The 43,199-nt window shown below is 39.6% G+C and carries 33 protein-coding genes and 2 pseudogenes; 16 read left to right on the top strand and 19 right to left on the bottom strand.

From position 1 onward, the window contains the following. From PL8927_RS28590 to PL8927_RS18700, 3 genes are all read left to right on the top strand, one after another. Window positions 1–789 (top strand): transposase (locus PL8927_RS28590; RefSeq protein ID WP_231506062.1); only part of this gene is annotated, 789 nt, incomplete at its 5' end. Window positions 790–800: 11 nt separating this feature from the next. Further along, window positions 801–1,277, top strand: coding sequence for a SirB1 family protein (locus PL8927_RS18705; protein WP_331281844.1), 477 nt, complete (start codon window positions 801–803; stop codon window positions 1,275–1,277). A 110-nt stretch (window positions 1,278–1,387) separates the two neighbouring features. Continuing rightward, window positions 1,388–2,029, top strand: a complete 642-nt coding sequence (locus PL8927_RS18700; protein ID WP_083624626.1) for an alpha/beta hydrolase — start codon at window positions 1,388–1,390, stop codon at window positions 2,027–2,029. Window positions 2,030–2,093: 64 nt separating this feature from the next. Here the strand turns inward: PL8927_RS18700 and PL8927_RS18695 are convergent, their stop codons facing one another. Continuing rightward, on the bottom strand, window positions 2,094–2,552 hold the full coding sequence (locus PL8927_RS18695; RefSeq protein ID WP_083624623.1) for an SRPBCC family protein: 459 nt from the start codon (window positions 2,550–2,552) through the stop codon (window positions 2,094–2,096). A gap of 307 nt (window positions 2,553–2,859) precedes the next feature. Here PL8927_RS18695 and PL8927_RS18690 point away from each other — a divergent pair, with 307 nt between their 5' ends. Continuing rightward, window positions 2,860–4,521 carry a mechanosensitive ion channel gene (locus PL8927_RS18690; RefSeq protein WP_083624621.1) on the top strand — a complete coding sequence of 554 codons (1,662 nt, stop codon included), beginning with the start codon at window positions 2,860–2,862 and terminating at the stop codon, window positions 4,519–4,521. A 259-nt stretch (window positions 4,522–4,780) separates the two neighbouring features. After that, window positions 4,781–5,059 carry a hypothetical protein gene (locus PL8927_RS18685; RefSeq protein WP_083624618.1) on the top strand — a complete coding sequence of 93 codons (279 nt, stop codon included), beginning with the start codon at window positions 4,781–4,783 and terminating at the stop codon, window positions 5,057–5,059. A gap of 2 nt (window positions 5,060–5,061) precedes the next feature. On the opposite strand, the gene PL8927_RS18680 is transcribed toward PL8927_RS18685, so the two are convergent. Then, window positions 5,062–6,048, bottom strand: a complete 987-nt coding sequence (locus tag PL8927_RS18680; RefSeq protein ID WP_083624616.1) for a YdcF family protein — start codon at window positions 6,046–6,048, stop codon at window positions 5,062–5,064. Between the two features lie 73 nt (window positions 6,049–6,121). Continuing rightward, on the bottom strand, window positions 6,122–7,609 hold the full coding sequence (pap, locus tag PL8927_RS18675; RefSeq protein WP_083624613.1) for a polyphosphate:AMP phosphotransferase: 1,488 nt from the start codon (window positions 7,607–7,609) through the stop codon (window positions 6,122–6,124). 171 nt (window positions 7,610–7,780) lie between these two features. Here pap and PL8927_RS18670 point away from each other — a divergent pair, with 171 nt between their 5' ends. Together PL8927_RS18670 and PL8927_RS18665 are read left to right on the top strand one after the other, a co-directional pair. Continuing rightward, window positions 7,781–8,452: a phosphatase PAP2 family protein gene (locus PL8927_RS18670; protein WP_083624610.1), complete on the top strand. Its 672-nt coding sequence runs from the start codon at window positions 7,781–7,783 to the stop codon at window positions 8,450–8,452. Continuing rightward, a complete protein-coding gene (locus PL8927_RS18665; protein WP_156093241.1) occupies window positions 8,449–10,263 on the top strand; it encodes an ArnT family glycosyltransferase in 1,815 nt (604 codons plus the stop codon). The genes PL8927_RS18670 and PL8927_RS18665 overlap by 4 nt, the downstream gene beginning before the upstream one ends. Before the next feature lie 144 nt (window positions 10,264–10,407). Here PL8927_RS18665 and PL8927_RS18660 read toward each other — a convergent pair whose 3' ends face one another. Continuing rightward, window positions 10,408–10,821 (bottom strand): thiol-disulfide oxidoreductase DCC family protein, encoded by a 414-nt coding sequence (locus tag PL8927_RS18660; RefSeq protein WP_083624607.1) that lies wholly within the window; start codon window positions 10,819–10,821, stop codon window positions 10,408–10,410. A gap of 365 nt (window positions 10,822–11,186) precedes the next feature. Further along, on the bottom strand, window positions 11,187–13,934 hold the full coding sequence (locus PL8927_RS18655) for a bifunctional acetate--CoA ligase family protein/GNAT family N-acetyltransferase (protein WP_083624605.1): 2,748 nt from the start codon (window positions 13,932–13,934) through the stop codon (window positions 11,187–11,189). 617 nt (window positions 13,935–14,551) lie between these two features. Between PL8927_RS18655 and PL8927_RS18650 the strand changes: the two are divergent. Together PL8927_RS18650 and PL8927_RS18645 are read left to right on the top strand one after the other, a co-directional pair. Then, window positions 14,552–14,989: pseudogene (locus PL8927_RS18650) on the top strand (bifunctional acetaldehyde-CoA/alcohol dehydrogenase); the annotation flags it as partial. A gap of 556 nt (window positions 14,990–15,545) precedes the next feature. Further along, window positions 15,546–18,695 (top strand): diguanylate cyclase domain-containing protein, encoded by a 3,150-nt coding sequence (locus tag PL8927_RS18645; RefSeq protein WP_083624602.1) that lies wholly within the window; start codon window positions 15,546–15,548, stop codon window positions 18,693–18,695. A 168-nt stretch (window positions 18,696–18,863) separates the two neighbouring features. Here the strand turns inward: PL8927_RS18645 and PL8927_RS18640 are convergent, their stop codons facing one another. The 3 genes from PL8927_RS18640 to PL8927_RS18630 all read right to left on the bottom strand — a co-directional run bounded on the left by PL8927_RS18640 (window position 18,864) and on the right by PL8927_RS18630 (window position 19,894). Continuing rightward, window positions 18,864–19,115, bottom strand: coding sequence for a MoaD/ThiS family protein (locus PL8927_RS18640; RefSeq protein ID WP_083624599.1), 252 nt, complete (start codon window positions 19,113–19,115; stop codon window positions 18,864–18,866). 104 nt (window positions 19,116–19,219) lie between these two features. Next, entirely contained in the window at window positions 19,220–19,507 is a 288-nt protein-coding gene (locus PL8927_RS18635; protein ID WP_083624597.1) for a DUF4278 domain-containing protein, read from the bottom strand. 264 nt (window positions 19,508–19,771) lie between these two features. After that, a complete protein-coding gene (locus PL8927_RS18630) occupies window positions 19,772–19,894 on the bottom strand; it encodes a photosystem II protein Y (protein WP_083624595.1) in 123 nt (40 codons plus the stop codon). A gap of 653 nt (window positions 19,895–20,547) precedes the next feature. On the opposite strand from PL8927_RS18630, the pseudogene adhE reads away from it, so the two are divergent. Further along, window positions 20,548–22,791, top strand: a pseudogene (gene adhE, locus PL8927_RS18625) (bifunctional acetaldehyde-CoA/alcohol dehydrogenase); the annotation flags it as partial. Window positions 22,792–22,928: 137 nt separating this feature from the next. Further along, window positions 22,929–23,534 carry a hypothetical protein gene (locus PL8927_RS18620; RefSeq protein WP_083624589.1) on the top strand — a complete coding sequence of 202 codons (606 nt, stop codon included), beginning with the start codon at window positions 22,929–22,931 and terminating at the stop codon, window positions 23,532–23,534. Between the two features lie 39 nt (window positions 23,535–23,573). Here the strand turns inward: PL8927_RS18620 and PL8927_RS18615 are convergent, their stop codons facing one another. Continuing rightward, window positions 23,574–25,415: an Eco57I restriction-modification methylase domain-containing protein gene (locus PL8927_RS18615; protein ID WP_083624586.1), complete on the bottom strand. Its 1,842-nt coding sequence runs from the start codon at window positions 25,413–25,415 to the stop codon at window positions 23,574–23,576. A 210-nt stretch (window positions 25,416–25,625) separates the two neighbouring features. Here PL8927_RS18615 and PL8927_RS28875 point away from each other — a divergent pair, with 210 nt between their 5' ends. Then, on the top strand, window positions 25,626–25,751 hold the full coding sequence (locus PL8927_RS28875) for a hypothetical protein (protein WP_269322026.1): 126 nt from the start codon (window positions 25,626–25,628) through the stop codon (window positions 25,749–25,751). 386 nt (window positions 25,752–26,137) lie between these two features. After that, a complete protein-coding gene (locus PL8927_RS18610; RefSeq protein WP_156093240.1) occupies window positions 26,138–26,482 on the top strand; it encodes a hypothetical protein in 345 nt (114 codons plus the stop codon). 78 nt (window positions 26,483–26,560) lie between these two features. Here PL8927_RS18610 and PL8927_RS18605 read toward each other — a convergent pair whose 3' ends face one another. Then, entirely contained in the window at window positions 26,561–27,706 is a 1,146-nt protein-coding gene (locus PL8927_RS18605; protein ID WP_083624583.1) for an alkene reductase, read from the bottom strand. A 173-nt stretch (window positions 27,707–27,879) separates the two neighbouring features. On the opposite strand from PL8927_RS18605, the gene PL8927_RS18600 reads away from it, so the two are divergent. Continuing rightward, window positions 27,880–28,203: an ArsR/SmtB family transcription factor gene (locus PL8927_RS18600; RefSeq protein WP_083624580.1), complete on the top strand. Its 324-nt coding sequence runs from the start codon at window positions 27,880–27,882 to the stop codon at window positions 28,201–28,203. Between the two features lie 17 nt (window positions 28,204–28,220). Further along, the gene (locus PL8927_RS18595) at window positions 28,221–28,772 is read left to right on the top strand and encodes a Uma2 family endonuclease (protein ID WP_331281843.1); all 552 of its coding nucleotides are present in this window, start codon (window positions 28,221–28,223) and stop codon (window positions 28,770–28,772) included. Between the two features lie 143 nt (window positions 28,773–28,915). Here PL8927_RS18595 and PL8927_RS18590 read toward each other — a convergent pair whose 3' ends face one another. The 3 genes from PL8927_RS18590 to PL8927_RS18580 are packed head-to-tail and all read right to left on the bottom strand — an operon-like array spanning window position 28,916 to window position 33,450. Then, window positions 28,916–30,154 carry a hybrid sensor histidine kinase/response regulator gene (locus PL8927_RS18590; RefSeq protein ID WP_083624575.1) on the bottom strand — a complete coding sequence of 413 codons (1,239 nt, stop codon included), beginning with the start codon at window positions 30,152–30,154 and terminating at the stop codon, window positions 28,916–28,918. 3 nt (window positions 30,155–30,157) lie between these two features. Continuing rightward, window positions 30,158–32,962, bottom strand: coding sequence for a hybrid sensor histidine kinase/response regulator (locus PL8927_RS18585; protein ID WP_231506060.1), 2,805 nt, complete (start codon window positions 32,960–32,962; stop codon window positions 30,158–30,160). Next, window positions 32,944–33,450, bottom strand: coding sequence for a cytochrome C (locus PL8927_RS18580; RefSeq protein ID WP_197047470.1), 507 nt, complete (start codon window positions 33,448–33,450; stop codon window positions 32,944–32,946). Before PL8927_RS18580 ends, PL8927_RS18585 begins: the two co-directional genes overlap by 19 nt. A gap of 218 nt (window positions 33,451–33,668) precedes the next feature. Between PL8927_RS18580 and PL8927_RS18575 the strand changes: the two genes are divergently transcribed. Beyond that, on the top strand, window positions 33,669–34,922 hold the full coding sequence (locus tag PL8927_RS18575) for an RNA-guided endonuclease InsQ/TnpB family protein (RefSeq protein ID WP_083624907.1): 1,254 nt from the start codon (window positions 33,669–33,671) through the stop codon (window positions 34,920–34,922). 29 nt (window positions 34,923–34,951) lie between these two features. Here the strand turns inward: PL8927_RS18575 and PL8927_RS18570 are convergent, their stop codons facing one another. From PL8927_RS18570 to PL8927_RS18545, 6 genes are all read right to left on the bottom strand, one after another. Beyond that, on the bottom strand, window positions 34,952–35,860 hold the full coding sequence (locus tag PL8927_RS18570; protein WP_083624570.1) for an MBL fold metallo-hydrolase: 909 nt from the start codon (window positions 35,858–35,860) through the stop codon (window positions 34,952–34,954). Between the two features lie 398 nt (window positions 35,861–36,258). Then, window positions 36,259–36,618, bottom strand: coding sequence for an aspartate 1-decarboxylase (gene panD, locus PL8927_RS18565; protein WP_083624568.1), 360 nt, complete (start codon window positions 36,616–36,618; stop codon window positions 36,259–36,261). Between the two features lie 65 nt (window positions 36,619–36,683). Continuing rightward, on the bottom strand, window positions 36,684–37,202 hold the full coding sequence (locus tag PL8927_RS18560) for an inorganic diphosphatase (protein ID WP_083624906.1): 519 nt from the start codon (window positions 37,200–37,202) through the stop codon (window positions 36,684–36,686). A 322-nt stretch (window positions 37,203–37,524) separates the two neighbouring features. Beyond that, on the bottom strand, window positions 37,525–38,100 hold the full coding sequence (locus tag PL8927_RS18555) for a hypothetical protein (protein WP_083624566.1): 576 nt from the start codon (window positions 38,098–38,100) through the stop codon (window positions 37,525–37,527). A gap of 109 nt (window positions 38,101–38,209) precedes the next feature. Beyond that, window positions 38,210–39,442, bottom strand: a complete 1,233-nt coding sequence (locus tag PL8927_RS18550; protein WP_083624564.1) for an RNA-guided endonuclease InsQ/TnpB family protein — start codon at window positions 39,440–39,442, stop codon at window positions 38,210–38,212. A gap of 296 nt (window positions 39,443–39,738) precedes the next feature. Beyond that, window positions 39,739–42,843 carry a GAF domain-containing protein gene (locus PL8927_RS18545; RefSeq protein ID WP_083624562.1) on the bottom strand — a complete coding sequence of 1,035 codons (3,105 nt, stop codon included), beginning with the start codon at window positions 42,841–42,843 and terminating at the stop codon, window positions 39,739–39,741. Between the last annotated feature and the right edge of the window lie 356 nt (window positions 42,844–43,199).

Genomic DNA, 43,199 nt, shown 5'->3' with positions numbered 1-43,199 from the left:
ATTAAAACGGTAACAATCTCCAAAACTTCGACTGATAAATACTTTGCTTCAATTTTATGTGAAGTGGAAGGAACTGACGTTAAACAGTCGGGAGATCAGATTATTGGGATTGATCTGGGGTTAAAAGATTTCGCAATTGTTCATGACGGAGATAGCGCAACTAAATATGCTAACCCTAAACATTTATATCGTCACCAGAAAAATTTAGCCCGAAAACAGAAAAAACTCTCTCGAAAAACTCAAGGTAGTTTTTCGAGAGAGAAGTTTAGAAAAACTGTAGCTAAGGTTCATGAGAAAATAACCAATTCCCGCCAAGATTTCTTGCATAAATTATCAAGAAAATTGGTAAACGAAAGTCAAGTGATTGTCATTGAAAACCTCAACGTCAAGGGAATGGTTAAAAACCGGAAGCTATCAAAAGCAATATCTGATGTGGGATGGGGAAAATTCGTCAACTTTATTGATTACAAGTTAAAGCAAAAAAGTGGTGAACTTGTAGAAATTGATCGCTTTTTTCCTAGTTCCAAAATCTGTTCGAGTTGTGGTCATATCCTAAGTGAGTTGTCTCTGGGTATCAGAGAATGGGCTTGCCCAAATTGCCATACTCACCATGACCGCGACATAAACGCTGCACTTAACATCAGGAATGAAGGAATCAGAATATTAACTGAAGGCGGAGGGAACCCCGTCTTTGCCGATGGAGGCTGTGTAAGACCGGATAACCGCAAGGTGAAAGGGCATCGGTCTGTGAATTCGGAAGCTTACACCGACCCGATTAGGGCGGTGTAGGTAGTTCACAGTTGTGTAAACGCATTGATTTTCCGATGGTGGGGATTGGAATGCCAGGGCATTTTTTAATCCGTCCTGAATTTGAGGATGTGGGAATTTATGTTGATGCTTTTAATCAAGGGGAAATTTTATTTTCCGAAGATTGTACGATGAGATTAAGCCAAATTTATCAACAATCTGTAGAGATGAAACCCGAATTTTTGGCAACGGTTACTCCTCATCAATTTTTGGGTCGAATGTTGATGAATTTGAAAGTTATTTATTTCAATGAGGGCAAAATTGAACCCGCATTAGGAGTGATTGAACGGATTTTACTACTATTTCCAGATTCAGTGAATGAAAAACGCGATCGGGGCATTCTCTACTACCATTTGGAGCGATGGAGAGAAGCAAGGCAAGATTTAGAGAATTATTTAGAAATTCAGTCAACGGCTCAGGATGCTGCTATAATTCGGCAGATACTGGATCAAATGAGCCAGAATATGTAACAGTTTGAGAAGTCTCTATTTAGGGGAACCTAAATATAGGTCAAACAGACCTATAGTATGGGACAACAAGATAACTGTGTTACTAAATTTTACTTGTGAGGAAGGAACAAATGAACTTAACATCAAGACGTTGGTTTCAAAAAGTTCGTAACCCCTATCAATTTTTCACTCAGGGTCTATCTAAATATATATCCCTTGCATTAGCAATGGTTTTGGGATTAACAATTACTTTGGGAATATTTGCTCAACCCGCACCTGCTATTGATGAGTTAAGATTGATGTATGGGCCAGCGAATATTTCTTTAGCAATTGTAGATTTACAAACCTTTGCTCAAACTGGGGATCAGTCCAATCAACTTCGTTCTTTGGTGACTTTAGCTAAACTCACTCCAGATCAGGTTCAACAATTCCGTCAAGCTCTCAATTATTCTGTCCAAATTCCAACTAATGTTGTCAATGATCTGCTGGACTCCACTTATGGCAGATTAGTAGTAGGAGCTTTTAATCAATTTGTCGCTTCGGGAAGTACCGTTAATGTGGCAGTTGACAAGGTGATTGCTGCATTACGCAATGTTACCCGTGATGGCGAACTCTCAATGTTAGAATTGCTTCTCAGCTACCAGGGAGTGAATGCAATTACGATTGATGTTCAAAATCTGATCAACCTCTACAATGATGTTTCTAGTTTAGGGGAACAAGCCATCGCTTTCCTGAAAGCTCAACCCGCAGTTCAACAGCGCCTTTGTCAATAACTCAACTTTTAGGGTTGACGGTTGACTGATTACTGGTAGAGACCGATCATGGTCGGTCTCTACACTAATTACTAATTATTGATTGGCGTTCCGCCACTTGTTTTAAACGTTTTAATTGAGTTTCCATATCGGATTTTGTAACAGCAGCAGCAAACAGATTAAACCCGAATTCAATCAAAGGATTAGGGATTTCAAATTCAAACCGATTTAATAAATAAGTTCCTTGAAGTTCAGGAATACATTCCCAGCGATCGCATCCTTTAAAATACCCTTCAAATCCCCAAACAATTAACCCCGGTTCCCGTTCTAAAACCACTGTTTTTAATGTCGGTTGGAATAGAGGAAGTTTAATCACAAATCGACAACGCCCTCCCACATTGGTATCCCACACTTCAAGGGGTTCACAGCGTAACATCGGGTTTAACCATTGGTGCATCAGTTGCAAATCCGTAAAACAGCGTTCCACGACCGTTGCATTAGCCCGAATTAAAATCGATTGTTCAAAAACTTGACGAGATGGCATCATAACCTTCAAGCTATAGGCAGATTTCTTTGATCTAAACGGGAAAAAGTCCCGCTATCAAGGAGGGAATTATCGGAAAACCCAGAACAACAGTCAATTTTAGCGTTTTTTTCCACCATTTTAACCAGACTTGAGATGCACTCTCATTAACACAACAGAGCCGGGACTTTGATCAAACGGTTGATTTTCCCGTTAGACCCAGACCTCAACTTTAGGGGTTAACTGTGTTTAAACCCTAAAGAAAAGCTGGGAGAATTGCCATCTTGCCAACGTTTGGACATTGAGTAAGTCACTGGAATGATCGATTATGAATGGAACCTATCATCAAATAGCAGTGTTGGGAAAGGAATTATCTTCCTTATCCCATCTTTATTTAGCTCAGGATAGCCCTCTAGCCGTCCCCCTTGACTTCAATAATCTCAAATTAGGTCAAACATCCGTTGTGGATATTGCCCTGGCTTGTGTAATTTTACTCCTGGGCTACCTGGTCGCCTTATTTGCTCAATCTTTAGTTAAAAGTTTGTTTAAAAAAACAGACTTAGATAACCGCATCGCTAGTTGGGTTTCGGGTTCAACTGCACAAGAAGATAAACTTCCGGTAGAAGATTGGTTGGGGAGTGCCATATTCTGGATTATTTTTATCTTTGCAATTGTTGCGTTTTTAGATAAGCTTCAGCTTACCGCAGCATCGACACCCCTAACCAGTTTACTTAACCAAATTACAAACTATTTACCCCGAATGTTTGGGGCGGCAATTTTAATTGCCGTAGCTTGGATTTTAGCAACAATTGCCCGAACTTTATTAATTCGAGTCTTCCGAGCCTTTCGTTTGGATGAACGCTTAAATCAACAAGTGAATGATGCACCGTCGGATCAATTTTCCCTGAGTGAAACATTAGGGAATGCTCTGTATTGGTTCATCATTCTGTTATTTTTACCTGCAATTCTCAGTACGCTTCAATTACAAGGATTATTAGAGCCCGTCCAACAAATGCTCTATCAAATCCTTTCTATTCTCCCGAATATTGTTGCGGCTTTAGTGATAGCAGGTGCAGGTTGGTTAGTGGCTCAAGTGGTGAGTCGAATTGTGACCAATCTTTTAGCGGCTGTTGGAATTGATCAATTTGGCAGTCGTTTAGGTTTAAATCGGCTCACCGGGAATCAAAGATTATCGTCCATTATTGGATTGATTGTCTACATTTTAATTCTGATTCCGACAGCAATTTCTGCCTTACAAACCCTGAAAGTTGAGGCGATTTCTGGGCCAGCAATTTTAATGTTGACGCAAATCTTCAACGCTTTACCCCAAATCTTTTTAGCAATATTAGTTTTAATTGCTGCTTATTTGATTGGGCGTTTTGTGGCAGATTTGGTCACGAATATTCTCACCAGTATGGGATTTAATCAAGTCTTTCGCTGGTTAGGAATTCATACTCCCACCTCTCCCGTTGTTGAGGTACGCACTTGGACAGAAGGAAACCCACCAACAGAATCTACAGTTTCTCCCGATTTAACTCCCGTCCCCCAACGCACACCGTCTGAATTAGTCGGAATTATTGTGTTAGTGGGGATTATGTTGTTTGCGGCGGTGACTGCAACGGATATTTTAGGGTTAGCCGCGTTAACAGCAATCCTCAATAGCCTGATTGTGATTGCGGGTAAAGTTTTAATTGGCATTATTGTATTTGCCATTGGTTTGTATTTTGCCAATTTAGCTCATGATTTAATCGCCAGTTCGGGAACTCGTCAATCTAGTCTCTTAGCACAATCGGCTCGAATTGCGATTATTATCTTTGTGGGTGCAATGGCTTTACAACAAATGGGAATTGCCAGCGATATTGTCAATTTAGCCTTTGGTTTATTGTTAGGAGCTATTGCTGTGGCGATCGCGATTGCTTTTGGTTTAGGTGGACGAGATGTTGCGGGGGAACAACTTCGCAATTTCCTCTCCAAATTCCGCAATGAATAGTCGGGTGTGGGATGGGTTTTTAACCGTGATCTGTAAACAACAGAACTGCTGATCAAATCTGTCCCGACACAGAAACCGGGTTTCTGAACCATAAATCAAGATTTAATTCCCTAGACAATAGCCAGAAACCCGGTTTTTTGATTCCTTTACCCTAAGTTTTGAACAACCCAATAAATTAATTTTGATCCCGAATTATCGCTAACCCTGTTGTAGTTGATCCCTGCATCAGTACAAGATTGACACCCAGGGAAGCACCACCATGTCTAATAAAGACAATATCACGGATCAAATTACCTGTAACAGTATTAAACTGCATGGCCCATTACAGGGGAAAAAGATAGAAGTTAAAGTAGATGTTAAATCGGTTGAAGAGGATAAAAAACCTAAACCTGCCAAAAATTCTGATTGGGAAACACTAGGATTTTTATTTCTGATCCTCTTTTTCTTCATTGCGCTCATTGGAAATTCTGCCGGGTCAGGTTCATCTTCAATTCCTGAATTACAGCAAAATTCTGCTCCTGAGTATCCCAATTATTAATTTTAAATACTCGGTGCTAACCAACCGCGCATAAAATAATAGAAGGTTAAAAAATATTCATCTAAAACTCTAGTGGTGAGTAATAATGCTTCTGCACTCGGTGCGAAATCTGCCCCGGTAATGTGACGAAGATATTTTTTATGATGAATAAAGGTATAAAAATTCGTCGGTGCGGGAATTACCTTAAACCCTACTCTGGCAAAAGTTAAACTCGCCCGACGCATTTCTAAGGCAGAAGTCACCAGAATAATTGTTCGACCTAAATGATGTTTCTGCATAATCTGATAAATTTCTACAGCACTATTATAAAGGTTTCCTCCATGAGATTCGAGCAGAATTCGGTCTGAGGAAATTCCCATATAAGTTAATAGTTTTTTGACATCATTGCCTTCAATGATCGGATTAACTAATTCGTGACGAGGCCCAGCACTAACAATAATAAACGGGGCTCGATCTTCTCGCAATAGTTGGGCTGCGTAGGGAATGCGATCGCCCGTATCTGTTAATTGAATCTGTTTACGATAGGATAATTTCGGTTCTGTAGTTCCCTGTCCTAATAATACAATTGCACCTGCCCGTTCTCCACAACATAAATCCGTTTGTACAGTTTTTAAGGCAACTTTTTCTACTTGTTGGGCCAGCCAATTCGCAAAGACAGGGGTACTCGCTACAATTAAAATTAATAAAGCCACTAAAATCAAGGACGGTCCTGGTTTATCAATTTTACCATTTTTAATAAAGATGCAAGCAATTAATAACAGTAAAATCGATAACCCTAGGGGTCTAAAAAGGATAGATAAAATTCCTAGTACCACTAACCCCACTTGACTATCCGGCGAAATTAAGGCGGTAATAATTAAAACTAAAACCAGGATGAATAATAACCGATTTATTAAACTATTATCCTTACCGCCCAAAATTTGCCAGACTTTAAATGCAATGGCAGCCACTAGCAACAGAAATACAATTCGAGTTAGGGTAACAAACATGGAGTTAGAGGAATTTTTCTCATCCTCCCTCGTCACTTGACGGGGGAGAGGAGGTCAAAAATTAAGTCAAAAATTAGCGATGTTTTAAATGATGGCGAATCGCCTCAACAACGGTTTCAATGACTTTAACACGGGCATAATATTTATCATTAGCAGCTACTAATGTCCAAGGAGCATTGGGGGTATGGGTACGTTGAATCATTTGATTAGAGGCTACTTCATACAAGGGCCATTTTTCCCGGTTACGCCAATCTTCTTCCGTGAGTTTATGTAATTTATAGGGGTTGTCTTGGCGTTCCTGAAAGCGTTTCAACTGTTCTTCTTGATCAATATGTAACCAAAATTTTACTAACACATAGCCAGCGCTGGTTAACTGTTCCTCAAATTCATTAATTTCTTGATAAGCTCGTCGCCATTCTAATTCGGTCGCAAAGCCTTCAACTCGTTCGACTAAAACCCGACCATACCAACTGCGGTCAAATACTCCCAATTTACCCGCCGGAGGTAAGCGTCGCCAAAACCGCCATAAATAATGATGAGCTTTCTCTTCATCTGTAGGTGCAGCAAAGGTATTTACTTCATAACTCCGGGGATCTAAAATATCCGTTAACCGTTTAATGGCTCCCCCCTTGCCAGCCGCATCCCAGCCTTCAAATAAAGCTAAAATAGGAATTTGTTGTTGATAGAGGGTTTGTTGCAGTTGACCTAAATTTGCTTGTTGATGACGTAACTGTATTTTATAGTCATCGGATGCGAAGGCAGATTTGAGATTAACCGCCGCTAGGGGGTTCGGTTCGGTGGGTTCTAAATGGTTTTGGGGTGTTGTAAATACAGGAGGTACCTGTATATGCAAACGGTCTAAGGCTTCTTTAATCGATGCCACCATCGTTGATAATACCTTAACCCTGGCCCAGCGTTTACAATCTCCCTCCACCAATGTCCAGGGAGCCGAACCTGTCCCGGTATGAATCACCATTTCTTCGGCTAAGGTACAATAGGTATCATAATTTTTCGCCTGTTTCCAATCTTCAGGACGTACCCGCCAAGCTTCTAACTCATCTTCTGAAGATTTTTTCAGCCGTTGTTTGAGTTCTTTTTTACTCAAATGTATCCAAAATTTTGCCATCGCTACCCCATCGTCCACCAGTTGGCGTTCAAAGGCGTTAATTTGTCGCATCGCCATAGGGACTTCAGCTTCTGAAACCCGTCCAAACAAACGCTCTTCTAAAACATGGGTATACCAACTGTGGTAAAAAATGCCAATACTGCCTTGAGGAGGCAATTTCTGCCAAAACCGTCGCAGGAAGGGATAGCGGGATTCTTCATTGGTTGGGGGCCAAATGGGATGAACGGTAAACCCCCTCGGGTCCATATATCCCACCATTTTCTTGACCAGTCCGCCTTTTCCAGCCGCAGCCCACCCTTCTAAGACAATAATAATCGGTAATTTTTTATCTCGGCAGGTCTGTTGAAGCGATCGCAACTCCTTCATTAAGGCTTCTATCTGGGTTTTGTAGCTTTCTTTATCCAGCGATAATGTCAGGTCAAGGGTATCTAGCATCGATTGTCGCTTCCTCATTAAGTCCTTGTTAACTATTTTAATTCTTTCTACTGGAATGCTTTGCAAACTTAAATAACTTTTTAACTTCTGTTTGTTCGGGATCAACCCGGATTCTCAACTTATTGTATAATAAAAACTCCATCAATTGCGAATCTGTAAACGTCAAAGATAATGCGTTTAACTTTAAATCATCACTTTGTTTCGTTAAAAAAGGCAATTCCCAAACAACAATTTTTGATTTGTCTAGGAATTTTAGTTCCGTTAATTTTACTGTCAATTCGGGTATATCTTCAAGATGATTTATTATTAGACCAAATTTTAATTCAAGTTCCCCATCAAATTTTTACCTCAAGTTGGGATGATTATTTTCGATTTTTCTATTTATTAACGGGGGTAAAAGGAACGGCGGTTATTATCGCCTTCACCTTGGTTTTTTTAGTTTGGAAACGCCACTGGATAGAAGCTAAAGTTTTAGCTTTTTCTACCTTGGGAATTTTAATTTTAGTTGATAGAATTCTCAAACCCATGATTGATCGCAGTCGTCCCTTAGATCGGCTCGTAAAATCCGTAGGTAGAAGTTTTCCAAGTGGTCATGCGACGGGAAATATTTTGTTCTATTTTTTTATCGCTTATCTGCTCGCAGAACGTTATCCAAAATCGACTCCCTATATTTATGGATTCGCTACAATCTGGTTAATAATTATTGGGTTTAGTAGCGTTTATTTAAGATGTCATTGGCCGAGTGATATCCTAGCAGGTTATGGTTTAGGCTATATCTGTTTAACGATTAGCTTGGCGTGGTTAAAAATTTCGCGTGAACATCAGAAGGTTAAAAAACAGTGAGTAGTCAACAGCCAACAGTCAACCCCTCTCTTAAAACTATCTGGAAATCTTGGGAAAATTATCCTAAAGTAACTTGGGGTATTTCTATTCTGGGATTATTATTACTCAGTGCGATCGCATTTTTAAGTCATTTAGGCGATATTGGTTTAATTGATAAAACCGAACCGATGTTTGTTGAAGCCGCTCGACAAATGCACCTAACAGGAGATTGGATTACTCCCTATTGGAATGGGGTTACTCGCTTTGATAAACCTCCCTTAATTTATTGGTTAATAGTCATCGCTTTTCAAGCCGTCGGCGTGAATGAATGGGGGGCACGATTACCGTCCGCAATCATGGCGATCGCTTCTACCTTTTTTGTATTCTATACCCTGCGTTATTTTGGTGTTAAGAGGGATAATAATGGGTCTCTAACTTCATCCGCAATTACCCGTCAAGCTTGGATAGGAGCGTGGTGGGGAATGATAATGATGGCTTTAAATCCGGCTTGGATTGCTTGGGGACGCACGGGGGTTTCCGATATGCTTTTAGCCAGTTGTTTAACAATTTCATTATTAGCATTTTTCTTGGGCTATGCTCAACCCCGAACTCGTCAACAAAAGGGGTGGTATTTTACCTTTTATTGTTTTGCTGCTTTAGCAGTTTTAGCGAAAGGGCCGATTGGAATTGTATTTCCTATTTTAATTATTGGGGGATTTCTAATTTATACCCGACAATGGCAAAGTGTTCTCAGGGAAATGCAGTTATTACCGGGAATTTTTATATTTCTAATCATAGCAGTTCCCTGGTTTATTTTAGTCACTTTAGCTAATGGTCAAGCTTATTTAGACACATTTTTTGGACATCATAATTTTGAACGGTTTACCAATGTTGTTAGTAATCATCCTGGCCCTTGGTTTTATTATTTTCCGGTGATTTTAGTGGCTTTATTACCTTGGTCGGTGTATTTACCTGTAGCAATTTATCAGATTAAATTTTGGAAAATCCAAGATTGGCGATCGCAAGATCGTTCTCAACATTTAGGTTTATTTGCTCTATTTTGGTTTGTAATTATTTTCGGATTTTTTAGTGCTTCTGCGACTAAATTGCCTAGTTATGTATTACCCTGTATTCCCGCAGGTGTGATTTTAATTAGTATCTGGGGTAATCAAAAAAATCCGATTCAGTCAGATCAAAATAAAATTGCTTTACCCTTTTTAATTACTGGTCTGGTGAATATTCTAATTTTATTAGCGTTAGCGATCGCTAGTTTTCTTAGCCCTAAATTAATCGGCGATGATACCCCAAATTTTTCGCAATTATTACAAATCAGTCACTTACCAACGGTATCAGGAATCATCTGGTTAATAGCGAGTGGAATTACCCTTTGTTGTCTCTTGCGACCCCAATGGCGACGGGGGGTATGGTTAGGAAATGCTCTAGGATTCTTCGCTTTTATGAGTTTAGTGGCTTTACCTGCGGGTCAATTATTAGATACTCAAAGACACTTACCTCTGCGACAATTATCCATCCGAGTTCGGCAAGTTCAGCAACCGTATGAACCTTTATTAGTCATTGGGATATTTAAACCCAGTCTGGTGTTTTATACCCAACAACCAATACAGTTCATGACCTACAATATTAAGCAAAGATTATTAGAATTATTTCCTTTAAATAGTTCAGTTGATACGGTTTTAATTATTACACAACCGCAAGAAATTGCAAAGTTAGGGTTAAAATCATCTGATTATCAATTATTAGAAAATCAAGGAGATTATCAATTAATTAGAATCAAGCCAGAAGTATTATTAAAATCATTAACTCTTAACTAGAAATTATACTATAGCAGGGAACAGGGAACACCACAGGAAAAGAGGAACACAAGTTTAGGTTTTAGCATCAGTCTATGTCCTAACTGCCTTGACGACTGCTATAAATTCGTAATTCGTAATTCGTAATTCGTAATTCGTAATTGCCTATTGCCTATTCCCTTCTATGTTACAACAACTGGGGTAAACAGACTGATAAGGTGTTGAACGTTTACCAAACAAAAGATATCGATGATCTCGAACTTGTTCATAGATGCGATCGCCTACCCATTTTAACCCAGGTAAACCCCGATAAGCGGCAACAAAGATCTCTCCTGCGGGTAAAAGTCTGCCAATTTCTTCCGCCGCATCGCTTCCTTGCCAACGGTTTTCAGGTTGATTCCCATCAATCAAAATCATTCCTAGGTTACACTGTGAGGGAGTCACGGCAAAACGGCTTAACCCTTGCTGATCCTGCATGGGAATATAGTTAAACTGGTGTCCTTGATCTAGTATTTCTAACAGTTGCACCAGTGTCGTACATAAGTTGCAATTGCCATCATAAATTACATGGTGGGTCATAATAAAAAAATGGGAAGTTTGGAAACCGCATCTATAAGCGAGCGCGGAGGAAAAACGACACTTCGGCAAGCTCAGTGACCGCTCAGGGGAATTTATTCCCCGTGAATATTGGATTGGGAATCGACAAAAATTGTTGTATTTANCTTGCGGCATCGCATTTGAGCAATAATCAACAATTAAACCGTAGGGGCGGGTTCCGAGACGAGCTTTAATGATCAGTAATTATCTCTCTAAACCCGCCCTCTATTCTTAGGCTCATCCTAGGAGTTTAAACCATGATTCAGATTAACTATTCTCTTTCTCATTCATTATCAATCTGTTGAGATGGAAAAAGTTAGGGTTGAAACCCGGTTTCTAGTCTGCAATTACAACTGAATTTCTGCCCTCACCATCGGTTCACCAATCATTCGATTTAATGTAAATCCTAATTGCTCACAAATATTCTGCATAATCCGATTATCGCTGAGAATTTCGGCAAAAATCAGAGGCATTTTCTCCTGACGTCCAATATTCAGCAGTTGTCGCAGTAACTCCGTACCAATGCCTTGACGTTGGTAACTATCACTCACCAGTAAAGAAAATTCTACCTCATCGTTACCATAGCCTTTACTCAGACGTCCGACCCCAATAATTTGAGGTTTTCCGGTTTCAGGGTGTTTATATTCTGCCACTAACGCCATTTCCCGGTCATAATCAATAAAACACAGCCGCGATAACCGTTCATGGGTAATCCGAGAACTGAGTTTCACTAAATGAGCGTACCTTAAATAGACGCTTTCCTCAGATAAACTTTCATCGAACTTGACCATTAAGGGTTCGTCTTCAGGACGGATGGGTCGGATGGTAATTGCTATTCCTTTATTGGATACCCAATGGGTAATATATTGTCGCGGATAGGGACGAATAGTCGGTTTAGGTAAATCTTCCGGTTTCGTTTCTGGCGAATGTAACACCACCCGCGCATCTAAGGCGATTAACTCATTTTCCGAAGCTAACAACGGGTTAATATCAATTTCTTTAATCCAAGGGTGTTCCACCACTAAATTAGAAAACCGGACTAATAACTGTTCTAAGGCTTCCATATCCACCGGATGCCGTCCCCGTACCCCTAATAAAGCTTTATAAATTTTCGTTTGTTCCATCATCCGCCGGGCAAGGGTGGTATTTAACGGAGGTAAAGCCAAGGAGCGGTCTTTAAACACTTCTACCAATTGTCCCCCCATGCCAAACAACAACACGGGGCCGAATTGGGGGTCAAGGCTACTGCCAATAATTAATTCATAGCCTTCTAATTTGATCATCCGTTGTACCGTCACCCCTTGGAAATGTTCTGCCCCCACTTGTTCACCAACGGAAGTTTCAATGGCGGTGTAGGCTTGACGCACGGCTTCTGCGGTATCCAGGTTGAGTTGTACTCCCCCCACATCGGTTTTGTGGGTAATCGTTTTTGACAATAATTTTAATACGACGGGATACCCTAGCCCCTCGGCTGCATCAATTGCTGCATCTATATTCGAGGCGATACAGGTTTGAACCGTTGGAATCCCATAGGCTGAGAGCAGACGTTTGGATTCAAACTCAGTTAAAAGTGTTCTTCCTTCTTCTAAAGCAGAGGCGATTAGATGTTGAACACAATCACAAACTAGACCCTCATCTTCATGGATTTTGGGCAGGCTGGGGGTTTCATACAAGCCTTTTAAATTGTAGGTGTAGCGCCACATATAGTTAAACATCCGTACCGCCGAGTCGGGATAGGAAAAGGTGGCAATATTGGCTTGATTGAGAACTTTGATTCCCGATGCGACATCCGCGCCCCCCATCCAACTCGCTAAAATCGGTTTATTGGGCATTTTCATACAGCGATATTTCAACTGTTCCGCCGTTTTGCTGGGGTCAGTCATGGATTGGGGGGTTAAAATCACGATAATGCCATCGCTGTTGGGATCTTGCACGACAACATCAAAGGCTTTGGCATAGCGTTCGGGGTCAGCATCCCCTAAAATATCAATCGGGTTATTATGACTCCATTGGGGAGGTAAAACTTGATTCAGGGCTTCAAGGGTTTCGGAGGAAAGTTGGGCGAGAGTTCCTCCTTCTTCAATTAAGGTATCCGTTGTTAATACTCCAGGCCCGCCAGCGTTGGTTAAAATTGTGAGTCGTGGCCCTTTGGGGCGGGGTTGTTTACTGAGGAGTTCTGCAATTGAAAATAGATGAGCAATATGATAAACTCGCAAGATGCCACAGCGTCTAAAGGCAGCATCTAAAACATCATCACTTCCAGCCATTGCCCCCGTGTGGGAAGCAGCGGCTTTAGCGGCGGCGGCGGTGCGTCCGGCTTTAATCACAATAATCGGTTTTGTTAGGGCAACTTCTCGCGCCGCCGATAAAAAAGATCGGGCATCCCCGATGGATTCCATATAAATGACTATACTTTGGGTATTAGGGTCATTGCCTAAATAATAAATTAAATCTCCCCAACCAATATCTAACATAGAACCGATGGAAACGAAGGCACTAAATCCAACGTTTTCGCGGAAACTCCAATCTAAAATAGAAGTACATAAAGCGCCACTTTGACTAATAAATCCCACGTTGCCCGGTTTTGCCATCGCATTAGCAAAGGTGGCATTCAATCCCGTTAACGGATTCATTAATCCTAAACAGTTAGGGCCGATAATTCGCATTTTACTCGACTGAGCAATTTGCAAAATTTTCTGTTCTAATTCTACGCCTTTTTGCCCAATTTCTTTGAATCCAGCCGATAGAATAATAACGCCTTTAACTCCCGCCTCAACACACTCTTGAACCACAGCCGGAACACTAGCAGCCGGGGTAGCAATGATGGCTAAATCAACGTGTTCCGGGGTATCTTTAATACTCGGATAAGCTTTGATTCCTAAAATACTATTGCGATGGCGATTAACAGGAAAAACCGTACCTCCAAAGGGATTACTAATTAAATTCCACAGGAGGGTTCTACCGACACTATTCGGTTTTTCCGTTGCCCCAATAACAGCCACTGTTTTAGGGTTAAAAATAGCATTCAGGGATTGATGTTCGTAGCGTAATACATCATGGGCTGGGTCAGCGATTCGTGTTGCTGTGGTTTGCATACACCACTCCTTATACGGGTAACTGGAACGAGGACAAAATCACAAAGAATTTTGTAGTTTTAAACACTTTATTCCAGCTTTTTTTCTTTTCTATTATAATCTAACTTCAGTAAAAATACCCGATCCTTATAAAGTTTCAAGATTTGAGGGCTAGATACAGGAAGATTGAGCGCAACCGAACCCCACCCAATCATAAAATTAAGTTAAAAAGTATAATGATTCTGAGAAAATTCTGAAACGATTAATTCCCCCTTTGGGGGTATCAAAGTTAGATTTGCCAGTCTGTCTAGGGCATCCATCCGACGACACCCTTTTAACTCGAAAATGAGATATCCGGGGTCAAAGATAACATTTTCTTAAGAAAAATCCAACGTAAAATCTAAAAAATATCTTAAATTTTGCCCCAGAAAGATCACAGAAGACAACGATTCTCCGACCCGAACTTTTATGAAACCTCTTTGTAGCCGAGCTTTCCCTCTCCTGTTCGTCTTTTGGAGCCGCTTTAACATTAAATTTCTATTAAAAATTCTGTTGATTTTCTGACACTCAGATTCCAAAACAAATAAAACCCATTATGATATAAAGTAACAGCACAACAACCTGAATCTAACCCTAAACAGGGGGGACGTATAATGATTGATAAAGTTACCAACATTGATGAACTTGAAGCCTTGATCAAGCGGGTGAAAGCGGCAGAAGAAAAGTATGCCAGCTATACCCAAGAACAGGTAGACTACATTTTTAAAAAAGCAGCGCTCGCAGCAAATGCAGCACGAATTCCCTTAGCAAAAATGGCTGTAGAAGAAACCGAAATGGGGGTTGTAGAGGATAAAGTGATTAAAAATCACTTTGCTTCAGAAATTATCTACAACAAATATAAACACGAAAAAACCTGTGGGGTCATCGAACAAGACAAATCCTTTGGATTCCAAAAAATTGCCGAACCCGTCGGAATTTTAGCCGGAATTGTTCCCACCACCAACCCGACATCAACGGCAATTTTTAAAGCTTTAATTGCCCTAAAAACCCGTAACGGGATTATTTTCTCCCCCCACNACCCCTCGTAAAACTGTTTAAATGCCCGAGTTTTAGAGCTTGGGACTAGCTTCGCATCCCAAGGTAAGAACTTTAACGCTTCCCAATAACGTAGCCAGTTAAGGCTATAGCTGGTCAGCTATCCAAAGGAGAGGCATGAAGCCCCGTATCTTCAGAGCGGGGTGCTGACGGGATTATCCAGGGGCCACAATCAGATCGTGTTAACATACTCCTATAGGATAAAACATTTCTAACCATCCAGAGCCTTAAGAGGTAATATCCGTTCAATGATAACCTCTATCAAAAGAAATAAGGGAATTAATCAGGATCAAAGCTCCAGTACCCGATCAAGCCTTGTTAAAACTAGGCTTGAAGTTCCGTAATAACACTGTTTACCACATCTAGTTTTTTGAATAAACTAATAAATATAACCCCCCTATTTTGCTGTGAATAGGGGGGCTTAATCCTCATCTTAATTTTTTTTAGCAAAAGCTAATTTTCTTAGCTATAGATAGAGGAAAACACAAAAACATAGAGGTTAAAATTAATCGCCCTCTAAAAAATGGAATTGTCAATATGAATCCTAATGAAATCAATCACTCTTGGAAACTTGATACGGGTTCACAACAGTCCTATTTTTGCAGAAAAAAGACTAAAATCAATCAATTTTACCGAGGAGAGAGGAAGTATTTTTCCCAAAAAACGAGTTTAGCCTTAATCGGGTTGTTCCTACAGGGATTAATCTCTTTAGGATTTCACTATCATCTCTACAGCAGCGAACCAAAAGAGATGATCCAAAGTCTGATGAATTGGGTTTTATTTCTAATCTTAATCGGGTGGATCACCTATCAAGTTAATCGTATGGACTATCGCCGTTCTCAAACTGAAGAATCTAACCCTCTGGAACTAGAACAGAACTATCAGGAGGGGAGGGATCAAAATTCCCAACCCCAGGAATGGCTTTACCAAGCCATTTTATCTGCGCCTAACCCGATCATGCTCCACGCTGAAGATGGCGAAGTGGTGCAAATTAATGAATGTTGGGCTGAAATTACAGGTTACACCGTAGCAGAATTACCCACTCTATCGGCTTGGATGGAACGATTTACCAGCCCAGAACCGCTACCCAGTGTGAAGAATCCAGTGGGTTATTCTCGTTTACCTCACATCTTTCAAGAGTATGTGATCACGAACAGTCATGGCCATCTGCGGGTTTGGGAGTGGAGTTCTCTGAGGTTGGGAAAACTAGGCGATGGTAGAAATTTACTCCTGAGTACGGTGGTGGATATTACCGAAAATCGACCAACGGAAACTCCTGTTCAACAGTCTAATGAACAACTTCAACTCAGTTTATTACAATGGACAGCCGAATTAACCCAAGCCAATGATGGTTTACAAGAAGAACTTCAGCGTCGTCAACAGACGACATCGGAACTGCATCAAGTCAGTGAACGCCTGAAACAATTACTTCGCAGTAGTCCGGCGGTAATTTTTAGTTGTCAACCCCAACCTAACTATAAAATTACGTTTATTAGTGACAATGTAAAGACACTTTTAGGATATGATGTCGCTACATTTTTGAGAGAAGAAGATATTTGGCACAACTATGTTCCCGATGAAGATCAGGATCAATGGCGGGATGCTTTTATTCAATTATTAGCAACAGGAACCCATATTCATGAAGCTCGATTTTTACACGCCCAAGGCAATTGGTGCTGGTTACAATTAGAAATGCGACTGGTTAAAGATGGGGGGGGAAATCCTGCGGAAATTGTGGGTTACTTCGTTGATATTACCGATCGCAAACAAGCAGAAATGCAACTGTTAACGACACAAAATCGGTTAAAAACAGTGATTGAAACCGTTGGCAGTGGGATTACGCTGAGTGACAAACAAGGGAATTTTTATATTTTCAATTCAAAAATTACAGAAATTACCGGATATACTTTAGAAGAAGCTCAATCCCATGTTAATTTTCTGGGTTTATTATATCCGAATCCTGAAGCTTATAAAAAGGCTCAAGATCAATTAAAATTTGTGGCTTTAATGGGTTCAATATTTAATATAGAAACTACAATTCAAACTAAAAATGGGCAGTCAAAAACCTTGCTTTTATCTACAGTGATGATGCAAGATCAGCAAAATCCTTTATTTTTATCCACTTTTCAAGATATTACGCCTCTAAAACGAGCCGAAAAAGCGTTATGTCAACTGATTGTTCAAGAGCATTTAGTGTGGGAAATTACCCATCAAATTCGTCAGTCTTTGAATTTAGATGATATTCTCAATACAACCGTTACAGAAGTTCAACAGTTATTGGAATGTGATCAGGTTTTGATTTATCGAATTTTTCCCAATCGTCAAGGAAAGATTATTGCAGAAACGAACTTAGATGAATCTTTAAAACACCGACGATCCCAAGCTCCTTTAATTCCCTTAGAATGCTATAAAAATTTTAGTCGTGGTCGGATGCGCGTGATTAATAATATTAATCATGATCCGATTAATTCGGGACTGTTAAAAGTCTTAAAACATTGGGGAATTTATTCCGCTATTATGGTTCCTTTATTTGAACAAAATCAACTCTGGGGACTTTTAATTATTTATCAAGATCAAGGTTTACGTCATTGGTTACAATGGGAAGCAACGTTACTTCGACAAATCTCAGAACAAGTTGGGATTGCCCTTCAACAAAGTCAACTCTATCAACAAACCCAATATCAAGCACGTCGCGCCCAAACGTTAAATCATGTGATTCAAGTTATTCGTCAATCTTTAGATTTAGATACAATTTTTTCAACGGCCGTTGCTGAAATTGTCACTTTATTGCGTGTGGATCGAGCTTGTATTTTACAACATTTTCCCCAAAAACAACAATGGCAAGAGGTTGCTTCCTATAGTTACAGTCCCTATGCTACGCCTCCAATTCTTCCTAGTATTCAGCCACTCAATCGTTTAGAAACGGATGATTTTAATGTTCCTAACTCCCAAGAAATTCAACATTTAACCGGAATTTCAGGAAGTTGGTTGCCGATTCCTCTGCGGGTGGGTTCTCAAGTTTGGGGCTGTTTAGGATTACTCAAACATCAACATTTAAGAGGTTGGAAAGAGTCGGAAATTGAGTTAACTTGTGCCATTGCGGATCAATTAGCGATCGCTATTCAACAATCTGAACTTTATCAAGAATTACAAGTTGCTAACCAACAATTAAAACGTCTAGCCACCGTTGATGGTTTAACTCAAGTAGCAAATCGTCGCCGTTTTGATGAATATTTAGCACAGGAATGGCAACGTTTACAACGGGAACACGCTGATTTAGCTTTAATTTTGTGTGATATTGACTATTTCAAACAATACAACGATTACTATGGACACCCCGCCGGAGATACTTGTTTAAAACAAGTCGCTCAAACCCTTGAGGATCTTTTACAACGTCCTGCGGATTTAGTCGCTCGATATGGCGGAGAAGAATTTGCAATTATTTTACCGAATACAAATCGGGAGGGTGCAATTTATATCGCCCAACAAATTCAAGGGGCGATTTTGCAACTCCAATTACCTCATGCTGATTCCATAGTCAGTCAGTGGTTAACGTTAAGTTTAGGGGTAACTTATACGATCCCTTCGACTTTAACCTCTGTTTCTGACTTGATTGCAGCCGCAGATCAAGCTCTATATCAAGCCAAACAGCAAGGACGCGCCCGTTATTGTGTTCAGGAGATTTAGAAGGTTTTAGCCTCTATTTCAGTTGATTGAATGTAGATAAAATTTTATATCCAAGGGGGCTGTTGTTTTTGGAGCCATTATGATAATATACGTTTGTGATGAAATTTTGGGGACTGAGCGCTCTGTTGAACTGAAAGGGGGAGAGCGCTCTTTATTATTTGGGAAAAATTAACCGCCACTCACGGGGGGAATTAAAACAACCTCATCTCCCTCCTGGATTTCAGTATCGGGAGTTACAAATTCTAAATTAATTGCAAATCCTGTTACGTTTCGCCACTTTTCGAGTTCAGGATGCTCCTGAATACACTGATCTAAAATTGCAGACACCGGAGTTTGAGGCTGAAGGTGTAAGATTAATTCAGAAACCTTGTAGGCTTCTTGAAACGCTGCAAACAGTTTAACTGTAACCGTCATTGACATAATTAAGAATGAAGAATTATAGATTTTTATTATAACAAAAAAAAGTAGCGTATAGCTACTTTCAATAAAAACCAAACCGTTATTATTTCCACTAGATAAAAGTTTTAAAAATGGGCTTTGAGATTATTTAATTTTAGCCATTTGAACAGGGGAACAACCTTTAAAACTGAAGTAGGGGATTGTTGTTCAACAGGTTGAGAAATAGAATTCACATCTGAAGCGGCGTAAGTTAAGCCTCGATATTTTAATGCTTGAGGTAAGGGTTTCAGAGGATGAATTGAACGACGATAATTGTAACCTATACCTCTGTATTTGACAAAAATATTGCTTTCCCAGGTTTCTACAGAATGAACGTTGAGTTCGTAAGGAACACCACGATAAGTCAGTTTCATGTCTGTCACTCATAACCGTTTACAGTTTTTATTATTATTTTAATTCCGGCTAAAATCGGTGATATTCGTTAGCAGTCAACATGAACGTTATCAATGATTGAAGTGAGCGTTATCCCATCAAAGGGTGATAATTTACGGACTAGAAGGGTGATAGAAGTTTTCCCGAAACAGTGATATGGATCACAAGTCTGAAATTCTCTGAACAACAAAAACCCTACCCCGTCTAATCACAGGATAGGGAAAAGCATTGTTTAAGAGTTATATTTAACTTCTATTTAAAAAACCTTGAACTTGTCTGACGGCGATCGCCCCGATATTATAGAAAGCCCAACCCGCCGCCGCGAGTAGAGGTAATAGAACAATGAGAATGCGAAAATCGAAGTCCATAGATTCTCCTCCTAAAGTTTTTTAAACATCTCTCATCTTTTTATTTTTATCCTATTTTTGTCCTTACGGAGCAACAAACTTGACAACTAGGGGAATGTTGGCTCCATTAGACGCTCCTGTTCAGGGTTGAAGCCCTAATTTTCGAGTTGTTTTAGACTCTATCCTGACATCCCCACCCCAGTGATGAACAGGGGACTGAGACTGCTTTGCCAGTTTGGTCATTAAATATTTTATCAGATTACCGTTGTGGTAAGCATGAGAACCTGACCCCAAAACATCAAGTTTTGTTACAATAACCGTATTCAAAGCCCACGTCTTTCAAGCGTGGGATGTAGAATACCCGCCTTTAGGCGGAGTGAAAGTTAATAAAAATTCTGATCGACTCTAACTTTGATTGGACTAGATACGAGAATCCCGCCCCTACATTTTGTTGTGGAAAAAATCTGATCGCATTTGAGCAATAATCAACAATTAAACCGTAGGGGCGGGTTCCGAGACGAGCTTTAATTATCAGTAATTATCTCTCTAAACCCGCCCTTTCTTCTGAGCAGCGATCGCATCATCTGATGGGCGGGTTTAGTTAGATTATTGGTTAGAATTGAAGATAATTACAGAACCCGCCCCTACATTTTGTTGTTGAAAAAATGCGATCNCGCGCCAAACACTGTACCACCGCCGCCGCTAAAATTGTCCTCGATGCAGCCGTCGCAGCCGGTGCCCCGGAAGATATTATTGGCTGGATTGATACCCCCACTGTTCCACTGTCCCAAGCCTTAATGCAGCACCCCGACATTAAACTGATTTTAGCCACCGGGGGGCCAGGAATGGTACGGGCAGCCTATTCTTCCGGTAATCCTTCTTTGGGAGTCGGTGCAGGGAATACCCCCGCTTTAATTGATGATACCGCCCATATTAAAATGGCCGTTTCCTCAATTATTATTAGTAAAACTTTCGATAATGGCATGATTTGTGCCAGTGAACAATCGGTAATTGTGGTTGATTCCGTTTATGAAGAAGTCAAGCAGGAATTTACTCAGCGTGGAGCTTATTTCCTGACGCCTGAAGAACGGGAACGTATGGCAAAGGTGATTTTTATTGACGGACATCTGAATGGGGAAATTGTCGGTCAACCTGTACAAAAATTAGCTGCCTTAGCAGGAATTAGCCTCTCCGAAGAAACACGGGTCATTATTGGAGAAGGCATCGAAGTTGACGAAAATGATCCCTTTTCCCATGAAAAACTTTCCCCAATTTTAGCCATGTATCGGGCTACAAATTTTGAGGATGCCGTTGCTAAAGCTGATACTTTAGTACAATTAGGCGGACGGGGACATACTGCGGCTTTATACACTTCTCCCAGTAATATTGACCATATTAAACGGTTTGAAGATACCGTTCAAACAGCCCGTGTTTTAATTAATACGCCCTCTTCTCAAGGGGCTATTGGCGATATTTATAACTTCCGTCTTGACCCGTCTTTAACGTTAGGATGTGGAACTTGGGGCGGTAATTCCATTAGCGAAAACGTTGAACCTCGGCATTTATTGAATATTAAAACCGTTGCTGAACGCCGGGAAAATATGCTCTGGTTCCGTATTCCTCCCAAAATTTATTTCAAATATGGATCATTACCCGTTGCCATTCGAGAATTAGCCGGAAAAGAACGAGCATTTATTGTCACCGATAAACCCTTATTTGATTTGGGTATTACCAATTCTCTCGAAGAAGTTTTAGAGGAAATTGGAGTCAAATATGATGTGTTCTACGATGTTGAACCCGACCCCTCTTTAGACACGGTACAACGGGGATTAACCTTAATGAATACGTTTAAACCCGATGTGATTATTGCCATTGGCGGCGGTTCTCCGATGGATGCGGCTAAAATTATGTGGCTCATGTATGAACACCCCGATATTGAATTTGAAGGGTTAGCCATGCGGTTTATGGATATCCGTAAACGGGTTTATGAACTGCCTCCTTTAGGCGACAAAGCGATTATGGTTGCGATTCCTACCACATCGGGAACGGGTTCAGAAGTGACACCGTTTGCAGTAGTAACAGACCGACGGACGAATATTAAATATCCCTTGGCGGACTATGCGTTAACGCCGAATATGGCAATTATTGACCCGGAATTAGTGTTAAATATGCCCAAAAGTTTAACCGCTTTCGGGGGTGTTGATGCCTTAACCCACGCCTTAGAATCTTATGTTTCGGTATTGGCTTCGGAATATACCAATGGGTTAGCTTTAGAAGCGATTCGGTTAATCTTTAAATACCTGCCCAGTTCCTATCATAATGGGGCAAATGATCCTAAAGCACGGGAAAAAATGCACTATGCCTCTACAATGGCAGGGATGGCATTTGCAAATGGATTTTTAGGGATTTGTCACTCCTTAGCTCACCAATTAGGCGGAACATTTCATATCCCTCATGGGTTAGCGAATGCGCTATTAATTAGTCATGTTATTCGTTATAATGCCACCGATGTTCCGTTCAAACAAGCCACATTTTCCCAGTATAAATATCCGAATGCTAAATGGCGCTATTCTCGGATTGCGGATTATCTGCGGCTAGGAGGAGAAACGGAAGATGAAAAAGTAGATCGGTTAATTTTAGCCATCGAAGAATTAAAACGTCAAGTGGGAATTCCGGCTTCCATTCAAGAGGTTTTAACGGATAAAACTGAAGCGGAATTTCTGGCTAAATTAGATGAAGTTGCTGATCAAGCTTTTGATGATCAATGTACTGGGGCTAATCCTCGTTATCCTTTAATTAAGGACTTGAAACAACTGTTAATTGATGCCTATTATGGTCATCCTTTAGTCTCAGCCGATTACAATGGCGATCGCATTTTCCCCACCTTTGAACCCCAACCGATGATGATTGGCGGTTAGGGAAATTAATCTTTAATCGTTGAAATAATAGCCTGTGATTGCAGGCTATTATTTCTTTAGTTAAAATTATTCTAATTTTTGTTTTTCTATGATATATTAATATTGATTTTTTTCAAGTTAAACTTAAAAAGTAAATTATGGATTGGCAGCAAAAAGAAGAGATTATTATTAATCAGGTCACTGCTATATTTGAGCAGATTATTCAAGAAAATCCCACCTTACCGATTTCTGTTAGCACTAGAGGAGGAGCAGAAATTAGTTATGACTTAGAATCAATGTTTGTTAAAAAAACTTCAAATTTACCAGCCTTTAAAGAAGTTGAAGTTTCTCTCCCCAGCAACACCAAAAGTCCTTATGATCTGAAATTTATATATGAATTTTATCCGGGTGAACAAGAGTTAGTTTGGATCGATATTAAAGCAACTAATCTTAAGCATAAAGATAGTAATCCTGATATGGGAACTTACAAAAAGTTTTTAGATTTTTTTAAAAAAGGTAATTATTTTGCTCTCTATTGCCAAATTGCATATCGTTCTCAAGGAACAGGGATGAAATTTGTAGAAACACCACAAGGAAAAATGGTTCATGTTTTTATGTTAAAAGATATTCATCATAGTTTTCGGATTCAACCGAATAATCAGTTACAGGTTAATTATGCTGTTCATCCTGAAAAAAGAAGTCTTTTAGAGTTTATTGATTTATTACAAGAAAAACTACAGCAGTCTTTAGAGAGAGGAAAGTAGAATTAGGTCTTAAAAATTTAAGTCATAATTTTGATACAGTTAAACAGATTGTAAAAAAAACTCTATCTTCTTAATTTCTGGTGTACTTATACACAAGTTTTCATAAATTATAGAATCTATTTTTTTTCTATTAATTGGATTAACTTCTATAATTTCCCTAAAAAAATCGCTGTGAGTATCTAGTACAAAAGGAAGCTGTTTCAGATCACTAATTTTGATTTGAGGTTGTTGTTTAACATTTTTTCTGATAACTTTTAATTGATGAGCAAGATAGGAGTATAAAGTGGAACAGAGTAACCTTTCCGTATAGATTAAAATATCTTCCCAAATATCAAAACTAAAATTAGAGTAAATAGGAGTTAATACATAGAGGCTATTATTAGCCATAAAATTTTCCGTTGTAAATTTTGCTATCAGTTTATTGGAAGATTGTCTAATAAATATTTTGGGAGCTTGGTAAACTTCTAGTTTACCTAAACCAATACGCTTTTTATTTTTAACACCTTCTTGCTCTAATTGTTTTCTGATTTCTTCGCTAATATCCAGTTGTAATTGATAATCATACTTAATATATTTTTCAAATTTAAACGGTTCATCGGGATGAGATAAGGACTTACCTCCTTCAAGATAAGGCATAATTAAACCCGATTCATCTTGTTTATATTCTTCTGGTGTTACTAAAAATTTATCCGTTAAATTTAACAACATACAACAAGTTCTGATCGATTTTCCAGGAAAATAATAATTAATATTTTTATATTTCTTAAATTGAGCAATAATTAAATTATCTTGTTGAAAATCGATTTTGCATTCAAGACTATTAAGATAAGTACATTGATTGATTTTTTGACTGGGTTTGTGATCACTATTATGATCTTCTAAAATCATTTCAGTTTCAGGTTTACATTGAATAATATGCCAAATTGTTTGACCACTACAGACATTATTAAAATCACTAAATCCTTGAGTAATGGAATGAATTTGAAAATTAGCTATAATCCATTTACGAATATGTTCACCCGATGTTTCATATATGGAATTATCGAGTAAATAGATCAAATGACCATTTTTATTTAATAAGTTTAAGCCCTGTTCTATAAAAAACATATAAGAGTTGAGTTTACCATTCATAACTGAATTAGGTATAAACTCATAATTCTCTAAGTAATATTTTCGATAACTTTCCAATAATTTTTTACTTCTGCGCCCATAGAATGTAATAAAAGGTGGATTCCCAAAAATGTAATCAAATTTATGACTCTTTTTTATTTCTAAAACTTCTGGACTATCTTGATAGAGGCTGTTAAAATTTTTTAAAAAATCAAATCCAAAAGGTGCTTTTATTGTAAAATCTGTAACATAAAAATTGAGTTTGTTATAAATTTGTTGATCAATAAAATAATAATTTTCTAAATACAGAAGAACTCTTAACTTACAAATTTCTAAAGCTTCATTATCAATCTCAAATCCATAAATAGATTTTAGGAGGTTATCCAGAGAGATATTAGGTAGAGTTTGCCTGATTTTTTCAATCAGGAGTATGATAAAGTTACCTGTGCCAACGCTAGGTTCTAAATAGGAAAAATTACTATCTATTTTTATTGTGGATATGATTTTATCTGCAATATTAAAAGGGGTATAAAAAACTCCAAAACTTTTATTTCGAGTAGCTATAAATTCCTGAATCGATTCTTTGAATTTTACATTTATAACATAGACTTCTTTTTCTGAAATTTCAAATTTTTCTTTTAAAAAAGATCTCAAAGATTGATTTTTAAATTCTTGAATTAAGACAAAAGCCGTCTGCTTAAATTCAGCAGAAAATTTTTTAGAAGGAATTAAATCATAAGAATTAGGAGATAATATAAAATTAGTTTTCATCTTCTACTTTTTTCATATAGCTTGAACATTTGATTGATATCATCATACTAATTATTACATTAACATGGCGCAAATCACTAATTTATTGTGTCTCTCATCACCTAAAACCCCTGATCTATTTCACACTCAGATCAGGATAATATCACGGTAAACCCCAAGGATGAAGGGCACAATTTTAAAGATAAGGCTAAGTCTTTGGAGTGCTCACTTATGGCTGCTCAATCTTCCAGCAAAGAACTGCGCCCCAACCCTTTCATCGCCTATCGTGATCCCGAAACGGGAAAATGGATTGTTGTGAAACCCCAAACCAGGGACGTTGAGGTAGCAGTTGCGTAAAGGACAACACGGTTTAATAACAACAATTCTTTTCCATCATCGGTGACTCTGTGATGCTCAGAAGGGTTGTATCCCCTGAGACCAGCCAACCCAAGGTTAACCGTGTTTTCCTATCTTTCCGGGTTGAGATCTGTATTTTGTCCTGATGGCGGATTGACTCGTCAGAAACCCCTAAAACCGCAGACAGTTTCCCCCTACAGGAACGAGATGACTGTGCCATTTCTCGAACCGTCTACTGCACCCGGTCAATTTAAGCTTAATCTTCTGATATTGGCTTTGTCAAGGGTACTCCCTAGAACTGTTAAGGTTGAAATAGTGTCACATTCCCCCAAGCCAAAATCGGGTAAATCTCGGTAGAGTAAGAACATCGAATCAGGCTTCTAAACATGAAATCTAATCTTAACTTCCCGGACACTTTTATTTCTAAGTCTACTGAAAATTTTTCTAATCCTTATACTCCTTCCTTTACGGTTTCCGATTTACAACGAATTATAGACAATATGGAAACCTTCACCGGAGATGAGTGGCTTTCACTTTGTCCTGATATTGATCAAGGAGAACTTTATCGAGACTGGTTCATCTGGTATGATGATGAAATTACTCAAACTTGGGAAGCTTACGATCATCTGATGAATTGTTGGTTTGAAGCAGAAGATTTAGCAACGGTAAAAGCAACTATTGATCTGATTGAAAATTCCAGAATTGCTGTTCCTATTCCTATTGCTGCTTAATTTGGCTGTTCTTCATTTATAAAATCCTATGATCATTTCCAAAAGGGGCTAATTAGCCCCTTAGTTTTTGACGATTTACTAGGAATGAACGCCCACAGGTTGTAATTGCTCTAAGGTCGGATAATCTGTATAACCTTTTTCTGTTCCTCCATAAAAAGAAGACCGATCATAAGGATTTAAGGGGGCGTTAATCTCAAACCGTTTCGGTAAATCAGGATTAGAAATAAATAACCGCCCGTAAGCAATTAAATCGGCATTTTCAGAGGCGATCGCTTCATTTCCACTGTCTCGATCATGTCCCCCAGCCGAAATAATTGCACCCTTAAAATAGGTGCGGAAAAATCCAGAGGTTAATTCTGCTAAGGGAATTTCTGCCTCCTCTATTTTATCCCAACGATTCAAAGCATCAGCATTGATTCGAGGTTCAACAATGTGCAAATAAGCTAAATTAAACGGATTTAAAGCATTAGCAACATAACTAAAGGTAGCGACAGGATTAGAATCGGATATACTATTAAATGTACCCCCCGGAGATAGTCGCACCCCCACGCGATCGCTTCCCCAAACATTAACCACCGCTTCCGTAACTTCTAACAAGAATCTAGCTCGATTTCCGAGTGTGCCACCATAGCGATCTGTGCGTTTGTTTGTCCCATCTTGGAGAAACTGATCCAATAAATAGCCATTTGCACTATGAATTTCAACGCCATCAAACCCCGCAACTAAAGCATTCTCCGCCGCTTTGCGATAGTTTTCTACAATTGCAGAAATTTCCTCTATTTCCAAAGCACGGGGGGTGACAAAGGGTTTTTCTCCTTCGTAGGTGCTGGCCATTCCTTCGGGCGCAATGGCTGAGGGGGCTACAGGTAAGGCTCCATTGGGTTGTAGCAAGGGATGGGAAATTCGGCCAACGTGCCACAGTTGTAGGAAAATCCGTCCCCCTTGGTTGTGAACCGCCTGGGTGACGAGTTTCCAGCCTTCTACCTGTTCTGGGGAATGGATGCCCGGTGTGCCAGGGTAGCCTACTCCCTGGGGAGAAATTTGGGTAGCCTCGGTAATTATCAAACCCGCAGAGGCCCGTTGTGCGTAATATTCGGCGTTGAGAGGGCCAGGAACGTTCCCGACTCCAGCCCGGTTACGGGTCAATGGAGCCATTACGAAGCGGTTGGGGAGGGTGTAGCGACCCAGTTGGAAGGCCGAAAATAGGTTGAGTTGGGTGTTCATGTTTCTTTCCTGTTCAGGCTGAAGTTTATAGTTCAGTAGTTAAACAACGGTTTAATTATTAGCCTAAGCGATGATTGTCAAAAAGTCAAGTGGTTGTTTAACTATTTCAGTTTTAACCGAAACGCGGTAGAATAGAATCACACAGCACTATCCAAACCAGACCCTTTGCCATCATGTCCGACTCCTGCGAAAACCTCAGCGAGAGTGTCCCTCAGCCCTTAGCACCCACTGATACTGGCCGACGAGCGAAAATTTTTGCCGCCTTGGGCGACCCGACAAGGTTGCGAATTATTGAGATGTTAACACAACAGACAGAAATGAGTGGTTCTGAGGTGGCATCCCAGGCGGGAATTAGTTTGGCGTTGTTTTGTCACCATTCTAAAATATTAGCAGAAGCGGGATTAATTCGGATTAGAAAAGACGGACAAACGAAATATAATTCGATTAATTGGCAGGTTTTAAAAGAATGTTTTCAGGGGTTAATTAAGTCTGAATAAAACAGGAGCGATCGCTGATGTTAATGCTGGCAAAATGGACAATTGAAGATTACCATCGCATGATTGATGCCGAAATTTTAACACAACGTCAGGTTGAACTCTTAAATGGGGAAATTGTAGAAATGGCACCAGAAGGAGAAGTTCATGCTTATTCTAGTGATGAGGCGGGAGAATACCTAATTTATTTATTAGGAAATCGGGCAAAAGTTCGACAGGGTAAACCGATTACAATTCCCCTCAGCAATTCTGAACCTGAACCTGATATTGCGATTGTTGAACGTTTAGGACAAGATTATCGAAATCATCACCCCTATCCTGAAAATATTTTTTGGTTGATTGAATATTCAAACTCTAGTTTAACTAAAGATTTAGAAATTAAAACTAAAATTTATGCAGAGGCCCAAATTCCTGAATATTGGGTGATTAATTTAAAAACTTTAACATTAGTTGTATTCCGTTCTCCAAGGGATGAGGGATATCAAGATAGAGAAACTTTGACTCAGGGTGAAATTAGTCCGTTAGCGTTCCCTGATTTGGTAATTTCTGTTAAGCAATTAATCGGAAATTAGGTTATCTTGATGATGGTGCGTGCGCTGCGCTTACACACCCTACTTTTTTTGTTTTTAGGAGCTTTTATCATGTCTGAGACTCTCAAATCTTGGTATAATGAACCCCCATTGAAGACTTTAAAATTCAGCCCTGTTAATTGTCTTTAACTTAACCTTTTTTCCTGAGACAAAGGTAAGATGATATTAAACTCGCTTCCTTGTCCGACTTCAGAACTACAGCTTAATGTTCCTCCATGTTTATCAACAATAATCGCATAGGCGATCGCTAATCCTAAACCTGTTCCTTGTCCGACAGGTTTGGTCGTAAAAAATTGGTCAAAACTGCGGCGTAGAACTTCAGGTGACATCCCAATACCATTATCATTAATGCTAATTTTTAATCCCTTTTGATCGGTTGCAGATTCAATTTGAACCCGAATTTGGGGGATGAATACTTCCTGATTTTTGGACTGATTTTCTAACATCATCGCTTTACTATCAATTGCATCAATAGCATTATTCAAGACATGAATAAAAACTTGATTAATCTCACTAGCATAACATTCAATCAGAGGGAATTGATCATACTCTTGAATAATTTCAATTTCAGGACGATGGGAGGTGGATTTCAGGCGATGACTTAACAGCATTAATGTACTTTCAATTCCTTCTTTTAGATTTATCTCTTTTAATTGTGCTTCATCAAGTCGAGAAAAGACTCGTAGCGATCGCACTAAATCTCGAATTCGATTTGCACCCACTTCCATTGAGGATAAAAGTTGCGGGAGATCATCTTTTAAAAAGTTCAAATCAGTTTCTTCAGACCACTGTTGAATTTCAGGAATATTTTCCGGGAGATACTGTTCATAAAGCTTAATGGTTTGAATTAAATCCCTAACATATTGTTGAGCATAAAAGATATTTCCATAAATAAAATTAATCGGGTTATTAATTTCATGAGCCACACCTCCCACTAACTGACCTAAAGAAGACATTTTTTCAGTTTGAATTAACTGAAGCTGAATTTTTCTTAATTGCAAATGAACCTGAATTCTGGCTAAGACTTCTTCCGGTTCAATGGGTTTGGTAATATAATCAACGCCTCCTACTTGTAACCCTTTAACCTTATTTACCAACTCACTAAGAGCCGTCATAAAAATTACGGGAATATCTTTAGTTTTCGGATTTTCCTTTAACTGACGACAAGTTTCAAAGCCATCAATTCCCGGCATCATCACATCTAATAAGATTAAATCAGGTATATTTTCTTGAAGTTTAACTAAGGCATTTTCCCCACTTTTAGCAACGGAAACTCGAAAACCAGACTGGTTTAAAATATCTAATAATAGTTTAATGTTTGTCAGATTATCATCTACAATTAAAATAGAATAAGAACTTTTCATAGATTATTTATTAATATAGGGTTGAATAAAATGGATAATTTGTTCATCTTCAAAATCCTCAGCCAATTGAATAATATAATCAGCAAAAGCAGTATATTGAGCATCTAACCGTTTAATCCGATTGGCTTCAGTTTGAATTTCTAAAATATATCCTCCCTTGGCAAGATTATACAAGTTAATCAGTTCTTGTGATGGAGGAATCATTAAAGAACTAACAGACACTGGTGCTTTTGATTTGTATTTTACTGGCTCCGAACTTTTGTAAATCCAAGTTAATTTTAACATTTCTTGGAGTTGATTTAATAAAACTTGTTCTTGTATCGGTTTAGATAAAAACCCATTACAACCTGCCTTTAAACATTCTTCTTGATCTGCACTAAATACAGACGCAGAAGAAGCAATAATAATGAGATCAGAAAATTCGGGATCAGTTCTTAATTGTCGAGTCATTTCTAAGCCCCCCAGAATAGGCATCATTAAATCAGTAATTACGACATTAGGATACCAGGCTTTAACTTTTTCTAATCCTTCTTGTCCTTGAGTTGCTTCAAGCAATTCAAATCCCAGGGGTTCTAAAAAATTCACAATAACAGATCGATTTTCCCAGCGATCATCTACAATCAAAATTGTCCGTTTTTCTCCCTGATAACTGACAATTTTTTGTTCCGTTTCAGTCCTTTTAACTTTTTGAACTTTAGCGGCTGGTAAATTGACATCAAACCAAAATTTACTTCCTATTCCTGGAATACTTTCAACATTAATCTCCCCTGCCATCATTTCTACAATTTGATGACTAATTGCTAATCCTAACCCAGTTCCTTCGGCTTTTCTGGCGTGTTCTCCTACTTGTTCAAAGGGTAAAAATATTTTTTGAATTTGTTCCGAGGTAATGCCAATTCCCGTATCCTCAACTTCAAATCTTAAGGTATATATTTGAACGGAATCAGATTCTGTTGATTCGGATAAAACTTGCACTTGAAAACACACCGATCCAGTATTAGTAAATTTAATCGCATTTCCTAATAGATTTAATAAAACCTGGCGGAGCCGTTTTTCATCAGCATGAATTCCTTCGGGTAAAGGAGTTAAAGGTTGATAACTAAATTCTAATTCTTTTTGTTCAGCTTTCAGGCGACAAACTTCTATAATTCCCCATAAACAATGTTCTAAATTAAAATCTACAGGATAGAGTTCTAGTTTACGCGCTTCGATTTTAGAAAAATCTAAAATATCATTAATTAAGGTTAATAAATGAGAACCACACTCATAAATAATATGAAGTCCTTGTAGATGTTTAGGAGTTAAATTAGGTTCCCGTTGCAGAATTTGAGCATAGCCTAAAATGCCATTTAAGGGGGTACGCAATTCATGGCTCATATTTGCCAAAAATTCACTTTTCGCTTGGTTAGCAGATTCAGCTTCTTCCTTAGCGGTTTGGAGTTGGGTTGTGCGTTCTTCAACTCGTTGTTCTAAGGTTTCATTCGCTGTGGCTAAAACGGTAAAGGATTGTTGTAATTGTTCAGCCATTTGGTTAAAAGAATCACCCAGAATCTTAATTTCTTTAATTCCCTTAATCTGAATTTTTTGTTGAAGATTTCCATTAGCAATTTGACGGGAAGCTATACTCAACCGGAGAATTTTTCGACTAATCCAACGAGATGTTAATAGTCCAAATAATGTGGAAATTCCCACAGCCACAATACAGAGAATAATTGTTTTTTGAGTATTCGCATTAATTTGACCCATAAAATCGGATTCGGGCACTACTACCACAATCAACCAATCTAAACCCCATGGATCTTTCCAAGGGGTAATTTTGATGAATTGACGTTGATTATTGATAGAAAGATGTACAGATTGATCTGTATTAATCGAGTGAATTTGACCCAATTCTTGAATGATAGCATTAACAGTTTCTCGAATCATAACATCTTGACTATCCGCAGCATTGAGCCGTTTTGCCACCCCATTTACCATTTTATAGGGGGGTTTTGAAGATGAACTTGCTACTAAAAATCCGTTACGCTCTAAAATAAATGTTTGTCCAGATTCACTGATTTTTAAGCGTTTTAAAAACTCACTAATTTGGGATAGGCGTAAATTAGAGATCAGAACAGCTACTAAATCATTGCTAGTATTATATAGAGGATAACTGGCAGAAATAGAGATAATATCGGGAAAATTATCCCATTGATAAATTTGGCTCCAAATCGGTTTTTTTGCCCGAACTGCATCGGTATAAGCGGCTTCATTGCGGGGCTTATAATCATCAAAAGATCCCAGTAACTTAGTCCGATTCCCCAGGGGATCTGTTGCATAGGTATTAGATTTCCATTCAGTTTGGGGAGAAAGTTCATCAATGCTGGCTTTATTCAAATCTAAAAAATATCCGGCTCCAGCATATTCTCCTGTAGGTAATACATAATAAATATAACCGACATCAAAGGCTTGAAGTTGTTGCCAAAAGTATTGTCCAACTTCAGCAAAATTTTGCAGATCTAATAATCCTAATTCAACAGCATCGGCATTAATTTTATTAATTTGATGGGGGGTAGAAAGATAAGTAGTTAAGTGTTGTTGGATGCGGAAACTGACTTCATTTTCAATTTGTTGTGCGAGTTCATTAATCGCTTTTTCTCCCTGACTGAAAGCTAACCAACCCGTTAAACCGACAGCAATTGAAATTTCTAAGAGAAAGGGAACGACAAGTACCCAACGCAGAGGAATTCCTTGCCATTTCTGCAACCGACGAAACAAAGGAGGTAATCTTGACATCATATAAAATTCGATTAAGGAGAATTTTGCCATTCTGGTGTTAAATTCCGGTAGTTAAATTCTGATGCACCTGGATGACAACTCACACAACTATTCACCGTGACAGGTTGAGGCAATTCCACACGCGGATGTAGTGCTTTAAAATAACGAGAACGATTGAAACGATAAGGAATTGCTTCATCCTTGAGAGCAATAGGACGGGAATAGGTTTGAAGATATTTCCACATTAACAACAATGATGGCCCATCTAAGGGTTGCAGTGTCGCACCATAATGTTGTTCATCTTGGATAATTTGCTGCCAAGTTTGGGTCGGGAACACTTGCGGCGGGATAGGAATATGGCAGGTTGAACAAGTGTTGAGATAAAGTTCATATCCCAATTGATATTCCGGTTGTACGACATCCACATTGTCGATCTGATTGAAGGTGGGCGCATTTTGAGCGATAACAGGAGGGGGAGAACCTGCATTCAGAGCAAGTACCAGAGATAACGCGATCGCAATACTCCAGACCCCGATCATCAAAATCAACACCCAGGGAGAAGATCGTCCCTTTCGCCTTGGAATTCTGTTTTGACTGAGAAAACCCATAACAAAGACTAATTATAAGAAAAGTCTGGGAGATTGAAAACTCAGTGGCTTTAGCCCTGAGATGAAAAGCGACCCAGGGTAATGTATTCCCCGTGAATATTCTCATGATTTATGTTAACATAGTATTAGGTCGAAAACATGAGATTTCTATGATAGTTCTGGAATACAAGTGTAAAGGCAAACCCAATCAATACAAAGCGATTGACGAAGCAATTCGCACCACCCAATTCATTCGCAATAAAGCCATTCGATATTGGATGGATAATTCAAGAGAATTAAAAATTGATAAATTTGCATTAAATAAATATTCCACGACTCTTAGAAATCAATTCCCCTTTGTTGCCGACCTAAATTCAATGGCAGTCCAATCCGCCGCCGAGCGAGGATGGACTGCCATTAGTCGTTTTTACGACAATTGTAAGAAAAAGATTTCTGGCAAAAAAGGATATCCCCGATTCCAAAAAAATTGTCGTTCCGTTGAATATAAAACATCGGGATGGAAATTACACCCAACTAAAAGAAAAATTACCTTTACCGATAAAAACGGGATTGGTAAACTCAAATTATTGGGTAAATGGAATATCCAAACCTACAATGTTAAAGACATAAAACGGGTGCGTTTAATTCGTCGTGCCGATGGATATTACGCACAATTTTGTCTGAATATTAATGTCACCGATATTCAACCCAAAACCGGAAAGGAAATAGGACTTGATGTTGGTATTGAGTCGTTTTATACCGACTCCAATGGATATCAAGAAGTTAATCCTAAGTTTTTGAGAAAAGCGGAGCAATCCATTAAAAAGTCTCAGAAACGGATCTATAAAAAAGTTAAGGGTTCATCGGGGAGACGGAAAGCCAGAAAGGTTTACAGTAGAAAACATTTGAAAGTAAGTAGACAACGGAATGAACACGCAAAGAGAATTGCGCGTAACGTATGCATATCTAACGATGTAGTAGTCTATGAAGATTTAAGTGTTAGAAATCTGGTGAAAAACCATTGTTTAGCTAAATCAATTAGTGATGCAAGTTGGTATTTGTTGAGAAAATGGATAGAATATTTTGCAGCTAAATTTGATAAGTTAGCACTTCCGGTTGCACCTCATTACACTTCACAAAAATGTAGTAATTGTGGGGTAATAGTGAAAAAATCTCTATCAACCCGCACCCATATTTGTAATTGTGGATGTGAATTGCATAGAGATACAAATGCTGCAATTAATATTCTAAATCTTGGTAAACAAGCTAGGGGAGGGCATCCCCAAAGTAACGCTAATGGACTGGAAACCTCTACTCTGCTTGGGGAAACCCTGGTCGAGCAAGTGTCCAGGTTGAAGTTAGAATCGAGCGTGTCTTCAGACCTGAGAGTGTCAACTGCCAACATCACTGAAATCCTAGCCTAAAGTAGTGCATTCTGTGTTGAGATCGGCTCTTAGTCAAGTTTTAAGATCATCCCTTCCCGGGCAACAACCCCATTGGGAAAAACGGCTTGAACTTGGGCTTCAATTTCATCGAGCATATCATCGGTATGGGAGGGATCATGTTGATACATCACCACCTGTTTAACTCCGGCTTTTTTTGCCACTTCCACACCCATTTCCCAAGTCGAATGTCCCCAACCAATTTTGGGGAATTGATCATTGTAATATTCGTCGTTGGTATAGGTGGCATCATAAATGAAAACATCGGCATCCCTAGCCAGGTGGAGAACATTTTCATCGAAGCGATCGGGAAAATGTTCGGTATCTGTACAGTAAACAGCCGTCCGTCCTTGCCAAGTCACTCGATAGCCAACGGCGACATTGGGATGATTCAAAGCAGCCGTTTCAATTTTAATATCATCTAAGGCCAATACATCCCCCGGAGATAAGTCATAGAACTTCATGTCCGACTGCATGACATGGATGGGGACGGGAAAATTCGGGTGAACCATCTGATCACAGAGACGATCTTTGATCGTGCTGCCATCCGGTGAAATCGCCCCATAAATATGAAAGCGGTTAATGGGAATAAAAGCTGGAACAAAAAACGGAAACCCTTGAATATGATCCCAATGGGTATGGGAAAAGAACAGATAGGCTTCTACGGGCATCTGTTTGAGCAGATCCATTCCCAAGACTCTTAAGCCTGTACCTGCATCAAAAATCAAACGTTTTTCACCCAAGCGCATTTCTACGCAGGAGGTATTGCCTCCATATCGAACCGTTTGAGATCCGGGCGTGGGTATATTACCTCTTACCCCCCAGAATCGCACGGAAAAATCAGTCGCAGAGTTCTTATCCATGGGGGTTGCTTCATCGGAGGACTGTGGGTTCTGGGCTGGCGGATCAGAAACTGGCATCGTTTGTTTTAGCCTTGGACGTATAACGGTGACTTACCCTGCACTAACCAGGGGTACAGTGCAGGCTTTCTGCTTTGTTGGGACAGCCTCTACCCGACGAGTCGGGTTTGGGTCTGACCTTCCCTTTGGAGATGGTGGTGATACAACCCGTACACCCCACAATCTTTGGTAATAGCCCGGTATTACTTAGGCCGACACCCGGCACCCCAAAGGGCATATTCAATTTTTTTCCCGATCAGCCCTAGTCATCGGACTGAACACCGAGAGGGGTCAAAGGGGTTCAAGATTCCCTGATTTTTCAAGCGAGTTAAGGAGAGCGCGGGGCTGCACTCCGGGTGTGTTCAGCCTTGCAGGTGAGTTTACAACCTGTTGTATTTTATCACAGGGGTAAAATTATTTTAGCCTCGAATTTCCACAATTCGATTATTCTCATCGACTAACACGACTCTAGGTTGATGCGTTGTTGTTTCTTCGAGGGTGAATTGTGCATAAGACATCACAATTAAGCGATCGCCAACAACGCCCAAACGAGCCGCCGCCCCATTCAATTCGATCGCCCCGGAGTTAGCCTCACCTGGGATGATATAGGTGATAAATCGTTCCCCATTGGCAACATTCACCACTTGTACTTGTTCATGAACAAAAATGCCCGCAGCATCCAGTAGAGATTGATCAATCGTGATACTCCCCACATAGTTAACATTGGCTGCGGTGAGAGTACAGTTATGAATCTTAGCGTATAGTAGTGTTCGGTACATTTCAGTAATCAGTAATCAGCAATCAGTCATCGGTAGAGACGTTGAATTCAACGTCTCTACACTGATTACTGTTTACTGTTTCCAGCTTGAATACACTTTTCCACAATCGGAGCAACTTGATCCACATCCTGCCAACCCAGAATTTCAGTAACTTTGCGTTCTAGGTTTTTGTAGGTTCTGAAAAATTCAGCAATTTCTTCTAGGCGATGATGGGGAATATCTTTAAGAGATTTCACTTCTGCATAGCGGGGGTCGGCGGCGGGAACACAGAGAATTTTTTCATCCCGATCGCCACCATCTATCATTTCTAACATACCAATAGGTCGCGCGGCGATCACACATCCTGGGAATGTAGGTTGATCCATGATCACCAACCCGTCTAGGGGATCTCCATCATCGGCTAAGGTATTGGGAATAAAGCCATAATCAAAGGGATACTGGACAGAGGCAAACAACACCCGATCCAGAGCAAAGGCTTGTAGCTCTTTATCGTATTCGTATTTGTTTTTGCTTCCGGCCGGGATCTCAATCAAAACGTTAATTAAGCCCGGTTTAGGTTGGGGCGGAATCTTCGATAAATCCACGAATCGTTCTCCAAGCTTTTTGAAATCATTAAATTGGGGAAACTCCCCACATAGCATTCTAAAGGGGATGGGCATTTCCTCCAAGTGGGTTGTCGGTTAATCGTTGTCGGTTGACGGTTGATGGTTGACCGTTGACGGCCTGTAAATCTATTCGGGAATTTTTGCGGGTTTTAAAGAACTAAGAGTTAGCATAATTTAATCATATTAATAAACTCTAATATAACCCGAAAGTATTGCCTCCGGTTTGGAGAGATCGGGAGAAATTTGTGCTGTTAAAAGCTGGGGTAAATTTCTCTACCTCTCTCAATACATCAAGCATTACTTAAGATTTTTGAATTCTGTTGTAAGTCTCCTGAACAACATCGAGTAAGGTTAACAATTGCTGCCATTGAGGGTTTCCTGGTGGGTTTTCGCTTTGATATTCGGCAGTTAAACGGTCTTTCAAAGATTTCAATAGATCATTAACTGATAAGGCAACGTCTCCCGAAAAATCGTCGGTTTCATCCTCATCATTTTCAGACGTTTCATCGCGTCCTGAATCTTCTAAATCTTGCTGAATATCTTGGGCTGTTTCGGCCAAAGTTAACGCCCGTTGAGCAATATTCTCAGGAAGTTTCGGGCGTTCTGATAAAGCAATTCGAGACAATTCTAGCAACAGTTGACGTACTTCTTCAATCCATTGACTTTTTTGAGATTGCCAATTTTTATCATTATTGGCTGTGTTTCCGGCTTTTTGTTGAATATTTTGGGCTTTTTGGGCTAAAGGTAAAGCTTGAGTGGAAACACTTTCTGGCAATTTCGGAGTATCTGCTAAAGAAGCCCGCGCCACTTCAATTAAGAAGTCATGGACTTGCTTGACCCACTGAAGATCGGATAATTGTGAACTAACTCTAGGCATATCTTAACTTGGGTGAATTTTTAATCATAGATTAGTCAAACATCAACTTTTTGAATCTTTAACATTAATCTTAAAATCAGTTTATGACGTTTAACTGCATCAAAGTGAACTACCCACACTTCTCTACGAGTAAGTGTGGGCTTCCAACTTCGATGGGGATAGCATCTGATAGAACCGTTGGCGAAGCCTGTGCTTGGCACATAGTTTTACCAGACGACCTACATCCCCTCAGATTGGCAGTGTCGCTAGTTCCTAACGACAAAATCCGCAAGGCTTCATTCTTGATATTGATGGAAGCGTTTATATCACGATCATGGGTAGTTTGACAATGTTTGCAAGTCCACCTTCTAATCTCAAGCGGTAAACTACCCACTTGATTTAGGCAGACATTACAAGTTTTAGAAGAAGGGAAAAATCGATCAACTTCTTGATAATTTTTCCCTTCTTTTTCCGCTTTATATTTCAACATTGTACAGAACATTCCCCAGCCACAATCACTAATCGCCTTAGCTAATTTAGGGTTTCTAACCAGATTCTTAACCGCCAGATCTTCTACCGCAATAATTTGGTTTTCATTAACTATCTTGCGGGATAGTTTGTGTAGAAAATCTTCTCGACAACGAGAGATTTTAGCGTGGACTTTGGCAACTTTTAATCTAGCCTTTTGTCTACTCTTACTTCCTTTCTGCTTCCGAGACAGTTTTTGTTGTTTCCGTTTTAAATTGCGCTCATGTTTGATCAAGTGTTTAGGATTACTGTATTTGGAACCTTCGCTGGTAATCGCAAAATGAGTTAATCCTAAATCAATCCCAATCGCTTTTCCATTTGTTGATAGGTTAGGCGTTTCCTTGCCGTCATCAACTAAAACAGAAGCATAATACTTTCCCTCAGAATTTTTGGAAACAGTAACGGTTTTGATTGTTCCTTCAAATTCTCGATGACGACGACAATAAACTAACCCAATTTTACCGGGTAACTTGAGGTAATCCCCTTCAAATTTAACGTTTTGGGGATAACTAATTGATTGTCTGCCGTGTTTGGATTTGAATCGAGGCAATTTTGCCCGTTTGTCAAAGAAGTTTTTGTAGGCAGCTGATAAATTAAGAGCGACGACTTGCAAACATTGGGAATAGGCATCTGTTAGCCAAGGATATTCCTTTTTCAGTTGAGGTAACAATCCTTGAATGGCTGGTCTTGATAATCCTTTCCCTGTAGTTTTATAGGTTTCTTGGCACAAGTTTAAGGCGTAATTCCAATACCATCGACAACAGCCAAAGCTCTTAGCTAAGGCTATTTGTTGCTCAGTATTGGGATAGATCCGGTACTTGTAAGCCTGAAACATTATCGCTTTCAAAATCTTTGATCAAGTCTAACACATTGTTGTTAATTTTATCGGGATTGGTACAAAACAAATTAACTTGGGGGAGTCCGTATATCCCACGCTGATTTCTCGTTATTTTTGGGGGGGGGAGAAATTCAGCGTGGGACTTACTGCTCCCCCAAACCCCCTCTTCAGTTAAAGAATATTTGTCCAGTTTACCCTGATTTGGAGATCTAACGATTCAACCGAGAATTGAAATTAGACGAAGAACAGGGTTGACTAAACGGTCTTAAGCTTAATTTTAGCAGGCAAGGATACTATTTTTCGGTGAGATTCCACACCCCGTCCCAGGTTTCATCTGGGGGTTGAGTGGTTTCATACAGAATACAGCGATCAACGTGCAGTTTAGCTGCTTTATTTTTCGGATCAATTTCCAAAACCGCCAGAAATTCCCGTTTAGCAGTTCTCAAGGATTCTTTAGCTTTGGCTGCAAATTTACGTTTGGCTAAATCAATCATTTTCCGCAGTTTCGGTAAAGCCATCTCCGTTGCTTCATTTTCCAACATTTGTTGAGTATGGACATCGGTTGTAAACTGTTTCAGTTTAGCAATCAATAGTTTTTTCGTTTCACGGGGGGTTAAGCCTTTGATTTTGTCTGCTAAAACCCCTAAAGCTTCCTCGGTGGGCATCTGTTTAAATTCTTCCAAAGCTAACCGTTTGATCGTGTTTTCATCTAACATCTCGGTCAGTTTTTTCAAGGAATTTTTTAACAGCATTTGTCCTAACAAGTCTTTATCATCATAGGACAGTTTTTTCATCTGAGCTTCGGCGATTTCTTCCAGTTCTTCTAATAAGGGTACCAGTTCGCTATCGGTTAATTTTTCCGTTGCAGGTTTGAGGTAATATTCTCGTCCTTGAAAATAATGGTCGATGATACTTTGTTGTTTTTCGGAAATCGGTCGCATTAATTTACCTTCCCGAATTCCGACGAGTTCATAAATTCTCACGGGTTGACTCTTACCTTTCACCGTGATGAAATCTAGTTCTCGGACAATCACCCGCTCGGCATAATGGATATAAGTATTCTCGCTAATAATAATATCCGTCCCATATTGTTTACTCGCTCCTTCTAAACGGGAGGCTAAGTTAACCCCATCCCCAATAGAAGTTAATTCCATGCGTTTACTTGAACCAATATTTCCCGATACAACTTCATCGGAATGCAGACCCATACCAATACTAATCGGCATTAATCCTTCAGCCACCCGACCTTGATTGTATTCGGCTAAACGATAGCGCATTTCAACGGCCGCTTGCATCGCCATCCAGGGATGATCTTCTAAGGGAGCCGGAGATCCAAACACGGCCATTAACGCATCCCCAATATATTTATCGAGGGTGCCTTTATACCCCAATACAGTATCTACCATCTCCTCAAAATAGGAGTTCAACATGGCGACAACTTCTTCAGCTTGTAGTTTCTCGGTTAAGGTCGTGTAGCTACGAATATCACTAAATAAAACGGTAACGTTTTTGCGTTTTCCTCCTAACCCCGTATCCCCACTGGCTAACAGTTGTTCCGCCACTTCTGGGGTCATGTAGCGATACATTAAGTTCTTGATTTCTTTCTCGCCACTAATATCTTCCATCACAACTAACGCCCCACTAACTTTTTCGGGGTTGTTAATATCGGACATGGAATTAATTGATAAATTAATACTCCGAGGTGCTTGATCAACTCCCGATAATAGAGTTTGATCGGGATAATATTGTTGTCGATCTTTGGCTTCTTTCGGGGCTAAAGCCACATCAAACCATTTGCTGAAATCTCCCTCTTTAATCTGAAGTAAATCTCGAACCGAGCGCCCTTGAACAACATCTTCCTCCCGAATTCCCAAGAGTTCCATTGCACAATCATTGGTAGCAATCATTCTGCCTTCTTTATCAGTGGAAATCACTCCATTACTGAGCGATCGCAGAATATCTTTTTGTCGTTGTTCCTGTTCTTTGACTTTTTGGAATAATTTGGCATTTTGTAGGGCTACCCCCGCTTGAATATTAAACGCCTGCATAAATTCTAAATCATTGCCGTTAAAGCTGGCTTTCCATTGTTCAGGGGCTTCTGGCCAACTTGTTGGATCATAAGGAGGATGTTCTCCTTGTTTTTTCTTATTAATTAATTGAGTTACTCCAATCAGTTGATTATCGGCATTATACACGGGCGTACATAACATACTGCACGTCCGATATTTGGTTTTTTGGTCAGTTTGTTTAGAAGTTTCAGAACGGGGATCATTATAAAGATCAAATGGAATTAATAAAGGTTCACCACTTTGGGCAACAATTCCAGCAAATCCGGCGTGTTGAGGAATGCGAATTTCTACGAGTTTTCCATTAATCGGAATTTTTGTCCAGAGTTCGCCTTTTTCTTCATCTAATAACCACAATGTACTGCGATCGGCATTCATTAATTCTTTTGCCTGATCCATGACATTTTTTAGAGTTTCTTCTAAGTCTAAACTGCTCTTACTCAGAGCATTTACCGCATTCATTAACGCGGCGGCGGCTCGTTGTCTAACTGTGGCGGCATAGAAGGAACGAGAAGACTCTAAAATTAGGCGAATTGAAGGAACAAATTCTTCAAATATTTTTTCATCATCTGGAGTAAATCCATCGAAATCTATTTTTTCATCTAAGGGAGCTAAGGGATTAGAATTGAGTTGTAATTTGTTGAGTAACTGTACCACCGCCACCAGTCCATCCTCATCATTTAATAGAGGCATGACCACCATCGTATATGTCCGATAGCCATTTCTCTGATCCATTTTCTTGGCGGCTTCAGAACGTGGATCATTGTAAAAATCGTAAGGAATATTAACGACTGATCGAGTGGTGGCGACTTCTCCAGCTATTCCTGCTGTTGAAGGGATACGAAGTTCTAGGGTTTTCCCCTCTTCCCCTCCGGCTACAATTGACCAGAGTTCATGTTTATCTTCATCAACCAGCCAAATCGTGGTGCGATCTGCATTCAACAATTCTCCAATTTTGATCGTAATTGATCGCAACATTTCATTGAGGATTTCCTCAAACCCCTGAGCATCGAGCAGATTATTCAGCATCGATAGGGTTTGATTAACGGTTTTGAGTTTGTCCTCAACTTCTTTAACCACTTGAACAAAATTATCTTTGGTTAAAGGCGCTAAAAAAGAGGAAAAATTGCCACCACCTTGACCCGTATGAACTAAACCCCCATTCGTTGATGAAGGCGATTTTTGATGGGGGGTCTGGCCCCCTGCTTGGGCAACATTTTGATTGCCATTGCGATTGGTCGTGGATTCTTCCACTGGCGTTACATCAACAACTTGTGCTGAAACAACGGTTGATTCTCCTGATACGGAATTGGTCGGGGATGCAGATTTCATAGTGGTTTAATACATAGACGGGGGCTAAAACAATACAACGGCCAAAGTTAATAATTTTTTAAGATTTGAACTATCAAAAGATCAAGAACACATACACAAATACTATTTACCAGTTTACTTTGGATATAGGCAAGTTGCTAAATTTAATCCCTCTCAGGGTGAGTAGGGTTTGTGGGACTATTGTTGCATTTAGTATAGATTGCTGTCTGTGTTTTGTTCTACCAATTTTGATCGGGTGTTAACTGTTGGCTGTTGGCTGTTGACGGTTGGCTGTTGTTGAATACCAGCAAGCGAGGACTCCCGCAACTCCTCCCCCCGTCCCCCCATCTCCCCGTCCCCCCTGCTTCCGGTGCATC

The organism is Planktothrix serta PCC 8927, from assembly GCF_900010725.2.
Lineage (GTDB): Bacteria > Cyanobacteriota > Cyanobacteriia > Cyanobacteriales > Microcoleaceae > Planktothrix > Planktothrix serta.
The sequence above is the reverse complement of the archived record's forward strand: the minus strand, read 5'-3'. Positions and strand labels throughout refer to the sequence as shown.

What these genes read in the sequence shown, in the direction of transcription:
- PL8927_RS18700 (WP_083624626.1), top strand. Translation starts at nt 1,388, where the DNA reads ATGAACTTAACATCAAGACGTTGGTTTCAAAAAGTTCGTAACCCCTAT.
- PL8927_RS18695 (WP_083624623.1), bottom strand. Translation starts at nt 2,552, where the DNA reads ATGCCATCTCGTCAAGTTTTTGAACAATCGATTTTAATTCGGGCTAAT.
- PL8927_RS18690 (WP_083624621.1), top strand. Translation starts at nt 2,860, where the DNA reads ATGAATGGAACCTATCATCAAATAGCAGTGTTGGGAAAGGAATTATCT.
- PL8927_RS18685 (WP_083624618.1), top strand. Translation starts at nt 4,781, where the DNA reads ATGTCTAATAAAGACAATATCACGGATCAAATTACCTGTAACAGTATT.
- PL8927_RS18680 (WP_083624616.1), bottom strand. Translation starts at nt 6,048, where the DNA reads ATGTTTGTTACCCTAACTCGAATTGTATTTCTGTTGCTAGTGGCTGCC.
- pap (WP_083624613.1), bottom strand. Translation starts at nt 7,609, where the DNA reads ATGCTAGATACCCTTGACCTGACATTATCGCTGGATAAAGAAAGCTAC.
- PL8927_RS18670 (WP_083624610.1), top strand. Translation starts at nt 7,781, where the DNA reads ATGCGTTTAACTTTAAATCATCACTTTGTTTCGTTAAAAAAGGCAATT.
- PL8927_RS18660 (WP_083624607.1), bottom strand. Translation starts at nt 10,821, where the DNA reads ATGACCCACCATGTAATTTATGATGGCAATTGCAACTTATGTACGACA.
- PL8927_RS18655 (WP_083624605.1), bottom strand. Translation starts at nt 13,934, where the DNA reads ATGCAAACCACAGCAACACGAATCGCTGACCCAGCCCATGATGTATTA.
- PL8927_RS18645 (WP_083624602.1), top strand. Translation starts at nt 15,546, where the DNA reads ATGAATCCTAATGAAATCAATCACTCTTGGAAACTTGATACGGGTTCA.
- PL8927_RS18640 (WP_083624599.1), bottom strand. Translation starts at nt 19,115, where the DNA reads ATGTCAATGACGGTTACAGTTAAACTGTTTGCAGCGTTTCAAGAAGCC.
- PL8927_RS18635 (WP_083624597.1), bottom strand. Translation starts at nt 19,507, where the DNA reads ATGAAACTGACTTATCGTGGTGTTCCTTACGAACTCAACGTTCATTCT.
- PL8927_RS18630 (WP_083624595.1), bottom strand. Translation starts at nt 19,894, where the DNA reads ATGGACTTCGATTTTCGCATTCTCATTGTTCTATTACCTCTACTCGCG.
- PL8927_RS18620 (WP_083624589.1), top strand. Translation starts at nt 22,929, where the DNA reads ATGGATTGGCAGCAAAAAGAAGAGATTATTATTAATCAGGTCACTGCT.
- PL8927_RS18615 (WP_083624586.1), bottom strand. Translation starts at nt 25,415, where the DNA reads ATGAAAACTAATTTTATATTATCTCCTAATTCTTATGATTTAATTCCT.
- PL8927_RS28875 (WP_269322026.1), top strand. Translation starts at nt 25,626, where the DNA reads ATGGCTGCTCAATCTTCCAGCAAAGAACTGCGCCCCAACCCTTTCATC.
- PL8927_RS18610 (WP_156093240.1), top strand. Translation starts at nt 26,138, where the DNA reads ATGAAATCTAATCTTAACTTCCCGGACACTTTTATTTCTAAGTCTACT.
- PL8927_RS18605 (WP_083624583.1), bottom strand. Translation starts at nt 27,706, where the DNA reads ATGAACACCCAACTCAACCTATTTTCGGCCTTCCAACTGGGTCGCTAC.
- PL8927_RS18600 (WP_083624580.1), top strand. Translation starts at nt 27,880, where the DNA reads ATGTCCGACTCCTGCGAAAACCTCAGCGAGAGTGTCCCTCAGCCCTTA.
- PL8927_RS18595 (WP_331281843.1), top strand. Translation starts at nt 28,221, where the DNA reads ATGTTAATGCTGGCAAAATGGACAATTGAAGATTACCATCGCATGATT.
- PL8927_RS18590 (WP_083624575.1), bottom strand. Translation starts at nt 30,154, where the DNA reads ATGAAAAGTTCTTATTCTATTTTAATTGTAGATGATAATCTGACAAAC.
- PL8927_RS18585 (WP_231506060.1), bottom strand. Translation starts at nt 32,962, where the DNA reads ATGGCAAAATTCTCCTTAATCGAATTTTATATGATGTCAAGATTACCT.
- PL8927_RS18580 (WP_197047470.1), bottom strand. Translation starts at nt 33,450, where the DNA reads ATGATCGGGGTCTGGAGTATTGCGATCGCGTTATCTCTGGTACTTGCT.
- PL8927_RS18575 (WP_083624907.1), top strand. Translation starts at nt 33,669, where the DNA reads ATGATAGTTCTGGAATACAAGTGTAAAGGCAAACCCAATCAATACAAA.
- PL8927_RS18570 (WP_083624570.1), bottom strand. Translation starts at nt 35,860, where the DNA reads ATGCCAGTTTCTGATCCGCCAGCCCAGAACCCACAGTCCTCCGATGAA.
- panD (WP_083624568.1), bottom strand. Translation starts at nt 36,618, where the DNA reads ATGTACCGAACACTACTATACGCTAAGATTCATAACTGTACTCTCACC.
- PL8927_RS18555 (WP_083624566.1), bottom strand. Translation starts at nt 38,100, where the DNA reads ATGCCTAGAGTTAGTTCACAATTATCCGATCTTCAGTGGGTCAAGCAA.
- PL8927_RS18550 (WP_083624564.1), bottom strand. Translation starts at nt 39,442, where the DNA reads ATGTTTCAGGCTTACAAGTACCGGATCTATCCCAATACTGAGCAACAA.
- PL8927_RS18545 (WP_083624562.1), bottom strand. Translation starts at nt 42,843, where the DNA reads ATGAAATCTGCATCCCCGACCAATTCCGTATCAGGAGAATCAACCGTT.